This window comes from Streptomyces sp. NPDC029836 (genome assembly GCF_055574495.1).
The window spans coordinates 1-57671 of the sequence record NZ_JBVHZI010000011.1; the positions used below are offsets into that span (position 1 = coordinate 1).

The 57671-nt window shown below is 68.9% G+C and carries 50 protein-coding genes and 4 pseudogenes (1 of these 54 running past the window's edge); 23 read left to right on the forward strand and 31 right to left on the reverse strand.

Going from position 1 to position 57671, the window contains the following annotated elements; translation table 11 throughout:
• Positions 1-380 precede the first annotated feature (380 nt).
• Together ACZ4XJ_RS27260 and ACZ4XJ_RS27265 are read right to left on the reverse strand one after the other, a co-directional pair.
• Positions 381-839, reverse strand: coding sequence for a hypothetical protein (locus ACZ4XJ_RS27260; RefSeq protein WP_468497731.1), 459 nt, complete (start codon positions 837-839; stop codon positions 381-383).
• A gap of 149 nt (positions 840-988) precedes the next feature.
• Complete coding sequence (locus tag ACZ4XJ_RS27265; protein WP_468497732.1) at positions 989-1396, reverse strand: hypothetical protein; 408 nt, start codon at positions 1394-1396, stop codon at positions 989-991.
• A gap of 237 nt (positions 1397-1633) precedes the next feature.
• Here ACZ4XJ_RS27265 and ACZ4XJ_RS27270 point away from each other — a divergent pair, with 237 nt between their 5' ends.
• The 4 genes and pseudogenes from ACZ4XJ_RS27270 to ACZ4XJ_RS27285 all read left to right on the forward strand — a co-directional run bounded on the left by ACZ4XJ_RS27270 (position 1634) and on the right by ACZ4XJ_RS27285 (position 6229).
• The gene (locus tag ACZ4XJ_RS27270; RefSeq protein WP_468497733.1) at positions 1634-2521 is read left to right on the forward strand and encodes a hypothetical protein; all 888 of its coding nucleotides are present in this window, start codon (positions 1634-1636) and stop codon (positions 2519-2521) included.
• Positions 2522-3369: 848 nt separating this feature from the next.
• On the forward strand, positions 3370-3750 hold the full coding sequence (locus ACZ4XJ_RS27275) for a hypothetical protein (RefSeq protein WP_468497734.1): 381 nt from the start codon (positions 3370-3372) through the stop codon (positions 3748-3750).
• Positions 3751-3816: 66 nt separating this feature from the next.
• Positions 3817-4182: pseudogene (locus ACZ4XJ_RS27280) on the forward strand (DEAD/DEAH box helicase family protein); the annotation flags it as partial.
• A 112-nt stretch (positions 4183-4294) separates the two neighbouring features.
• Entirely contained in the window at positions 4295-6229 is a 1935-nt protein-coding gene (locus ACZ4XJ_RS27285; RefSeq protein ID WP_468497735.1) for a helicase associated domain-containing protein, read from the forward strand.
• Between the two features lie 46 nt (positions 6230-6275).
• Here the strand turns inward: ACZ4XJ_RS27285 and ACZ4XJ_RS27290 are convergent, their stop codons facing one another.
• Complete coding sequence (locus ACZ4XJ_RS27290; RefSeq protein WP_468497736.1) at positions 6276-7133, reverse strand: helix-turn-helix domain-containing protein; 858 nt, start codon at positions 7131-7133, stop codon at positions 6276-6278.
• Between ACZ4XJ_RS27290 and ACZ4XJ_RS27295 the strand changes: the two genes are divergently transcribed.
• The 3 genes from ACZ4XJ_RS27295 to ACZ4XJ_RS27305 all read left to right on the forward strand — a co-directional run bounded on the left by ACZ4XJ_RS27295 (position 7110) and on the right by ACZ4XJ_RS27305 (position 9081).
• Entirely contained in the window at positions 7110-7376 is a 267-nt protein-coding gene (locus ACZ4XJ_RS27295; protein WP_468497737.1) for a hypothetical protein, read from the forward strand. The genes ACZ4XJ_RS27290 and ACZ4XJ_RS27295 overlap by 24 nt on opposite strands.
• Positions 7373-8476 carry a site-specific integrase gene (locus ACZ4XJ_RS27300; protein WP_468497738.1) on the forward strand — a complete coding sequence of 368 codons (1104 nt, stop codon included), beginning with the start codon at positions 7373-7375 and terminating at the stop codon, positions 8474-8476. Before ACZ4XJ_RS27295 ends, ACZ4XJ_RS27300 begins: the two co-directional genes overlap by 4 nt.
• A gap of 353 nt (positions 8477-8829) precedes the next feature.
• Positions 8830-9081, forward strand: a complete 252-nt coding sequence (locus ACZ4XJ_RS27305) for a hypothetical protein (RefSeq protein ID WP_468497739.1) — start codon at positions 8830-8832, stop codon at positions 9079-9081.
• 1540 nt (positions 9082-10621) lie between these two features.
• Here the strand turns inward: ACZ4XJ_RS27305 and ACZ4XJ_RS27310 are convergent.
• From ACZ4XJ_RS27310 to ACZ4XJ_RS27335, 6 genes and pseudogenes are all read right to left on the reverse strand, one after another.
• The gene (locus ACZ4XJ_RS27310) at positions 10622-11491 is read right to left on the reverse strand and encodes a recombinase family protein (protein ID WP_468497740.1); all 870 of its coding nucleotides are present in this window, start codon (positions 11489-11491) and stop codon (positions 10622-10624) included.
• Between the two features lie 234 nt (positions 11492-11725).
• A complete protein-coding gene (locus ACZ4XJ_RS27315) occupies positions 11726-12682 on the reverse strand; it encodes a sigma-70 family RNA polymerase sigma factor (RefSeq protein ID WP_468497741.1) in 957 nt (318 codons plus the stop codon).
• Between the two features lie 71 nt (positions 12683-12753).
• A complete protein-coding gene (locus ACZ4XJ_RS27320; protein WP_468497742.1) occupies positions 12754-13788 on the reverse strand; it encodes an ABC transporter permease in 1035 nt (344 codons plus the stop codon).
• A 117-nt stretch (positions 13789-13905) separates the two neighbouring features.
• Positions 13906-15108: an NAD(P)/FAD-dependent oxidoreductase gene (locus ACZ4XJ_RS27325; protein ID WP_468497743.1), complete on the reverse strand. Its 1203-nt coding sequence runs from the start codon at positions 15106-15108 to the stop codon at positions 13906-13908.
• A 256-nt stretch (positions 15109-15364) separates the two neighbouring features.
• Complete coding sequence (locus tag ACZ4XJ_RS27330; protein WP_468497888.1) at positions 15365-17941, reverse strand: Tn3 family transposase; 2577 nt, start codon at positions 17939-17941, stop codon at positions 15365-15367.
• Positions 17880-18302, reverse strand: a pseudogene (locus ACZ4XJ_RS27335) (DUF4158 domain-containing protein); the annotation flags it as partial. The pseudogene ACZ4XJ_RS27335 and the gene ACZ4XJ_RS27330, both read right to left, overlap by 62 nt.
• A gap of 403 nt (positions 18303-18705) precedes the next feature.
• Here ACZ4XJ_RS27335 and ACZ4XJ_RS27340 point away from each other — a divergent pair.
• Positions 18706-18939 (forward strand): hypothetical protein, encoded by a 234-nt coding sequence (locus ACZ4XJ_RS27340; protein ID WP_468497744.1) that lies wholly within the window; start codon positions 18706-18708, stop codon positions 18937-18939.
• A 186-nt stretch (positions 18940-19125) separates the two neighbouring features.
• Here the strand turns inward: ACZ4XJ_RS27340 and ACZ4XJ_RS27345 are convergent, their stop codons facing one another.
• Positions 19126-19554, reverse strand: coding sequence for a hypothetical protein (locus tag ACZ4XJ_RS27345; protein ID WP_468497745.1), 429 nt, complete (start codon positions 19552-19554; stop codon positions 19126-19128).
• Positions 19555-20299: 745 nt separating this feature from the next.
• Between ACZ4XJ_RS27345 and ACZ4XJ_RS27350 the strand changes: the two genes are divergently transcribed.
• The 7 genes from ACZ4XJ_RS27350 (at position 20300) to ACZ4XJ_RS27380 (ending at position 28346) form a co-directional block, all read left to right on the forward strand.
• Entirely contained in the window at positions 20300-21388 is a 1089-nt protein-coding gene (locus ACZ4XJ_RS27350) for a tyrosine-type recombinase/integrase (RefSeq protein ID WP_468497746.1), read from the forward strand.
• Between the two features lie 137 nt (positions 21389-21525).
• Positions 21526-21903 (forward strand): GIY-YIG nuclease family protein, encoded by a 378-nt coding sequence (locus ACZ4XJ_RS27355; protein ID WP_468497747.1) that lies wholly within the window; start codon positions 21526-21528, stop codon positions 21901-21903.
• 252 nt (positions 21904-22155) lie between these two features.
• Positions 22156-22710 (forward strand): hypothetical protein, encoded by a 555-nt coding sequence (locus ACZ4XJ_RS27360; RefSeq protein ID WP_468497748.1) that lies wholly within the window; start codon positions 22156-22158, stop codon positions 22708-22710.
• A gap of 89 nt (positions 22711-22799) precedes the next feature.
• A complete protein-coding gene (locus tag ACZ4XJ_RS27365) occupies positions 22800-23129 on the forward strand; it encodes a hypothetical protein (RefSeq protein WP_468497749.1) in 330 nt (109 codons plus the stop codon).
• Between the two features lie 224 nt (positions 23130-23353).
• A complete protein-coding gene (locus tag ACZ4XJ_RS27370) occupies positions 23354-24298 on the forward strand; it encodes a CehA/McbA family metallohydrolase (RefSeq protein WP_468497750.1) in 945 nt (314 codons plus the stop codon).
• Complete coding sequence (locus ACZ4XJ_RS27375; protein ID WP_468497751.1) at positions 24295-24909, forward strand: hypothetical protein; 615 nt, start codon at positions 24295-24297, stop codon at positions 24907-24909. Before ACZ4XJ_RS27370 ends, ACZ4XJ_RS27375 begins: the two co-directional genes overlap by 4 nt.
• Positions 24910-24989: 80 nt before the next feature.
• Positions 24990-28346: an NUDIX domain-containing protein gene (locus ACZ4XJ_RS27380; RefSeq protein WP_468497752.1), complete on the forward strand. Its 3357-nt coding sequence runs from the start codon at positions 24990-24992 to the stop codon at positions 28344-28346.
• A gap of 853 nt (positions 28347-29199) precedes the next feature.
• Here the strand turns inward: ACZ4XJ_RS27380 and tgmC are convergent.
• From tgmC to ACZ4XJ_RS27425, 9 genes and pseudogenes are all read right to left on the reverse strand, one after another.
• A pseudogene (gene tgmC / locus ACZ4XJ_RS27385) lies at positions 29200-30398 on the reverse strand (ATP-grasp peptide maturase system methyltransferase).
• A 380-nt stretch (positions 30399-30778) separates the two neighbouring features.
• On the reverse strand, positions 30779-31363 hold the full coding sequence (locus tag ACZ4XJ_RS27390; RefSeq protein ID WP_468497753.1) for a DUF4913 domain-containing protein: 585 nt from the start codon (positions 31361-31363) through the stop codon (positions 30779-30781).
• Positions 31356-33092: a type IV secretory system conjugative DNA transfer family protein gene (locus ACZ4XJ_RS27395; protein WP_468497754.1), complete on the reverse strand. Its 1737-nt coding sequence runs from the start codon at positions 33090-33092 to the stop codon at positions 31356-31358. Before ACZ4XJ_RS27395 ends, ACZ4XJ_RS27390 begins: the two co-directional genes overlap by 8 nt.
• Complete coding sequence (locus tag ACZ4XJ_RS27400; protein ID WP_468497755.1) at positions 33089-34684, reverse strand: ATP-binding protein; 1596 nt, start codon at positions 34682-34684, stop codon at positions 33089-33091. Before ACZ4XJ_RS27400 ends, ACZ4XJ_RS27395 begins: the two co-directional genes overlap by 4 nt.
• Positions 34685-34691: 7 nt before the next feature.
• The gene (locus ACZ4XJ_RS27405) at positions 34692-36143 is read right to left on the reverse strand and encodes an SCO6880 family protein (protein WP_468497756.1); all 1452 of its coding nucleotides are present in this window, start codon (positions 36141-36143) and stop codon (positions 34692-34694) included.
• Positions 36143-37657 (reverse strand): hypothetical protein, encoded by a 1515-nt coding sequence (locus ACZ4XJ_RS27410; RefSeq protein WP_468497757.1) that lies wholly within the window; start codon positions 37655-37657, stop codon positions 36143-36145. Before ACZ4XJ_RS27410 ends, ACZ4XJ_RS27405 begins: the two co-directional genes overlap by 1 nt.
• The gene (locus ACZ4XJ_RS27415; protein ID WP_468497758.1) at positions 37630-38436 is read right to left on the reverse strand and encodes a hypothetical protein; all 807 of its coding nucleotides are present in this window, start codon (positions 38434-38436) and stop codon (positions 37630-37632) included. The genes ACZ4XJ_RS27410 and ACZ4XJ_RS27415 overlap by 28 nt, the downstream gene beginning before the upstream one ends.
• A 12-nt stretch (positions 38437-38448) precedes the next feature.
• The gene (locus ACZ4XJ_RS27420; RefSeq protein ID WP_468497759.1) at positions 38449-38754 is read right to left on the reverse strand and encodes a hypothetical protein; all 306 of its coding nucleotides are present in this window, start codon (positions 38752-38754) and stop codon (positions 38449-38451) included.
• A gap of 5 nt (positions 38755-38759) precedes the next feature.
• On the reverse strand, positions 38760-39194 hold the full coding sequence (locus ACZ4XJ_RS27425) for a hypothetical protein (RefSeq protein WP_468497760.1): 435 nt from the start codon (positions 39192-39194) through the stop codon (positions 38760-38762).
• A gap of 451 nt (positions 39195-39645) precedes the next feature.
• Between ACZ4XJ_RS27425 and ACZ4XJ_RS27430 the strand changes: the two genes are divergently transcribed.
• Positions 39646-40704 carry a C40 family peptidase gene (locus tag ACZ4XJ_RS27430; RefSeq protein ID WP_468497761.1) on the forward strand — a complete coding sequence of 353 codons (1059 nt, stop codon included), beginning with the start codon at positions 39646-39648 and terminating at the stop codon, positions 40702-40704.
• A gap of 93 nt (positions 40705-40797) precedes the next feature.
• On the opposite strand, the gene ACZ4XJ_RS27435 is transcribed toward ACZ4XJ_RS27430, so the two are convergent.
• Entirely contained in the window at positions 40798-41928 is a 1131-nt protein-coding gene (locus ACZ4XJ_RS27435; RefSeq protein ID WP_468497762.1) for a hypothetical protein, read from the reverse strand.
• A gap of 508 nt (positions 41929-42436) precedes the next feature.
• Entirely contained in the window at positions 42437-43057 is a 621-nt protein-coding gene (locus ACZ4XJ_RS27440; protein ID WP_468497763.1) for a hypothetical protein, read from the reverse strand.
• Between ACZ4XJ_RS27440 and ACZ4XJ_RS27445 the strand changes: the two are divergent.
• Positions 43047-43501 (forward strand): annotated as a pseudogene (locus ACZ4XJ_RS27445) (transposase); the annotation flags it as partial. The gene ACZ4XJ_RS27440 and the pseudogene ACZ4XJ_RS27445 sit on opposite strands and share 11 nt — an antisense overlap.
• Before the next feature lie 591 nt (positions 43502-44092).
• Here ACZ4XJ_RS27445 and ACZ4XJ_RS27450 read toward each other — a convergent pair.
• The 3 genes from ACZ4XJ_RS27450 to ACZ4XJ_RS27460 form a co-directional block, all read right to left on the reverse strand.
• Positions 44093-44422, reverse strand: a complete 330-nt coding sequence (locus ACZ4XJ_RS27450; protein WP_362883542.1) for an STAS domain-containing protein — start codon at positions 44420-44422, stop codon at positions 44093-44095.
• A 184-nt stretch (positions 44423-44606) separates the two neighbouring features.
• Entirely contained in the window at positions 44607-45938 is a 1332-nt protein-coding gene (locus ACZ4XJ_RS27455; RefSeq protein ID WP_468497764.1) for an MFS transporter, read from the reverse strand.
• A 35-nt stretch (positions 45939-45973) separates the two neighbouring features.
• Positions 45974-46618: a hypothetical protein gene (locus ACZ4XJ_RS27460; protein ID WP_468497765.1), complete on the reverse strand. Its 645-nt coding sequence runs from the start codon at positions 46616-46618 to the stop codon at positions 45974-45976.
• A 227-nt stretch (positions 46619-46845) separates the two neighbouring features.
• Between ACZ4XJ_RS27460 and ACZ4XJ_RS27465 the strand changes: the two genes are divergently transcribed.
• Positions 46846-47058 carry a hypothetical protein gene (locus tag ACZ4XJ_RS27465; protein WP_468497766.1) on the forward strand — a complete coding sequence of 71 codons (213 nt, stop codon included), beginning with the start codon at positions 46846-46848 and terminating at the stop codon, positions 47056-47058.
• A gap of 488 nt (positions 47059-47546) precedes the next feature.
• Here ACZ4XJ_RS27465 and ACZ4XJ_RS27470 read toward each other — a convergent pair whose 3' ends face one another.
• Complete coding sequence (locus ACZ4XJ_RS27470) at positions 47547-47741, reverse strand: hypothetical protein (protein ID WP_362883549.1); 195 nt, start codon at positions 47739-47741, stop codon at positions 47547-47549.
• Between the two features lie 144 nt (positions 47742-47885).
• On the opposite strand from ACZ4XJ_RS27470, the gene ACZ4XJ_RS27475 reads away from it, so the two are divergent.
• Entirely contained in the window at positions 47886-48161 is a 276-nt protein-coding gene (locus ACZ4XJ_RS27475; protein WP_468497767.1) for an isoamylase early set domain-containing protein, read from the forward strand.
• A gap of 591 nt (positions 48162-48752) precedes the next feature.
• Here ACZ4XJ_RS27475 and ACZ4XJ_RS27480 read toward each other — a convergent pair.
• Both ACZ4XJ_RS27480 and ACZ4XJ_RS27485 read right to left on the reverse strand, forming a co-directional pair.
• Positions 48753-49106, reverse strand: coding sequence for a PRC-barrel domain-containing protein (locus tag ACZ4XJ_RS27480; RefSeq protein WP_453593245.1), 354 nt, complete (start codon positions 49104-49106; stop codon positions 48753-48755).
• Positions 49107-49402: 296 nt separating this feature from the next.
• On the reverse strand, positions 49403-49819 hold the full coding sequence (locus ACZ4XJ_RS27485; protein WP_468497768.1) for a CBS domain-containing protein: 417 nt from the start codon (positions 49817-49819) through the stop codon (positions 49403-49405).
• Positions 49820-50051: 232 nt separating this feature from the next.
• On the opposite strand from ACZ4XJ_RS27485, the gene ACZ4XJ_RS27490 reads away from it, so the two are divergent.
• Positions 50052-50459, forward strand: a complete 408-nt coding sequence (locus ACZ4XJ_RS27490; RefSeq protein ID WP_468497769.1) for an STAS domain-containing protein — start codon at positions 50052-50054, stop codon at positions 50457-50459.
• A gap of 279 nt (positions 50460-50738) precedes the next feature.
• On the opposite strand, the gene ACZ4XJ_RS27495 is transcribed toward ACZ4XJ_RS27490, so the two are convergent.
• Together ACZ4XJ_RS27495 and ACZ4XJ_RS27500 are read right to left on the reverse strand one after the other, a co-directional pair.
• Complete coding sequence (locus tag ACZ4XJ_RS27495; protein WP_468497770.1) at positions 50739-50942, reverse strand: hypothetical protein; 204 nt, start codon at positions 50940-50942, stop codon at positions 50739-50741.
• A 443-nt stretch (positions 50943-51385) separates the two neighbouring features.
• The gene (locus ACZ4XJ_RS27500; protein ID WP_362883559.1) at positions 51386-51631 is read right to left on the reverse strand and encodes a hypothetical protein; all 246 of its coding nucleotides are present in this window, start codon (positions 51629-51631) and stop codon (positions 51386-51388) included.
• Between the two features lie 615 nt (positions 51632-52246).
• Here ACZ4XJ_RS27500 and ACZ4XJ_RS27505 point away from each other — a divergent pair.
• From ACZ4XJ_RS27505 to ACZ4XJ_RS27515, 3 genes are all read left to right on the forward strand, one after another.
• The gene (locus ACZ4XJ_RS27505) at positions 52247-52522 is read left to right on the forward strand and encodes an isoamylase early set domain-containing protein (protein ID WP_468497771.1); all 276 of its coding nucleotides are present in this window, start codon (positions 52247-52249) and stop codon (positions 52520-52522) included.
• 25 nt (positions 52523-52547) lie between these two features.
• A complete protein-coding gene (locus ACZ4XJ_RS27510; protein ID WP_362883563.1) occupies positions 52548-52892 on the forward strand; it encodes a PRC-barrel domain-containing protein in 345 nt (114 codons plus the stop codon).
• A gap of 882 nt (positions 52893-53774) precedes the next feature.
• Positions 53775-54725, forward strand: coding sequence for a helix-turn-helix domain-containing protein (locus ACZ4XJ_RS27515; protein ID WP_468497772.1), 951 nt, complete (start codon positions 53775-53777; stop codon positions 54723-54725).
• A 498-nt stretch (positions 54726-55223) separates the two neighbouring features.
• Here ACZ4XJ_RS27515 and ACZ4XJ_RS27520 read toward each other — a convergent pair whose 3' ends face one another.
• Together ACZ4XJ_RS27520 and ACZ4XJ_RS27525 are read right to left on the reverse strand one after the other, a co-directional pair.
• A complete protein-coding gene (locus ACZ4XJ_RS27520) occupies positions 55224-56861 on the reverse strand; it encodes a flavin monoamine oxidase family protein (protein WP_468497773.1) in 1638 nt (545 codons plus the stop codon).
• A gap of 20 nt (positions 56862-56881) precedes the next feature.
• Positions 56882-57671, reverse strand: the 3' portion of a protein-coding gene (locus ACZ4XJ_RS27525; protein WP_468497774.1) for an APC family permease. It continues 728 nt past the right edge of the window; only the last 790 of its 1518 coding nucleotides appear in the window; the start codon falls outside the window, past its right edge; it ends in the stop codon at positions 56882-56884.

Here is a 57671-nt window from a genome sequence, read left to right on the forward strand (position 1 = left end):
CCCGCGGAGCGGGTCCCTGAGCGCTGCGCGCTCAGGACCGAACGCCCTCGCTGCGCTCGGGCGGGCCCTTCGGGCCATGGCTGGGAGCTTCGCTCCCAGCCATGGCCGGCCGTCGGCCGGAGTCCTTCGCTTCGCTCCGGACTGGCTCTGGTTCCGCTGCGCTCCACCAGAGCAGGCCTGCTCCGCAGGCCCAAAGACTCCCGCGCTCCGCGCGGGAGGTGACCCCGTTTCACGGGGTCCGGGCCTTCGGCCCGTTGGGCGGGTCCGCTCCGCTCCCCCACGCCGGGGCCTTCCGGCTCCGCCTCCAGGACCCCAGGCCTGCTCCGCAGGCCAGGCACTCACTCTTCACCGCCATCATCCCCCTCCACGCTCCTTGCAACTTACGAGTGCGGGACCTCAAATGGAGCAAGGAAGTCAGGTGCGCCGCGCAGTTCTTCGAGTGCGTGCTCTAGACCTCCCATCGCCTCAGCGAGCGTGCTGTGCCTGCCCCTACTCATGAACAGTTCATTACTTCCTTCCTTGAAACTCCCTACCTGCTCTTCTAGTTCGGCGTAGACACGGAACGAGTGGGCAGAAGCGCCTTTCTCCACCAGTACTTCCGCGTCGATAGAAACATCGTAGGAGCGCTCAAAATCGGATCCGACAGAGATCACGAACCGATGCATCGAAGCGATCTTTACAGCATCGCTCTGCGGATCGATCTGCAGGTAGTGAACAAGCTCTGCTCCATCGACAAAATTGTGATCACAAAGTAGGGAACTAGTGTATTCACTTACTTTCTGATGAAGTGAACCCCAATTCGTGAACGCATCGATAAGAGCACTATTAGATTCAGACACGCAAACTCCGATCTCGTAAATACCTACGCAACCCGGCTTCGCAGGTCAGGCCTTCGGTCTGTTGGCTTGTCCGCAGAGCGAGGCGCGTCCACAGTAGAGGCCGACCCGAGGGAACTGCCTCAAACCCGGGGTAGCCGTCCCGGTCTGGCTCAGGGAGCGAAGTACCAGCAGTACAGAGGCTGGCCCAGGTCTGCCAGATCGGCTACCTCTGTGAGGACCTCAACCGCCATCCCTGCCGGCGCCCCGTCCTTCCCCTCAGTAAGCTCAACCCACTGGGCCGCAACCTCAACAAGCCGGCTCCTACTCGCCACCGCCAACGCCGAACACAGTCTCCCGAGAACCTCGAACACCATGAAACAGTCATTCTTCATCGGCACCACAACACGCGGGTCCGATGCCACACCCCCGACGAGGGGAACCTCCCAGTCCCCCACCGCATCATCAGGATAGAAAACCGCACACCCCAACGCCGGAAACCCATGACCACGACTCCTCGGGCCCACAGCAGCCACCGCCCCGTCATCCGGAGCCACAAAGAACTCAACAACACGCAGCATGGCCCGATCACGCCGGCCTCATAGGGCCTATCACCCGTTGGCCCGGTCCGACCCGGGTCCTTCCGGTTCCACCTCAAGGGCCAGCCCCACTCCGCGGGCGGCTGGCGCTGACGGCTCACATTGTCCGGGCGACTTCCTGTCGTGCGAAGCTCCCGGGGTCGGCTGCTACTGACTCGCCCGGGTAAGGTCGCTCGCTTCGGGTGCCGTCGGGGCCCGGAGTCCCTGAGGTGCATGCCCATGACCACTCGCCAGCTGCCCATCGTATGGAGCCTCTCCTCCAAGGACGCCCAAGCCGGATGGCGAGCACTGTGGTGGGACATCGGACCGGACGGCACACTCGGAGTGATCCTGGTCCAGGAACAGAACCTGCACCGTTCCCCCTACGTCAAAGGCTGGATCGGCTGGCGCGTAGCCACCACGTGCGACGGCCTGCTAATCGTGGTCAAAAACGGGATGGAACACCGCACAACCCTGCCCGGCATCACCACATCGACCGGCGGCCTGATCCTCCTCTCATGGTCCCGATTCCTACTCGGCGACCATCGGGAGGACGGCTTCGTCGTGTACTCGCCCGGCGGCTACCCGATGAACCACATATCCCTCGGCGAATGCATCGAATACGCCATCGGCGACCGCGACGGAGGCATCTGGACCTCCCACGGCGACCAAGGCATCTACGGCGACCACCCCGCGTCCCGCGCCGGCCTCGCACGCTGGAACACCGACGGCGACCACACATGGACACCGCAGCACCTACCCATGCTGCCTCTCGGTTCTCTAGCAGGCGCGACTGAGGGAACGTTGGCCTGGCACGCCTGGTACAGCCCCGAAGGCGCCTTCCTCACACGGGTCAATCCCGCCACCGAAGAGGAAACCAGCTGGAAAATCCCGATCAGGGACATCGACGGACTCACCGTCCAAGGCAACCGGATGATCCTCACCCACAGCTTCCACAACCGGCCCGGCATCGAACTGAACCACGCAGAACTCATCGACAACACCTGGGTCATCACCACACAGGAGAAACTGACCCTCCCCGAACCCACGGGCAGAGCCTGCACCCAAGGCCGCGACGGAGCCCTCTGGCTCCGCGGCGGCGACACATGGACACGCATCACACTCTGAACCACAACCCACTGACCAAAAAGCCCGCACACAGACCCCTCAAGCAGCAAGGAGACGGGGCTCAGCGGGGTACCGCCTAACAGCGCCGTGGCCGTTTCGAGATCGGACTGCTGGATCCCCTGCCCCGCTACGCGCTGCGCGCGTAGCGGGGAGCGCGTAGCGGGGAGCGCGTAGCGGGGAGCGCGTAGCGGGGAGCGCGTAGCGGGGAGCGCGTAGCGGGGAGCGCGTAGCGGGGAGAAACCGCCTCGCTGCGCTCGCCAGGCTCGGCCATGCCGAGCCTGGCCGGCTCTTTCGGGCCGGTGTCCTGCGCTTCACTCTGGACTGATTCCGGCTCTGCCCGAACAGCCTGCTGCGCACAGGCCTGGGTAACCCCGTTTCGCGGGGTCCGGGCCCACGACCCGTTGAGTGGTTCGCTTCCCCCCAGGGTCCTCACGGCCCCCTGGGGGGCTCAGCTCCCCCGAGCGTCAGCGCTTCTTCCGGTACAAGCCCCAGGAGAACATACAGACGAAGACGACGAACAGGACCACCGCCAGCACTTTCCCCAGCGATCCGTCAGGCCACGTCGTCCCAGCAAGCTCCATGCCCGAGCACCCCCTCATCCAACGCCACAGACGTCTGTCGAGTGCCGTCTACCCCAACACCCCCACCCAGCACATCACCGGCGCCCCCCTTTACCTCCCACGCCTACCTTCCAACCCCTACCGGATCCGGTACGGACCGGTCCACCGTGACGGCACCAGCCTGCATCACACGTAAAGTGATGCGTGTAATTGTGTAGGATCCCGAAAAAACCGCTACCACCTCCCCTGGCGGGGTTTTCCCGCCATTTCGTTTCAGTGGAGTTTCGAATGCAGGATGTCATTGACTGGATCAGCGACCGCACCTTTCGTGTATGGCGCTATGGAGTCGGGCACTCCCAGCTCCTCCTCGCCAGCCCGGAAACTGACACCGCGCCCGGTCTGGGAGTTCACTTCGAGGCAGTCGAGTACATGCGAATCATCCGATCCTTCAAGAGCCTCCGCATTACCACAGCCGACGAGGCCCAGATCCGCGAGGTCGAGTCCTCGGGCGCTCTCACGCTCACACGGAGGCCGCTCCTCGTACTGGCGCTCCATCACGACCACGGGGTGGGCCTGATCGCCTGCCGACGGATACGCATCGGTCAGTTCCATGGCGACCCCACCGACAACTTCGACCCCGTCCACCTTCACCTCATGGCCCCCAGCTGACCTTGGAGCATCAGGCTGCGGCCCCACCAGGAAGAAGCCGTCGAAGCCATCGTCCGTGCCCTGGACATTCCCCCGGGAAAGCGGATTCCGGAGACCGGGTTGCGCGCCACCGTGGTGGCCGCATGCGGAACCGGAAAGACGTTCATCGCGGCCGCGGCGGCACTTCGGCTGGCCCGGCACGGACGGGTGTTGGTGCTACTGCCGACCCTGGACCTACTGACACAGACGGCCCGGGAATGGCGGAGCGCCGGCCACACCGGGCCCGCGGTCGCGGTGTGCTCCCTGGAGGACGACCCCGTCCTGTGGGCCCTGGGGGTGCGCGCGACGACGTCGGCGCCGCAGCTCGGGCTCTGGCACGGCCGGGGTCCCGTCACGGTCTACGCCACCTACGCCTCCCTGCCGGTCCTCGCCGAAGCCCACGAAGGCGCGTACGGGTTGCCAATGGACGTCTTCGACCTGGTCGTCGTCGACGAGGCGCACCGGACGGTCGGGGTCGGCGGGGAAGGCGTGGGCGGACATCCACCACCAGGAGGTCATCCCGGCCATGCGCCGGCTCTACATGACCGCGACGCCCCGGATCTGGAAGGAGCGCCCCCCGCGGTCGCGGGCGGAGCAGGAGCTGTACGAGGCGCAGGTGTCCGTCGTGGACGAGGAGACGTCGGGTCGGACACGGCGGGCGTGGAACCGGCTGCCGCGTGAGCTGGCCTGTTCCATGGACGACGAGAAGGTGTTCGGGCCCGTCGTCTACGAGCTGTCGCTGGCATCGGCGATCTCCCGTGGGCTGCTGGCGAGGTATCAGATCGTCATCGCCGAGCTGACCGACCCCGTCGTCACTCCGAAACGGCTCTTCAGCGAGGAGCGGTATGAGGAGCAGCTTCGGGGTCAGCGGCTCGCGGCAACGCAGACCGCGCTGCTGGAGACCATGGCGGCCCACGACCTCCAGACCACGATCACCTTTCACCACCGCACGGTCGAGGCGGAGGCCTTCGCCGCCGGGCTGCCCCGGGTCGCGGCCCGGCTCCACGCCGTGGACCCGCAGCGGCACCCCGAGCGGGTGTGGGCGGGGTGGCTGTGCGGGGAGCATGAGGGCTCCCACCGGCAGTCCGTGCTGGCCGACTTCGGGCGCCGGGTCGGGCGCGCCGTGCTGTCGAATTGTCGGGTCCTGGGTGAGGGAGTCGATATTCGAAGTACCGATTCGGTGGCCCTGATCGACCCGAAGGGATCGGCTGTGGACATCGTCCAGGCGATCGGCCGGGCGCTCCGGCAGAACCCGCATCAGGGCAAGATGGCGACGTTGATCGTTCCGGTGTTCTTGGCCGAGGACGAGAAGCCCGAGGACATGCTTACCTCGAACTCGTACCGCCCTCTCATTCGGGTTTTGGAAGGTCTTCGGGCGCACGATGAAAAGGCTGTGGAAATGCTGGCAATTCCACAGGAGAACCAGAAACGCGTTGTCGACCCGTCGCTTCCGGTCGGTCCGGAGCCCGCCGAGGGCGAGCCGGATGATCGGATGCTGCTCCGGTTCGCGACCCCCCGCGACCCTGTCATCGCGAGGTGGATCAGCTACACGGTCATCAACACCGAACGCCAGGACTGGAAGCGGGGCGTCGAGGCCGCGTACCGCTACCGGCAGCGCGAGGAGCACCTGGACGTCCCGTACGAGCACACGGAGGGCGCCTACCCGCTGGGACGGTGGCTCTCCGATCAGCGGCGTGCGTACCGGGCCGGGCAGATGACCGGGGAGCGGGCGGCCGAACTGGAGGAGCTGGGCATCGTGTGGGATACCGCCGACCAGGGGTTCGCCGAGAACCTCGCCGCCGCGCGCGCCTACTACGAGATCCACGGGACCCTGGCCGCCCCGCGGCACGCGACCGCCCTGGACAAGGCCATTGGGCAGTGGCTGACGAACATCCGACGCCCCGGCGGGCTCGGGAAAGACCCCGACCGCGCCCGCCGGCGGGCCGAACAGCTGGCCGCGGTCGATCCGGACTGGAACCAGCGCGAGAACGGGTGGACGGTCGACTGGCAACGCCACCACGCCTACCTCACCCAACTCCTCGCCGACGGCGCCCGCCTCGACGACGTCGTACCCGGCGTCACCGTCCACGGCGAGAACGTCGGCCGCTGGCTCACCACCCAACGCCGCGACTTCGGGAAGCTGAACGCGGAGCAGCAGCGCAGGCTCGGCGAGCTGGGCGTGAAGAAGGCCGTACAGACCCGCACAGCCCCCGCGAAGGCTGCCGTGGCGTCCAGGCCGGGCACAGGCGGCGGGGCGTTCCAGAAGGGCGTGGAGGAGGCGCTCGCGCAGTACGTCGCGCGAGAGGGCCGGCTGCCGGGGCGCGGCGTGGTCGAGGTCCTGCCCGACGGGGTGGAGCACCGCACCGGGATCTGGATCGGGAACCAGAAGGCCCGCCGCGACCGACTCGACCCGGCGCAGCTCGCCGCGCTCGCCGAACTCGGCGTCGACTGGGCCCGGTGACCGGGCGGGCACCGTTCCAGGATTCTGGAACGGTGCGGCCCCCGGTTCAGGTACGCGGGTAGCCGTGGCCCGGCGGCGGGTACTGCCGGCCGGGGAGTTCGGCGACGCCGAAGAGGACGATCCGCTCGAACTCCGGCAGCTCCCCCGCCCGCCCGTCGTCGGCGGCCTGGTCGATCGCCTTCAGCAGCCGCATCGAGCGCTCCTGGTCCGACCTGGCCTGCGCCGAGCCCGGCGGCACCGGCACAGGGGCGTCCGGCGCGGGTTCGGCGGCCTGCGGGCGGTGCAGGCCATGCGCTGGAGACCGGACGCTGCGTGCGGCGGCGCGGTGTTCGCTCGGGCGGATGCCGCTGGCGCGCTTGAAGGCCACGCTCAGGGTGTAGGCGTTGGAGTAGCCCACCCGGCGGGCGATGGCGTCGAGCGTCGCGTCCGTATCGGCGAGAAGGTCCGCGGCGCGGCACAGGCGCCACTCGGTGAGGTAGGTCATGGGCGGCTGGCCGACGAGGTCGGCGAAGCGCAGGGCGAAGCGTGCGCGTGACATGCCTGTCTCGGCGGCGAGGGAGGCGACGGTCCAGGGGCGGGCGGGTTCGGTGTGGATGAGTTTCAGGGCGTGCCCGACGGCCGGGTCGCCGTGCGCCCGGTACCAGGCCGGCGCACCGGCTTCGGAGCGGTCGAACCAGTCCCTGAGAGTGGTGATGAGCAAGGTGTCGAGCAAGCGGTCGAGGAGGGCCTGGCGCCCCGGCTCGTCCTTGCGCAGCTCGGCTTCGATCATTGCCAGGGGCAGGGACCGTTCGGGACCCGCGGGTACGAGGGCTACGCGGGGCAGGGAGGTGAGGACGCGGTCGGAGACACGCCCGCGTACCGGGTAGGAGCCGCCCGCACCATGAAGGAAGCGGTCGGCCTGCACATCGACACCCTCAGCGAGTGCTTCGACGACGAGGAGCCCGAGACGCTCAAGGCCCGCAAGCAGGCGTGGAACCGGCTGGTGTGGCTGGTCTGGCCGTGGGAGGGCACTCCCGGGTACGACGCCCGTCAGTGGCGGCTGGTTCACCACCTCGATGCTGACGACGCGGTCGAGGGCGCCCGCCGGCTGCTTGCCGAGCGGGAGGCCGCGGCTCAGAAGCGGCGCGCCGAGCTGGAAGCTCTGTGACCACCGCCGTCATGCTGGTGCCCGCCGACGACGTCGGCGGGCACCAGCCCGTTCCCGACCCGGGCGACGAACGCCAGGCGCTGATCGAACGCTGGGCGCAGCGCCACGGCATCGACGCCGCCCGCCGGCTCGCCGAGGTCGAGAACCTGGCCGACGCCGTTGCCGCCGAGCTCACCCCGGACAACACTGTCGACACCTACGCCAAGAGCTGGCAGGTGTGGACCCGGTTCTGCGCGTACGCGAGCTTGCCGGAGGTCGAGGGTTCCCGCGGCGCCTTGGTGGCGTTCGTGGCCTGGATGCTGCGCGAGGGCCAGCAGAACGGCAAGGGCTACGCACCGACCTCCGCCGACACCCACCTCGCCGGCGCCGTCACCGGTCTGCGTCAGCGCGGCGTCGACGTCAGCGGCGACGACCAGGCCGCAGGCCGCAAAGCGCTGGCCGGACTGGAGGTCAAGCTCCTGCAGGCCGGCGAGCGGCGCGGCCGCGGCCAGGCCGTCGGCGCCGACATCGACGGCCTGCGCACCCTCGCCCGCGCCTGCCCCGACACCCTCACCGGCGACCGGGACAAGGCGCTCACGCTGACCGGCTTCCACTACGCCAGCCGCAGCCAGGACCCGGCCGGACTCCTCTCCGGCGACGTCACCCTGCACCCCCGCGGCTTGGTCGTCGCCGTGCTCACCGGCAAAACCAAGCACAGCGTCCGCAACGCCAAGATCGGCTACGCCGACGATCCCGGGATCTGCCCGGTGCGCGCGTGGACCACGTACCGCACCCGCCTGGTCGCCGAGCACGGAGAACAGTGGGCCGACTCCTCGACGCCGGCCTTCGTCGGTATCGACCGGTGGGGGCACATCACCGGCGGCATGGGACCGGACTCCGTCACCCGCGCCACCAAACGGATCTCCACCCGGGCCGGCGTCCCGATCGCCTGGACCGGGCACTCCCTGCGCATCGGCCTGGCCTCCGTCGCCCGCCGCAAGGGCCGCGACGGCATCGCCATCGCCGACCAGGGCGGCTGGGCCCGCCACTCCCGCTCCATGCTCGGCTACATGCAGCGCGACGACGGATGGGACGACAACGCCTCCACCGGCCTCGCCTGACCCGGCCGGAACGGTCTTGCCGCAGGAGCGTCTCGAAATGGATCGATTGATGGGCAACACGGCCTGTAGAATCGCCCCGTTGATCGTCGCAGGGGAATCCGGTGTGAATCCGGAACTGTCCCACAACGGTGTACCGCCCAACTTGGGCGGTAGTCCGAGGACCTGCCGACCAAGAATGCCGTGCGTCTACGCGCCCGGTTCTTCCTGGCTGGGCTGTGGGACAGACGAGGCGTGATCCGTGATGGATCGGGCTTTCTTGCTGTCAACCCCGCGTTTCTCCATGGAAGAGCTGAGGTCTGCGTACGCAGACGAGTTGCCGCCGTTCGACGGCGGCCACAGCCTGGAGGAACTTCGTGACCATTCAGATCGCGCCGCTGGCGGCCCTGCTCATGATCGTGGGTCTTGCGGTCGGCGTGTCGGTCTTCAAGTACACCGCGCGCACGACCCACGGGACCGCGGGTCGTGGGGACCTGGGCACTTCGATCCTGACAGCGACGGCCGTCGTCACCGTGCTCGCAGTACTGCTGGCCCCGGGCTTCGGTCAGGCGTCGACGAACCCCGTGCAGCACTCCCCGCATCCTGCTCAGTCCGGTACCACCCGGTAGGTGGACAACAGGCCCTCGGCGGAACGCTGCGGAGCGGGCGGCGAAGGAGGACTGCCTCCCGCACGCTCCGGCACAGGCCGCCCCCACCATGCTTGGGCGCCGGGTGCTGGGTGCAGGCCCGGGCAGCTGACGCACCAGCTAGGGCGTCTGGCGAATGGAGGGTGGTCGAACCCTTCACCGAGACGTGTTGTCGCCGGCGGGGCGCCAGTGCGTCTGGCGCCCCGCCGGGGTGTTACTGATGCGTGTTCCACCACAGGATTGCGGCGGAGACGAGCAGCGCCCCGAGAGACGTCGCGGCACCCTTGACCAGGCCCTCGACAGCTGTGCTGGTCAGCCGTCGAACCGATCCAGGCTGGTCAGAGCTTGGCTGAGGAGCGGGCTTGCGCATACGGTCGTCGTTGGTATGGATGACTTCTCCTTCGGTCGAGTACGTCCATGCATTCGTGAAGGCGGCTCCCTGTTGGCGCAGGGGGCCGTCGCCGTTTCCGGTGACGACCAAAAGCCACGGATGGCACGCTACTGAATCACTAGTTGTCGCAGGACATCGCAGGACATCATTGGGGGGGCCAATGCCCGCGCACTGGAAGCCAGTTGATTCCGGTTCAGGAGAGTTGTCGGAGTTTGCCGATCGGCTGCGTGACGCGGTCAGCAGCAACGGCTACTCGGTCCGGGAGATCACCGCACCGCAAGGAATCTCCCGGTCCACTGTGTACGCCGTACTGGCAGGGGAGCGGCTGCCGAGTCAACGGTTGCTGGAGCAGGTCCTCATGGTTGAGGAGCCGGGGCGGAGGGCTGCGGGCTCCTCCACCATCGCGTGGCTCTTCACGAGACGAACGAATCTGGAGAAGGCACGAAGGAGACGTTCGACGCCTCCGAGACCTCCTGTTGAACTTGACTCGGTTCCGGAGCAGGAGCGCTTTGTAGAGGCGTTGAATGACTGGGTGACGGCATACCGCCCTGGGTTCCCTTACTGGTGGCCGGATGGCCTGGAGGGAGGCGGCGTCTCGCGGGGATGGCTTCAGCGCTTCCTTGAGGGCTAAGCGATCCCGTCAGAGAGAGGACTGTGGTCTTTGTTGCCACGCGACCGACCCCGCGCCATGGATGCGCGGCTCTGGAATGAATGCGTCAACGAACTGGAACGCTTGCAGAGCCTCTCGCCCTGGACGCGCATCGAAGTAGGCGGACAGCTCGAGAGGTTCTGCGCATTCTGCAAGGCGGCCAATGATCAGAACGGAGACGACTCGCGTAGGTGTCCTCATCTACGGAGTACTCCATCTGGTCCCGTTGCGATGTGGTCGATCTTTGTCCGCCCCGCGAGCGGAGTCCGGCTCCCGGACGACTCGGCGCACACTCGGCGCCGGCTTCGCCTTGGTCCGAGAGGGTCCTGCACAGAAGTAGTCGGTGCACTGCGCCGGTCTTGTGCTGCCGAGGGCGGTGAGCGCGGTCAGCATCGCGCCGCCAGGGGCCGCTTCGCATACAGGGAGCTGCTTGAGGGCCCTGGAGTCCTAGCTCAGACACCAGCCGCAAACTAGCCGGATGATCATGCGCCTGCCGCCGTGGCGGCCTGTTCGTCGTGCTCCCGCAGCATCCGCATGACGGTGGCGGGTGAGGGGTGCTGGCCCCTCTTGGCGCCGGTGGTGATGACGAGGCGCTTGGCGATGTCGCGCAGACTCATCTCCTGGTCGCGCAGGTGGAGAGCCATGGACAGCATGTCGTCGTCGGTGACCCCGGCGCCGCCGATGGTCTTGCCGCGCTTCCGCGCGCTCTCGTGGCCTTCGAGAGTGCGGTCGCGGATGTACTCGCGCTCCATGCCAGACATAGCGGCGAGCACGGTGAACACGATGCCGGACGGGTCGTGCGAGCCCTTCAGTTCTCCGGTGAGGAACTCCAGGCCGACATCGCTCGCTTTCAGCTCCTCGGCGAGCATGGCGAGTTCGATGCCGCGGCCGAGCCGCTTGTGCTCGTGCACGACGAGGGTGACGGCGACGCCGGAGGAGCGGATCTCCCCGGCGAGCTTCACGGCGGCCTCCAGCTCGGGACGCTTGGTGGCGCGGGTGGAGATCTTCTCCGAGAAGACCCGGGTGACCCCGGCCTCGGCGAGGGAGTCGAGTTGTGCGTCAAGGGACTGCCGGGCGGTCGAGGCGCGGGCGTAGCCGAGGCGGACGTGTCCGACCGGTTCGGCGCCGGCGCGCACGGGCCGGGGTAGTTCGGTCCATGCCGAGCCCGGCTTGCGTACGGCGGGGGTCGGCACGCTGAGCGCCTTGGCGAGTTGGGGCACCAGGCGGAAGCGGGCGGTGTGGTACTGGATCGCCACCTTGCCCTTGCCGGTCCGGCATGGAGAGCCCGCGGGGGCGGCACAGGTGGGCATCGGGCAGTCGTGCGATTCCACGCGCTTGAAGTCGTCACTCACGACCCCGAACTGTTTCATGAGGCTGTTTCAGATGTCCAGGTGATTGCAACAACTCGTGAAACATGATCGGCGCAGGTGGACGGCCGCCCGGCCGGGTGTTGCATGAGCGACCACCTATGAAACACGGGCGCGTCCCGCATCGGCACATGTGGGAAGGCCGTTGCGTTCCTTGGCACCCGGCCGGCCGGCTCACCCGGCCGGGGCGGGTGCTGGGCCTGGCCGGGGGCAGCTGGGTCACCACTGGGCGATGAGCGGCGCGGCCGGTTCGTGCTGCCGCCAGGCTTCGGTGAGGCGGGAGAGGCGGTGGGGGGCGGCGATGCCGTGCATGGTTGCGATCTTGCCGTTGACGATGTCGAACATCGTGGAACCGACGACCTGGTCGCCGACCACGAAGAGGATGGCGGGGGCTCCGTTGACGAGCGCGTAGTGCACGGCGGGCGTGCCACCGACCATGCGCCGCTTCGCGTCTGTGGGCTTGAAGCCGGCCCGTACGACGGCGGCGATGCGGTGCGGGGTGTCGTACCGCAGCAGGGTCGTGGCCAGGCCGCCGGCGCCGTCGGAGATCGCGGTCGCGTCGTCGGTGAGCAGTGCCACCAGCCGTTCGGTGCGGCCTGAGGTGGCGGCGGCGAGGAATTCTTCGACGATCCTGCGGGCGGATGCGGGGTCGACTTCGGCGCCGCCGCTGCGGGCGGCGGTGATGCGGCGCCGGGCCCGGTGCAGGTGCTGTTGGCTCGCGGACTCGGTGATGTCGAGGATCTCGGCGATCTCGGCGTGGCGGTAGGAGAACGCTTCGCGCAGGACGTAGACGGCCCGTTCGACGGGGGACAGGCGCTCCAAGAGCGTCAGCAGGGCCAGGGAGACCGATTCGCGCTGCTCGAATGTGTCGGCCGGGCCGAGCATCGGGTCGCCGTCGAGGAGCGGTTCGGGCAGCCAGGCACCGGCGGTGCGTTCGCGGCGGGCTTGTGCCGAGCGGAGCCGGTCCAGGCACAGGTTGGTGACGACCTTGGTCAGCCACGCCTCCGGTACCTTGATCCGCTGCCGGTCCGCGGCCTGCCAGTGCAAGAACGCATCCTGCACCGCGTCTTCGGCGTCGGTGGCGGAGCCCAGCAGCCGGTACGCCAGCGAGGCCAGCCGGCTGCGGCTGGCCTCGAACCGGCTTGTGTCGAAGAGATCCGCGGCGGTGCTGTCCATGCGGGCCACCCTAAGACGCTCCGTTTCCCGTGGTGCGGGCACCTCCCGCAGTCGGCAAGTGCTGTGGGGGGTCAGACGGTCACGGGCAGGGCCGGCCGTGCTGCGGGGTCTGCGGCCGTGGCGGTGGAACGGCGGCGGAGGTTGCCGGCCAGGCACAGCACCGTGCCGAGCGTGCACCACGTCGCCAGGACGGTGGCGGCGGCGGTGGCGCCGTGGCCGTCGAAGAAGGCGGTGGAGCGCAGCAGCCGGCCGCCGGCCCCGGGCGGTAGCAGTTGGCCGAGGGTGCCGGACCAGCCGGGGAGCATCTCGGGTGCGGTCGCGGTGCCCGAGAGGGGGTTGCCTATGAGCATCATGGTGGCGGCGCCGAGGCCGAAGCCGGCGTACCCGAGCAGGGATTCGAAACCGAGGATGGTCAGCGAGGTGGCCGCGATGGTCAGGGCGACGGCGCCGGAGTTGGCCCAGTAGGAACCGTCGAGTGAGCCGAGCCAGAACTGCAGGATCGCTGCTGCGGCAAGTCCGCCGGTGAGGGCGAAGGAGAGTGCTCCGGTGACGCGGTGGACGCTGCCGTGGACGAGCCTGGTCAGCAGCAGGGCGGCGAGAAGGCCGCCCATGACCAGCGGCAGGGCTCCGGCAGCGAGTCCGGCGCCGCGCGGGTCGTCGGCCGGCAGCGGTACGAGGTCGCGGGCGGCGACAGCGGTGCCGTGTCCCGGGACCTGGCTGAGGCCGATGGCGAGGCCGTTCAGGGCCTGGGCGACGGCGGTGCTCCCGGCTGATGCGGTGATGACATGTGGGGCGCCGGAGCTCAGGTCGATCGCCCCGTACACCTTGCGGTCGCGGATCAGCTGTTCGGCGGTGGTGGTGTCGGCGACCTCGGTGACCTTGAAGCCGTCGGGAAGCCGTTGGTCGAGTACGGGAGTGATCCGCTTGACGGCGGCAGCGGGCCCGGCGACGGCGATCGGCACGTCATGCACCGATGAGCGTACCGACGGCCAGGCGAAGGCGGTGAGCAGCAGGCTGATGGTCACCGTGAGCAAGGCGACCGCTTTGACCACTGTCGGCCAGGGGGAGGGCGACGGGTCGGCTGCGGTCGCGGCCTGTGCGGACATGGCTTCTCCTTCGGAGGAGGGAGTTCATCGCCGGGGAGCGGGGTTTCGGATCCGACGCCGGAACACGGCCCGAGCCCGGGTGGATTGCCGTATTGACCAGTGAGGTGGAGGGCGCGGCTACGCGATCGCCTTCTCGGCGGGGGACGCGTCCGGCGCGGCGGCCAGGTGGTGCTTGCGCTTGGGCAGGCAGAAGGTTGGGTGCTTGGTGGCCCACAGGGACATCCTGACGATGCCCGCCTTGATCCGTGCGGCCTTCCGGCCACCCATGTACTTGGGCTTGGCCTGCCCTTGGTCGTCGACCATCTGCAGGATCCCGTCCCGCCGCCCGAGGCTGATGTGGTTGCCGACGTACTCCAGCTTGGTGTTGGCGATCTCGCGGCCGGTCAGGCGTCCCACGATCGCGTCCGTGGCCTGACGGCCGGTGTAGCCGGCCGAGGCGCAGGACATCGGCAGCGGCCGGCCGTTGTCGCCGATGGCGTAGGCGCTGTCGCCGGCGGCGTAGACGTTCGGGTGCGAGACCGACCGCATGGTGCGGTCGACGACGATCCGGCCGTCCTCGGTGACCTCCAGCCCGCTCGCGGCGGCGATGGGGCTGACCGCGAACCCGGCCGTCCACACGGTGGCGTCGGAGGCCAGGGCGCTGCCGTCGGCGCACAGCACACGCGCCGTTTCGACGGCTTCGACGCTGGTGTGTTCCAAGACGGTGATGCGCAGCCGGTCACAGGTCTGGCGCAGGTGGCTGCGGGCTCCGGCGGAGAGCGGGGCGCCCAGCTCTCCGCGTGCGACAAGCGTCACCGACAGGCCGGGCCGGGACTCGGCGATCTCGGTGGCGGTCTCGATGCCGGTCAGCCCGTCGCCGACGACCAGGACGCTCCCGCCTGCGTCCCGCTTGCTCAGGCTGTCCAGGCGCTCGCGCAGGCGCAGCGCGGAGGGCCGGGTAGCGACGTCGAAGGCGTGCTCGGCCACGCCGGGGACGCTGTGGTCCGCACCGTGGCTGCCGAGCGCGTAGAGGAGTGTGTCGTAGCCGAGCTCGCCGCCGCCGTTGGCATCGGCCACGGCGACGACCTGGCGCTCGGGGTCGACGGTGGTGACACGGGCCCGGCGCAGCCGTACCGCCGTGCCCGCGAAGACGTCGGCGAGCTGTGGGGCCTCGATCTCCTGGCCGGCCGCGAGCTGGTGCAGCCGCAGCCGCTGGACGAAGTCGGGCTCGGCGTTGACCACGGTGATCTCGGTGTCCGCCGGCGACAGCCGACGGGCCAGGGTCCCGGCCACGTAGGCCCCGGCGTAGCCGGCGCCGAGGACGACGATGCGGTGCTTCATGTCTCGCTCCTGTCGATTCGCTTGCCTTCGGTGACTTGAGCGGGACAGCGACCCGATTCCTGACAGGAACCGGCTGTGACGTGGGTCACGGAGCGGTAGTGGGCGCTGTGAGGCCGGTTCGCGGGGCCGGCCGCGTCGTCGACGAAGCCCGGAAATCCCTCAGCGTGTCTGGGTGCGTGATCGGTCGGCGGCGCCGGCAGATGTGCGGGGGCGCGGCACGACGACAACCGGCCCCAGGTCGATCCGGGCGTCCATGTCAAGGCGGAAGGTTCCGTACGGGTTGACGTTGGACCAGAACAGCGCGGTCAGGCCGCGTCGATCCTCGTTGCTGAGCCTTCTTCGACCAGGCTGGTTCGGCCAGGACCTGCTGCACCAGCAGAGTGTTGACGTGCACGAGCGCGGACTGGAGGAGGTGCAGGGCGAGCATCGAGGTCTCGGCGTGCTCCTTGTCGGGGCCGGTCAGGGCTCCGTCCTTGCCGTAGTGCAGCACGGTGTTGGCGCTGTTCCAGTTCTCCACGACCTGGAGCCCGCCGTGGATCTCCCGGCGCAGGCCGGGGCTGGCGAGGTAGTCGCAGGCGAAGACCGTGCGCACCGGGCGGCCGAGTTCTTCGAGGGCCTGGTAGGTGGAGTGCTTGGGGCCGCCGCGGGTGAAGCGCCGCAGCACCTGCTCGGCCTCCGCAGTCCCCAGGCGGAGCGCGGTGGCGTACTTGACCATCTGATCGTACTGCTGCTCGATCAGTTCCCAGCGGATCGGCCGGGTCGGCGATGCGCCGAGGGCGGGCCAGCCGGGCGGGGCGTCATCCGGGCGGTACAGGCGGATGCTGCCGAGGTTCTTCAGTCTGGGCAGTAGCCGGAAGTTGAGCAGCTCAGTGAAGGCGAACCCGACCACCGAGGCGCCGTGCGTGTCGACATAGTTGGACTCGATCTCGGCGTCGGTGCAGTGCCGCAGCAGGCCCTCGATCATCGCGGCGACCTCGGACGACGAACAGCTTTTGAGCTGGGAGTAGACGCAGAGGTTCTTCCGCTCGACGTGCCAGTAGATCATCACGCCGTTGCCGCCGTAGCGGGCGTGGTACTCGGTCATGAATTTCGAGGACCAGGACCCGAACTTCTTCGAGTCCGACGCGCATGCGGTGCCGCGGCCCCACCATGTGGTGTCGCGGGCGGCGAAGGTGGCGTTCACCAGCCTGGTGACGGCGGCCCGGAGGTTGTCGACGGTGATGAAGTGCCGGCGGACGTGCCGCAGGGCTGCCTCGCTCTCGGCGTGCTCGCCGGTCGCGACGATCGCGCGGATGCCCATGTTCGTGCCGAGCGCGAAAAGCGCCAGCAGGAGACGGCGCTGGAGGACGTGCCGGTCGATGCGCTCGTAGGCGGCCACCGAGGAGAACTCCTCGGTGAAGCCGGTCAGAAAGTCGGAGTCCTTCAGCACGTCCAGCAGATCGAGCACTCCCCAGCGTCGTACGATTTCGTCCTTCAGCGCCTGGAGGCCGGTGGGCTCGTCCAGCGGCTCCAGCTTCGGCACAGTGATCCACGGTTCGCCCTTGCGGGTGGTGACCTTCACCCCGCCCGCTGAGCCGTCCGCGAGTGAGGCGGAGAGCCGGTCCAGGCCCGCGGTCATGCGCTTCTTCAGGTCTGCGATGAACGCCCTCGGGTTCAGCGGCTGGCGGATCGCGGCGTAGTGCACGGCGCGGGTGGCCTCGAAGTCGCCTGGCAGGTCGTCCTCCGGGTTTCGCCAGCGGGCGGCGCCCTCGACGTAGATCTCGCGGCGGCGGACCGCGTCCCGCAGGGCGACCAGGACGCACAGCTCGTAGGGGATGCGCTCGACCTTGCCCTTGTCGTCGACGACCGCCTCGCGCCAGTCCTTACGCACCACGCCGTCCATCGGCACCACGTCCGTGGCGTCGTAGAAGCGGGTCTTGCCGTCGACGTCGGCGTACTTCTTCAGCAGCTTCATCGCGTCCATCACCGGCCGGTAGGCGGTGTTGTTGCACTTGAAGCCCAGGGTGTTCAGCAGCGGCGGCAGCATCTGCCGGTAGTACGAGCTGTACGACGACCGGAGCGTGGTGCGGACCTTGGCCTTGAAGATCTTCTCGTTCGCCTTCGCCTCGGCCACCAGCTCGCGCAGCGTCTTCTCCCCGACCACCGGGAACAAGGCCCGGCGTACGACCTCGTCGGGCTTGTCGACGGCGGCCGTCGCCAGCTTGAAGAGGATGCCCTCCTTGCCACGGACCTTCTTCAGCTCGGCGGTGAGCTGCTTCTCCACCCGCCGCTCGGCACGAGCATTGATCTTGTGGACCAGGGCGACCAGCAGATCGACCAAGGCGTCGGTGATCTCCGCTTGCCGGGACGAGCACAGCGTCGCGAGCAGGGTGATCCGTACGTCCTCCGCCGTGTCGCGGAAGTCCGAGGGGTACATCTTGACCGCCCGTGCCCGCGAGGCAGCCACCAGCTTCTCCGAGCATTCCGTGAACAGCCCGTCGGGCAACCCGAGCTTGCGCACGTCGTTGAGCTTTGTGATCTCCGTGAGCAGGGAGTCCAGGCCGACCGCGCCCGGGTCGCGCTTGAGCGCGGCCAGCAGCGCGGTACCCGCCTCGTCGTCCTCGGTCACGAGGGACAGCAGCCGAGCCGTTCCTGCCTCGCCGAGGCGGCCGATCGTGCGGGCGTAGAACGTCTTCTCCCACTTGCCCCGCGCCGCGACGAGTGCCCCGCGCCGCGACGAGGACCTTCTCGACCCGGGTACGGCCCGGCGGCTCGATCTTCCGAGCCCGATACTCGGCCAGCAGGCCCTCGCGCTGCCGGTCCTCCACCAGCTCGACCGGGCAGACCTCCACAGCCAGCCACTCGGCCAGCGCCTTCTCGTCCGCGACCATCGAGGGCCGGAAGCCCAGGGCCTCACGGATCTGCTTGCGGTGGTACTCGGCAGTCCGGCCGACCAGCAGGTACTTCGCGAAGTCGCCGGCCGGGACCTTCACCAGATCGGCGACGTACTCCACCGCGGCCGACGGGACCTCCTCCAGCACATCGGGGAACCGGCCCCCCAGCTCGAAGAACTTCAGGAAGAGGCTGAAGCCGAGCCGGGTCGTCCCGCTCTTGTTCGCCACCAGGTCCCAGTCACCGTCTACCAGCGTCCAGTTCGCCAACAGCTCCTCTGGCGACCACTCTTGCCGCACGCCCGGCCCTTTGGCCTCGATCACTCGATCACTCGATCACTCGATCACTCGATCACTCGATCAGACCAACGACGGCGCCCAGGACGGGGAAACGGGGCTCGTGCGGCTACCCGCGACCTAGTTTGCGGCTGGTGGCTGAGCTAGGACTCCAGGGCCAGAACAGCTCAACAGCGAGGTCGAAGCGACCCGCAGCCCGGCCACGACCGAGTGGTGCCGACGGGCAGTCGCCGAGTACGTCGCCCCCGCCCCCGAACCCGACGGCGGCCGGCGTCCAGGAGTTCCGTCCTTAGGCAGCTCCCAGGTGGCGCAGTAGAGCCCCGCCCCGAGCGGTGCGGGGCTCTAGGGGTCCGAGGAGGAACCGCCCAGGAAACCGGTGTTGCTGTTAGATGTTTTGACAGGCCATGATCCAAGTCGACAGGGTCGGCGGATGAGCGAGGGGGCCGTGAACTGGCGCGGCCACGCCGCCCGGGCCCTCACCGAGCAGCAGCGCCGACAGGTCCTCGCCGAGAAGCACCCCAACGTCCACAGGACTGAGGTCCTCGCGCAGAAGGTGGCCGCCCAGGCCAAGCAGCGACAGAAGGCAGTGGCACCCCGCCCCGCGGCCTCACGGGCCGCCGCGGTGACTCCGCCGCAGCAGCGGGGGCCACGGGCGAGGTACTGAGGCCGGTCCGGGGACGGCGGTGTCGGGCAGGTTTTGCCGCCGTCCCCGGTCAGTACGCCGTATGGAGCCGAGGTAGCCCGGTCAAGGAGGGTACTGGCTCTGTTTATGAAAACCACTCTGGCTAAACATCTGCCATGATGATTGGCCCGGCCGTGAACGCCTATTCCGCATTCCCTGCGGAAAGAGCTAAAGCTTGACCTGCACATAGGCGATTGACGACGTCGGCCACTGGTCCCCCGTGGAAGGGGCACTCGTTGAACCACCGCCCGAGTTCGAGGCCCGGTAGGTCCACGCCTTGGTGGCCTTAACTGTGACCGTGGGAGTCCGGCAAGTCTTGGCATAGGTGCAAGCCTTGCCGCTAGTCTTAAACGTCACACCATTGTTTCCGGACAGTGCAATGGTGGGACGGGCGATCACAATCGCGTTGTCGCAGTTCACCTGGCCGTATGCGTACATTTTGTCTCCGGCGTTCCACAGGAACACATAGTTCGTGCAGCCGCTGTACTTCGCACCGGAATCCGTGAACACGGTGCCCGCGTGGGCTGTACCGCCAGACATGAGAGCGACCGCAAGGGCGGTCGTAGCGAGACCGAGGCCACGTAAAATTGCTTTCATGATGCCTCCCTTGTGACGGGCAAATCACCCGCCCTCACCAGCCCGATCGGAGGTGATCGAGTTGTGGTATTGCGAAAACTTACCGAGTGTTAATGATGTCCGCAACGAAATTGAGGAAAACTTGAGCGCCATCCGCAAGGGAAAGCGGAGATACGCATTCCGATTTTGCAGAATCGTCGCCAGTGCCGCAAATTCCGGACCGACGCACTTCGCCGCGAACCTCAGCAATGCCACGGACCGGTGTGCTAGCCGAACATGATCGTTCTCACCGGGATTTCCTGCACGTCGACTACTCACACCCGGAAGTGCGGAAGGAGGCGGAGCGCGCCCGGCAACGGCCCCGGGAGGCCGTTCACGGCCGGTTACCCGTGACGTCGGATTGCGGCAGTCCGGGCCGGCGCGCCGGGTCGGCAGCTCCTCAGCCCTGGCGGGCTTGCGGTGCCCCGCCGGGATGATCGCTCGCCGTCGGCGACTGCGGGCCGGACGTGTGTGAGGGAGATGGAAGCGTGGCCGGGGTCGGAGGTGGCGCGGGTGGCCACCGGCCGTGCTTCGTCGGCGAGCCGAGCGTCGGGGCTCGCGTTCGGTGGCGAAGGTTCGAACGGGCCCGCAAGGTCGGTCGCGCGGTATCTGTCAGCCAGGGAATGACGTTCAGCGTGCCAGGATGAAACCACAGGATAATTACAGTTATCCTGTGGGTATTCTGACGCCCGATCAGGATGTAGTGGAATCAGGTGAATCGCCCGACATGCCGGGTTCGAAAGTTGCCCGCTCGCCTCGCTCGACGCTCACGACCCTCCGGCACGACCCCCGCGCTCTGTGGCCGGAGCACGCGCGGAAGCTGTACGACTACCTCCTCGCCATCTACGGCGAAGACGACGTGCTGCCGACGCTCGCCGCGGCTTGGATCGCCCACCAGCGATCGGCCAACACCCAGAAGTCCTACGCCCGCGGCTTCCGCGTCTTCGAAGAGTTCACGCGGGAGCACGGCACGCACCCGATGGCCGTGAAGTTCGTCCTCGCCGACACCTTCCGAATGCACCTGGAGACCTCGCCGACGTGGGTGCGCGTCAAGGGCGGCCAGCGGGGCGAGATGGTCCGGACCGGCAAGCCGTACTCCGATGCCTCGCGCAAGAACGCACTGTCGGCGGCCTCATCGTTCTACGTCTACCTGGACAAGGTCAGCGACGAGGGGGTGAAGAACCCATTCGACGCGGTCCAGCGGCCGTATGTCGACCCGACCTATTCACCCACGCCCGGCTACACCGAAGCCGAGTGGGCACGCTTCGTGGCCACCGCGCGCGACGAGCACCGCGTAGCCGCGTACCGCAAGCGCGCGTACGCCCTGCTGCTCATCCTCTACACCTGCTGCCTGCGCATCGACTCCCTGCTCCACGCCCGCGTGGAAGACCTCGGCTACGACAAGGGGCACCACGTGCTGCTCCTGGAGAAGGTCAAAGGAGGCGGCCGCAAGAAGAAGCCGATCCCTCCGGTGGCCTGGGACGCCCTCCAGGACTACCTCGACGGCCGGACGGCCGGCTGGCTGTTCTGTACAGCATCCGGCGCCCAGCTCGACGAACCGGCCGTGTGGCGGCTCCTCCAGTCCCTGGCCAAGCGCGCCGGGCTCCCGCTGCGCGGCCCGCACGGCGTGAAAGGTGACGCCGTCACCCACGCCCTGGCGAAGCCGGACGCCCGGCCGGACAAGGTCCAACAGTGGGCCGACCACAAGGACTCCCGCACCACCCAGCTCTACAACCGGCGCAGGGAACACCTTGACGACAGCCCCGGCTACGGCCTGGCCGCCGATGTCGCCGGTGCATTGGCTTATGGGGCCTGACGCCAGGTAAGGCGTACCGAGGACGGATCGCCAGCTCAGTCCTTACACCGGTCTTGATCTCCATTCAAACTGTCACAGGCAGCAACTAGTGTCGCCACCATGTTGAGCTCCGGCACCGTCCAGACCTACCTCAAGCGATGGACGGACACGACGCCGTCAAGATCGGTCGGACCAACCAACCTCCATTACAGCGGCTTGCAGCCCTGCAAACCGGAAACCCCAGCCGCCTGGAAGTCGTACTCACCGTGGACGGCGATTGGGAGGGGACGCTGCACCATGCGCTCCGCGAGTCCCGGCTGTCAGGCGAATGGTTCTGGCTTCCCGGCCCCGACAGGTTCCAGGTCATCGCTCTGATACTTGCCTGGGCTGAAGCCCCCGAGCCAAAGAGATGGCCTACGGAGTTCACCTACGGCGGTTGGAACTGGGAATCGGCGACCAAGTTCGTGGATGAGGGCTGGGGCCCTGACTGGCTCCAAGACCCCGCCGGACGGGGTTCTGACCGAATAACGGCTTAGCTGCGTCGAGTGCCGCCCGCGAGTTCGTCTACGCAGGGATCTGTGGCCAGGCAGCAGCACATCTCCAGCTCAGGGCGTCTATCGGCACGGAGACCGCACCTTATCCGAGGCGATAAGCGTGCCGCGCCCCATCGCCCGATCCGATGGAGAAATCTCGCTGGATTCTCCAAATTCCACACCGGAGCGAGGCGTGGCGGGCCATACTTGACATGAAGAACCCGGAGAACCGGGTAAGAATCCTCCGGAGCCGCCATGAAGATCACCATCGAGGGCGTGGACGAGGCCTTCGCCGAGAAACTCGTCGCCCTCGCCGCCGCGCACCGGGCCGAGCTCACTGTCACGACCGTCAACACCGGCTGGACCGCCGACCGGGCCGAGCGCTACCTCCGCGCCCTGACCGCCGGCGCCCGCCGGTTCGCCGAGATGGTCGTCATCGACGGAAACGGCCACATCGACGCCGACCGGCTGCGCAGCACGATCGGCAAGCTCAACGGCCCGACCGTCGCCCTGTCCCGCACGATCCCGCGCGGAGTCCGCGAGGGCTGGTGGCCCGAGGGGATCAGCGCGCCGATCAGCCCGGTATGGGACCCGGACAACCCCAGCTGGCACAAGAACATCGCCTACCAGATGGACCGGGAGCACGTCCCGGTCTTCCGAGACGCCTTCGCCCGTCTGGGCGTTGCCCCCACCCCGGTCTCATGGGGCGGCGACGACGTGCCGTCCGCGTTCGACCCGCCCCCGGGCTGGGGACCCGATGACGACGTACCCCGCGTCATGTTTGACGATCCCGGCCAAGAGCCCGGGTGAGAAGGGGGTTGCGCGGCTAACCCCGCCGTCCTCCACAGTCGGCGCGGCCCGCTAGACGAGCGGACCACACCGACCGCGAAAGGCCCCTCGTGTTACCCGAACTGTTCACCGAGATCCTGTCCGGCGCTCTCATCACCACCTCCTCCACCGCACTGCTGGCCGGAGCCGCCACCGTCCCCCGCCGACTACTGAACCGCTGGACCGCAGCCGGTCAAGGTCTCGCGTCAGCTGCCCCGTTGGAGTGCGCACGCACGCTCCGCCGGTACACCCTGCTGCGCACCTGCGGCCCGGGCCAGTACGACACCACCCGGCCCAGCGGCACCGTCATCACCCACCACATCGACGGACGCACGCAGCGCTTCGAGCTCACCGACGTCCCGCTCGGCGACGGCACCTACGCCGCCGAGCCCATCGACTGACCGAAGGAGGGCAAACCAGTTGAGCACCAGCCATCCGCCGGCCGGGCCGCCGGACGCCGCCAGGATCACGGGTACGGAGCCGCACCCGGCCCCCGCAGCTGGGCGGTGCACCTGCACACGGCGGCCCTGGCCGAAGTCGACCGGCTCAGGAACCTCGAAACGGTCCCTGCCCGCCAGCAGGCCCGATCTTCTCCCGGTCCCCAACCCCCGAGGTGCGACGACTCATGCTCATGACTGATCTGCCGTTCGATCAGCCCGGCCGGTTCTGGCGCGGGAACCTGCACACCCATTCCAACCAGTCCGACGGGGCGCTCTCACCCGCGGAAGTGACGCAGCGCTATCAGGAGGCCGGCTACGACTTCCTGGCCGTCACCGATCACTTCCGGGCCGAGTACGGATTCCCGCTGACGGACACCCGGCAGCTGCGTACACCGGGATTCACCACACTGCTCGGAGCTGAGCTACACGCCCCGCGTACCGAGGCCGGGCCGAAGTGGCACATCGTCGCGGTGGGGCTACCCCTCGGCTTCGCCCCTCCCGAGCCGGGCGAGAGCGGACCGGAGCTGGCGCGCCGGGCACGGGCGGCGGGTGCGTTCATCGGCATGGCCCACCCGGCGGCTTCGCTGCTCACCACCGCCGATGCCGAGAGTCTGGACGCCGCCCATGCAGTCGAGGTGTACAACGCACTCGCGGAGCGCGAGCACCGGGGCGACAGCTGGCACCTGACCGACGTCCTCCTCAACCGTGGACATCGGCTGAACGCATACGCTGCCGACGACGCCCACTTCCAGCCCCAGGATCCGCCTGGCTGCGTGGCCTGGGTCCAGGTGCGCGCCAAGTCCCTCGACCCGGAAGCACTCCTGTCGGCCCTGAAGACCGGTCACTACTACTCCAGCACCGGCCCCGAGCTGCACGACATCAGGCTCGACGACGGCCTGATCACGGTGCGCTCTTCGCCCGTGAGCAAAATACTGATCACCGGTGGCGCTCCGGGCCTCCAGGTCGTCGAGGGCGAGGCGCTGACGGAGTGCTCCCTGCCCGTGACCATGTTCGGGCAGGGGTTCTGCCGGGTCACCGTCGAAGACGCCGCCGGAGGGCAGGCCTGGAGCAATCCGATCCATCTCACAGCAAATTCGGCTGTGCCGGCCCGGGTGCAGAAGCGATCATGAAACCTCACGTTGCCGTCGACCCTCAGAAGGGACCCTTCTTCATGCTGTGGCCCGCGCTCCGCGCGCTCTCCCACGGGGAGCTGACATCCGACCAGCAGCGTTGGCTGCTCGGCACGTTCCTGCTCGACGCGACGCCCCGTAGCGAGGGGCCCGGAGCGGCGGAGAGCATCGCGCACCGCTCCTTCACCGATGACAACGGCACCCGCCTCGTCCTGGACGTCGCACGGATCGGCAAGTCCGGTTGGGTGTTCACCTTGTTCTACCCGGGAGAACGGCCCTCCGCCGGCACCGTCGAAGACCACCGGGTGCTGTTCCGCGCGGCCATCGACCGGCTCGGCCTCACCACCGTCGAGATCACCCCCGCCGCCACCGCCGACGAGGTCCTGGTCCCGTCTCTGGAACCGTCCGGCGACGCCGAGTCCGCCTTCGGCTCCCACTGGGACCTGCCGTACGACGACCTTGACCGGGTGTGGCCTCATGTCGGACTGCGTGAGGACGCTCCGCGGGAGGTCAAGGAGGTCAAGCTGCGCGAGCTGATGCGGACCCCGGCCTGGTCCGCCGCCCCCACGGCTCTGCGGCTCCAGGCCGAGGAGTTTCTGCGCGGTGAATGACCCCGCCGCCGCCGGGGCCCCGGCCCAGAGGGACGGCCGGCAACGGCACCACGTATCGAAACGAGCAGACCGGGGCTGCGATGAGTGAGCAGTTGGGCAATGAGACGTCCGGGACAGAAGCCGGAACCACCACGCTGCCCGCGATGGCGGGTGACGGCTGGGTGAACTGTGCTCAGGGCCATGGACACTGGGGCCAGTTCGGTGCCGCCGGGATGCTGCCCGTCCACCGCGGCACGGACGGCGAGGGGTACGTGCTCCTGCACCACAGGGACACGGACACCGACCACGGGGACACGTGGTCGCTGCTCGGAGGCGCCCGCGACAGCAACGAGTCCGCAGCCGAGGCCGCGATCCGTGAAGCAGTTGAGGAGAGCGATTTCGATCCCGCCCGGGCCCGCGTAGAGCGAGTCGTACGGGACGACCACGGCGGCTGGTCGTATGACACCGTGATCGTTTCGGTCGACCGGCGAATGGCTGTCCGGCCTGTCGAGGGCGAGTCCCTGGCCCTCGCCTGGGTCCCCCTTTCCCAGGTCCCGGACATCAACCTCCATCCCGGCTTCGCCGCGAGCTGGCCGAAGGTCCGTCCTGCGCTCGACTCAGTGCTGAACGGTGAGCCATTCACACCCCGAACCGCGTCGACCGACGTCACGTCGCTGCCCGCGCACCCCGTCACCGGCGCGCACGTGATCGCCTGCGAGGCGCTCGGCCACGGTGTTGGGATCACACAAAGAGAGCTGGTCACCTTCGACGACGGCACCCGCGCCGTCTACGAGGAGCACGCGCGGGCCGAGGACCTGGTGAACAGACTGCTCGACGCCTACGTCGGCCGCGCAGTGGGCTCTCGCGTTCCGCTGTCCCACCCGATCGGCCCGCGTACGGTCTACACCGATCACATGCCTGGTGAACCGGCCTCCGCCCGCCACCAGGACCTGGCCGAGCTGGCGGAGCGAGGGGCGGCAGGGACCCGCGACGGTGTGTTCCTCGGCCTGCACCACGCGCTGACCGCAACCCACGGCTTCACCATCTCCCAACTCGCACTCGGGGAGCAGCAGAGCCTGATCACGGTCGATGACGGTGCCACGTCCCGCGCCCTCCTCCCGGACCCGGCGAACCCGTTCGTCACCACCTTCTTCCAACAAGCCGAACCGCACGTGTTCTCCTGGGTGGACAATCCGGTTCCTCCCGGCGACATCGAGATCATGCGTCGCCACCTCGACGGTCTGCGACCCCTGTTCGAGCACGTTGCCCGGCCCGAGCTCCATGGCACGGTCATGGAACGGTTCGGCCAGATTGCTGAACACGCGACCGGAACCGGGGCACTGCTGCCCCGGCCGCCCGGTCACCACGTCGCACTGCCCGCGCCGGCACCAGAGCGACACCACCCGCTGCCCCCACCAGTGGGCTCGCAGGCACGGGCCGACCTGCTCCGGGTCGGCGAGGCGCTGCTGACCGGCAACGGCCGGATCAACAGCACACCCCAGGCCAAGACCATCGCGATCCGGGCCATCGCCGAACGGATGCGATCGCCCACGCCCGAGCTCGTCCTCGCGGCGATGGGCCTGAACATCGGCAACGACATGGCGGACCATCTGGGCGACGGCAGCTACGTGCTGGTCCCGCACAACGAGCAGTACCCCTCCATGGGGGCCGATGTCCTTCACATCGATGAACTCGACGCGGGCAATCCCCGGCACGCCCCGGACATGGCGGTGCCCATGGACGGCCCGCAGGCCGACACCCTGGTCCGTATGATCGCGGTCAGTGAGCTGATGGGGTCATGGTCGTACGGCTCCAACAACAACGTACGCGTGCTCGCGCTGCAGCAGGCCACCCGTGAGGAGTTCGGCCTCACCGAAATGCTGGAATGGCGGATGGACCCCAAGACCCGCTTCGCCGTCGACCTCGAACTCAGCTACAACCGCGACGCGCTGCGGGAGTTCCTGCGCACCCAGTACGAGATGACCCAGGAGGCCCTCGCCGCACACGGCATCACCGAAGTGATGTCCTACCGGGCGATGAGCTGGCCGGAGGGAGCCGGACAGCCGGACTGGGCGGGCCTGGACGTCGGGGAAACCTTCGAGGTCCGCCAGAGGCCGCTGGCGAGCTGGTCCGCAGACCGTCAGATCGTGGCCGACTGGCTGGAGCAGCGTGGCGGGGGCGGCGTGGTCCTGGCCGACCTCAAGCCCGCCGAGGACATCCTGTCCCTCCCCATGACCGGGATGGGCTATTTCGGGCAGAAGGAGTGGGTCACGCTGCCGGGCGACAGCCTGGTCACGCTCGACGGCGTCTTCGCCGCCGGACCCCCGGCCCCTGCCATGGAACAGACAGCGGCGAGCAGCGTCGCACTCGGTGCCCCCGTTCTGGCCGACGCCGAAGAACCGGAGAACGTCGTGCAGGAAAGTACGGCCCAGGTCCCCGATGAACCCGGCTCCCGGTGGCAGCCTCTTACGATCACGGCGGAGCTCGATCCCGCCGATCCGTTCGACCGCCGCATCGCCCGGATACTGGAGGGCGAGGAGGAGTTCCCGGACTGGTGGCCCCATGACGACTCCGGCTACGCCATCACCCAGCGCGACCTGGACTTCCTCGGCATCAACCCGGTCCAGGTCAAATGGCTGCTCAATGGTGAGGCTCCCATGGGGATGACACCGGAGCTCTACCAAGGGTTCCGCACGGAGATGCTGGAGGCACTGGGGCAGGACGGCATCGAGGCATCCCAGGTCGACATCCGTCTCAAGGGCACCGGCGCAGACTTCTTTTCCGGCCTCCACAAGACACTGCCTCGCGAGGAGGATCTGGCGGCCGGCAATCCGGAGGCGGCGCAACGCCTCCGGGAATGGCTCGGCAGCGACCAGGACCGCCCTGTGCGCCGCCCCTACGACTTGATGTGGCGCCTCGGCGCCGAACCTGAGCCCAGCGACTTCGACCTCGATATCAACAGCACCGCGATCGTCCGGGCCGCACGTGAACACTGGAACGCCCACCACTCCGACCGGTATCCGGGCGACTTCATGGGCGGGCACGGGTACGTCGAGAAGCAGACGGTGATGGAAGCCTTTCCTGCCCTGGCCGAATGGGCGGGCAGGTGGGAGATGACGCTGGGCAGGCCGATGTCCCTGGGGGTCTTCGAGTCCAGTGGCCCCTTCGACGCGACCCAGCTCGGCCGTACCCTCTCCTCTCACTTCCGCGCCACCGACTGGATCATCCACAGCAGTGACTCCGTCACGGCTGCTCGCCAACACGGGGACGACCAGAAGGGCACACGGCCTTTCGCAGGCCCGGCCGCGTCCCGGCGAGTCGACGCGAACGCGGCGCGGGCCCGATCTACCACGACACGCCGTCGCCCCGCGCCGAAGAGCGGTCCGGATGTCCCGCCGGGAGCGGGCGGCGGGCCGCACCACACGCCTCCCGAGCGTGGGCGCGGACGGGGCAAGTAACCCGAGTGACAACACCCCACCAGGCCACCCTGGTGGCCCGCGCCCCCGGCGCGCTGGCACCTGGCGTCGAAGCCGTCCTCACACGCGGCCCGGCTCTGTGTCACCAGTGAAGGTGACGCGGGGCAGGGCTGCTGGCGAGATGCTCACGAGCACCTCGCCGGCAGCTAGCTTTCGGACGCCAGCAATTGCCCCAAGGCCGCCTCGACAGCTACCGCACCGGAACGTTCAAGCTACCGCACCAGTACCTGCGCGATCCGGTCCTGAACAAGATCCGCCCTGTACCCGCCGGACCGACCTGATTCCGCGTTCTCGGTGGCCCGCACCAACGCCGAACGACTGCACTCCGAAGGCTTGCTGACCGGTCTCATCGAGATCGACCGCGGGGCCTGGGCGGGGACGCCCGAGCCGGGCCCTCACGCTCCGGCCATGCAGCACCGCAGCGTAGAGGGCGACATAAGTATCAGCAGTACGTCCGCTTCGGCGCCCCGGCCGTCGAGATCAGCCGCACGGCTCAGTCCACGACCGTCCGCAAGCCCCCCGCCGGCGGTTCGCCCCGCAAGCGGAAGGACAGCACCGAGCAGCCGTCGAATCTGCGCCACAAGGGCACTGACCCGGGGCGCCGTCGTGGACCCACCGCGTGACGCCCCTTCGGTGAAGGCAACCCGACCGTTCGGACAGGAGGGGCGCGCTGGCGCCTTCCCGCTGTACATCTGCTTCGGAACTGGCGACATCGACATCCGCGCGACGCCCTAATGGGCGTGCGCGAAGCCGGGGCATCCTGACCGGTTGAAATGCCGGGCGCCCGGCGGGAGTGGTGCTCTCTCCCACCGGACGCCCGAACCGTACGGGCCGGTCAGGGCCGAGGCAGTGGCAGGCCGGGCATCTGCGGGTGCCGCAGATGCTGACCGCCGGCGTAGACGTGCAGGCTGAAGGTCTCCGGCCCCGGCCGGCCGGCTGCGTCATAGGCATCCAGGACGCGCTCGATCCGCTCCCACAGCTTGAGCGGGCCGCCCTCGCGCACTTGCCAACCCCCGTCATACGGAGTGAGAGTGGCGGCGGAGCCGGTGACGATATCAACCAGGTGCACCACCTTGCCCACAGTCGTCAACTGCGCCTCCGGCACAGCGCTCTGGGCGAGGAACCGCAGATGGAACGCCTCCTCGGGGGCGGCGCTGATCCGCTCCGGACTGTGCGGTGTCGTACGAGACATCTCCGGCAGCCCTGCGACCCAGTGGGCGGGGTTGCCGAACACCGGCGCCGCGTGCGTACGCGCCGACATGAACGACACCGTGCCGCCCAGGAGTCGGCCCTCGGCGGTCCCGTCTGCGCCGACCGTGAGGAGGACGCGGGCGTATCCGTAGAGCCAGCCGGAGAGGGTGAGGAGGATCTTCCCGCCCGGCCGGGTCTGCGCGAGCAGGGCCGGGGGCACCGCGCGGAACGAGCAGGCGGCCACGATCCGGTCGAACTTCGCCTCGGGCCAGTACCCGTACAGGCCGTCCGCCACCGCAAGCGTCGGGGTGTAGCCCAGGCTGTACAGGGCGCCTGCGGCCTGGCTGAGCCGGTGAGGGTCGACCTCGATCGAGGTGACGGCGGCGGAGCCGAGACGTTCGCAGGCGAGCGCGGTGGAGTAGCCGGTGCCGGTGCCGATCTCCAGCACCGTGTGCCCCTCGCGGACGTCGGCGTCCGTCCACATCTGCACGACGAGCGAGGGCAGCGTGGAGGACGAGGTCGGGGCCCCTCCGTGGCGTACGGTGGGCTGCTCCCAGTCCGGTTCGTCGCCGTCAAACTGGGTGATCAGCGTGGTGTCGGAGTAGGCGGCGGCCAGCCACCGACCGTAGTCGAGGTCGGTGGTGACCGGCTCCACACCGTCAGGCCCTGCATGTCGCGTTCGTCGGCGGGCAGGTAGAAGCCGGGCACGAACCGGTGGCGCGGCACCGCCTCGACTGCCTGGCGCCAGGCCGGATCGGCAAGGGCGCCGTCCTCGGCGAGGGCCTTGGCCATCGTCTGACGCAGTTGCGTGGCGTCGGTCTCAGGGTCGGCGGGCATCATCATCGAGTACCGCCTCCTTCCTGGGTGAGGGTGTCGGCGAACGCTTCGGTGATGGCCGGCGCGTCCGGGAGCCAGCCCCACTGTCCGTTCGGATCAGGCCATCGGCACGGCACCCGACCTAGCGGCCGCCGCGTCCTGGGCGAACCGGATCACTCCAAAGGACATCCCGGGGCAGTAGGAGCGGTCAGCTCGCAGTCGGCCAGGGGCTACGGCACGTTCCTGTGACCTTCGACCGTGAGCTGTGACACGTGCCCGTGTTCCGGCCCTTCACGGCGGAACACGTGTCGTCACCGCCCCGGCTCCGCGCCCGGCGTTGCCCACCCTTGTGGTCAGCCCCGGCGGCGGGCAGCCGGGTCCGCCTGAGCCCGCCCGACCCGCGCTTGTCAGTCCTCTGCGAGGCGCCAGGCACTGGGCACGATGCCGGGCATGCGGTGGTCAATCTGATGCTCGCCCTTGGTGCAGCCGGCGAACGGGCCGCTGGAGGTGCGCAATTCCCTCAGGCAGGGGTCGAGGTGGTCGCGGTGCCAGGTGGAGGGTCCGAGGTAGCCGGACGTCGTCGGGTCGGTGAGTTCCTGCCATGCCAGCCATACGGCGTGCAGGCGTGCGACGGCGACGGTGTGTTCGAACCACATGGGGCACCAGCGGGCGTCGGCGGACGGCTCCCCCAGGTAGGCGGGTACGAGGACACCTTCCACCCACTCGATCAGAGCGCGCAGCTCGTCGTCGTACTCGGGCGGGTCAAGGAGCAGGATGAGCGGCGGGTACTGCGGCTCATCCTCGTCGGCCTCGTCGGAGCCGGCTTCGTGCGCGTCGTCGGCCGGGTCCCCGCCAGGGTCGTTCCCGGAGCTGTCGGTCAGGGCCTTCAGCTGAGCCGTGAGGGAGTTGACGGTGGCTTTGAGGTCCTCCAGGTCCTGGAAGAGACCGACGGGCACGTCGAAGTCGGGCAGCTCGGGTTCCGGGTCAGCCACGGCGTGCGGCCTTCCGCTCCTCGTAGGCGACGATGGCGCGCTCGGTAATGGCCTTCTCCTCGGCCTTCATCTGGGGGCCGATGTGTGCCAGGAGCTTCTCCGCGTACCAGGGCCGCAGGCCGATCTGGGCGACGGGCATGCCGGTGGCCATCAGCAGGGCGGTGCCCTTCCTCATCGCGCGGATGTCGGCCGGGTCCAGGATCTGCTCGCGCTGCTCGGAGACGCTCTGGCTGTAGCCCTCCTTGGACTTGGAGTAGGAGCCGCGGCCGACGTAGTGGGCTCCGGTGAGGGTGCTGACGTCGGAGGCGAACTTCGCGTCGTCGAGCCCGACACCGATCAGCTTGCGGGTCGCGGCTCCCCACATCGCGTCCATGCCGACCTCTCCCCATGCCCTCACCCCTTGGCGGTAGCTCTGGAGGATGACGTAGGGGGTGATGCCGCGGGAGCCGAGGTGGCTGTAGAGGTCCGGCAGGTCGCCGATCTTGCAGATGTTGGCTGCCTCGTCCAGCACGGCGCGCATCGGCTCGGGCAGGCGTCCGCCCGCCCGTTCGCCCGCCTCGGCGCCGGCGGTGAAGACCGCGTCGGCGAGAGCGGCCACGACGGCCGATGCCGGGCCGCCCTTCTTGCTCAGGAGGTAGAGGGTGTCTTTGCTGGTGGCGAAGGGTTCGGGGTCGAAGCGCGGACGGTGCTCGTCGGGGGTCACCCACGCGAGCACCTTCTCGTCACGGAGCGCGGACATGGCGGTGCGTGCGTTCTGGTAGATGCCCGACTGGGTTTCCTCGGCGATGTTGACCGAGGATTCGACCTGCTCGGCGAGGACGGGTTCGTGGGTGTAGAGCACCCGCATGGGTGCCTTCTCGTTGGGGTCCGAGAGCCACTTCATGACGTCGCGGACGGTGCCGCCGTCCCACCATGCGGCGCGGAAGAGGCCGACCAGGAGGTCGCTGGCGGCCTGGCTCCAAAACGGGTCGCCCTGTTCGCTGGTGATCTGCCCGACGAAGTGGCTGGCCAGCCGTTCAGCGCCTTCCAGGGTTTCCGCCTGGGCGATCATGTCCCACCACATGGCCCGCTCGGTCTGCGCGACGCCCTGGGTGTCGAGGACCCAGGCCTGCCCGACCCGCGAGCGCGAGCGCAGCGTGGCGGCGTACACGTCGGCCTTGTTGGAGGTCATCAGCAGGCTTGCGGGTGCCTCCTCGGCGACGGGGATGGACAGGGAGGTGCTCTTGCCCGCGCGCGGGGCCATGATCGCGAGGTAGGTGTCCTCGTCGGATCCGCGCAGTTCCACGCCGGAGGGAAGGTGGTCGCCCAGGAGCACACCGCGGTCCTTGGCTTCGATCTCCTTGGGTTTGGTGTCCCGCAGGGAGACCCGCAGGCGGGTGGCGGTACGGGCCGCGGGCTTCGGCGTCAGCTCACGGACCTGGTCCAAGGTGGCGAGGCCGGAGCCGTTTCGGTACCAGCGGAAGGCGAGCCGCAGCCCCCACACCACCAGGACGACGACGACGATGTCGAGGAAGCCGGCGCCGATCGCCGACGCGGTGTGGGACTGGGGCCACACCGATGCCCAGTCGGTGGCCATGCGGTAGACGGTCAGCGGGGTGAGCGGGGCAACCTCTTCGCCGGTCAGAACGGCGCCCGCCGCGGCCCCCGCCCAGGAGGCGGCGGACAGCATCACGACGCCGCCGAAGAGGGTGCCCCCGGCCGCCCACGCCTTGTCGTTCTCGGTCATCATCGGCTGCCCCCCGAAGTGCTGGCGCGTCGCTGGTTGGTGTCCGTGCGGTAGAGCCGCTTCTCGGTGCCGGTCAGCTCCAGCGCCGCCGCGATGCCCGGACGGGTACCGATCTTGATCAGGTACTTGCCGCGCCCGGGGTGGCGGGTGCCTTCCTCCTCGACGGGCCGCGCCCCCTCCTCGTCGTCGTAGACGGTGGGGTCGATGTCCAGGCCGGTGGACGTCGCCGACGACCACGAGCCGATCATCATGCGCTCCTGCTCGGTCAGCGACCGCTTGCCGGTGACGCGCCGCAACTCCTCCTCGGACGAAGCCCCGATCACCCACGTGTCACAACGGTCCATCAAACCTCTCGCCTTGGCACGGTCCTGCTCGGTCGGCAGGGCTTCGACGTCGAGCAGGGAGTGCGTCACGTAGATCGTCACGTCGTCCGTGGTCCGGTTCAACCGCGAGATCGCGTCCATCGCGTCGACCAGGCCGGGACCGGACCGCAGCGCCCGCCACATCTCGTCCATCGGGAGGACCAGCTTGCGGTCCATCAGGCCGATCGAGCGGGCCGAGTCGATCGAGGAGTACGTGTACGCCCAGGTGGCGATCATTCCCGCGCTGACGACGTCGTTGCCACGAGCCCGCAGGGCGCTGATGTCCACCGACACCGCGGGTGCGTTGATGTCGAGCGGGGTGGTGGTCGGGCCGTCGAACAGGCCTCGCAGGGGCCCGCCGATGAGGTTGTCGAGCCCGGCGATGACCGAGCGGGTCAGGTCCTGGTAGCGCTCGCCGTCGGCGGTCAGCTTCGTCCGCAGTTCCTCCGGCGCGGCCCGCAGGACGCGTACGACGTCGGAGATGATCGGGTCGCTGCCCGACTCCTGCGCGGCGGAGGCGACATGGACAGCGGTGTCCAGGGCGCTGCGCTCGATCTCGTCCGGCGAGCGCCCCAACCCGTGCTTGGTCGACAGCAGCGCGACCAGGGTTTCCAGTCGACGCCCGTTGAGGACGTCGAGGAGGGACTGGCGCCGGTCGGCCGGTAGGGACTGGACGCGGCCCTTGAGCGGACCGCTGTCGAGGGGGTTGAGACGGCCGATGCCGTCCCCGATGCGGACCACGGACCCGCCGAGCTCCGAGATCAGCGTGGAGTACTCGCCCTTGACGTCACCGGGTACGCACACCATGTGGCCGTACGCCGAGTACACCAGGCAGATCCGCTTGACCAGTGCGCTCTTGCCCGCACCCGGCTGGGACATCACCCACACCCCGGGGTTGGTCGTCAACCTCCCCGTCCAGCCGGACGGATCGACGCACACCAATTCACCGGTCAGCAGGTCACGGCCGATCGGCACGCCGCGCGGCGGTAGTCCGGAGCCGAGGATGAAGGGGTAGATGCCACCGGCCTGGACGGTGGGGCCGGTGTAGACGGTGCCGGTGTCCTCGACCGGGGCACGGCCGCTGAAGCGGCCGCCCCAGCCCAGACGCGGCGCGTACCGGGCCCTGAGCCTTTTGCGTTCCTCGCGCTCCTGACGGGTGGGAGCCTGATCGGCCGCCGCACGGACCATGCGCTTGGGCGTGGTCACCGGCGGCGGCTTGGGCTTGCGTGCCATCGCTCTGCTAGTCCTTCACGAGAGGGTTGTAGCCCAGGGGCAGGCCGGCCGCGAAGACAGCGGCCTGGGCACCGTAGGCAGGACGCATGCGCAGCCCACGGGTGGCCTTCTCCGCACGCTCCAGCTCCTGGCGGGCAGCCGGGAGATCAGCGGTGCGACGCGCGGTCACCGTCACCATGAGCGTCCAGTCGACGACCTGCGCACCGCCGGCCATCTGGGCGGCGGCCTGCTCCGCGCGCCGGGAGTCGGCCCGCTGCGACCACTTCGCCCGGCCCTTGATCTCGGCGGTCGCCTGCTCGCGCTGGTAGGCGTGGCTGATCTCCCGCTCCAGCACGGCCTCGCCCTCGTACGGGTCCAAAACCCTGTAGGCGAGGGTGATCCGCCTCTGAAAACGGCCGGGAGCCAGCAGCGGCAGGAGCACGCTGTAGGGAATGGGGCGGCGCGGCAGCTCGCGCAGCACCCACGACACCGACACCCCGCCGTCGTGCGCGTACTCCTCCCAACCGTCGTCGGCGGCCTGCGGCCCGCACTCCCCCCACGACAGATCCGCAAAATCGGCGTCGCGGGCGTTGAAGACGTCCGGATCGTACGCACTGCGCACCAGACGGCGCAGGTCGATGTCCGTGCAACGGCGTTCGATGTCGGTTCCGGTACCGGACAGGTCGAGCGAGTCGACGACCTTGATGGCCTCCGCGACCTGCTCGGCGAGATCCGTCGGGGGATTCACCGACGCGCTGGGGTCCACCGTCACCGACATCCACGGCGCCACCGAGGCGGTGGCATGCGGAGTGGTCCGCACGAGCTCGTCGATCAGTTGCTTCGCCAATTCCGGCGCGTGCGGGTCCTTGCGGGCCTTGACATCATCACCGAGGGCCTCGCCGGCGCCCGGGGTGATCTGCACCGTCACCGAAGCGCCCTTGATCTGCTCATCGGTGGACATCGAATCGAGCACGGACGCCCAGGTTCGCAAGCTGCTGTGGACGGCCCCGGTGGGCGCCATCAGACTTCCACCGGGAGCCAGCAACGTGCTGATCGTCATCCGTCCCGTCGCCCGGTCGTGCACCACACCGATGTCCCGGCCCGACGTCGGGTCGAAGGCCTTGATCAGGGTGGAGGACGCGCCCACGCCCGGCAGATCCAGCACGTAGGGGTACGGCAGCAACAGACGCCGGTAGGACGTGGCGTCGAACCGGGCCGCCCGCCTCCAGGACAGCTTCGCCCAGTAATAGGCCAGCGCGGACATGCCGTGCCTGCGCGCGGCGGCCAGCCCCAGGCCGGCCGCCGTGATCGGCAGCGTCACCAGCAGTGTGGCCGGTGCCTGCGTGGCGATCAGACCGTCCGCGAGCAGCACCAGCGCGGCGGTGATCGTCGCGCTCTTGGACAGCCCTCCGAGCCCGAATGAATGCCGGGCACGGAAGCCGTCGACCATCAAGGTCTTCGGTACCTCGTGTGCACTCATCAGCTTCCCCCGCCCGCCGTGTCACTTGCACTCTTGATCGTGTTGTTGACGCCGTCGATGACCTCAATGGTCGTGGCCAAGACGACGGCGGCCGGGCCACCCGCGGCAGCCGAGCCCGTGCTCGCGGCCTCGCCCTCGGCGGCTTGTCCGCTCGTCCCGCCGCCACCACCCGGCGGCTTCCGAGGTCCCGGCACAGGGCCCACACCGCCCTCGGGCTCATCGTCGTCACCGCGCTTGCGGTTCCGCTCGACGTACTGGGCGTGCGCCACCGCGCTGGGCGGCCCCGACGGGGGCCCGGACGGCGACGAAGACGAAGAGGAGGAGTCAGGCCCTGACGGCGGTGCCGACGAGCCGTCCTTCTTGCCGCCGCCCGAGAAGAAGCCCGCGGCACCCGCGAGCGCACCGCTCGCGCCACCCCCCGCGGACATACCGCTGCCCACCGCCATACCGAACGGCATGAAGACCTTCATCAGCGGAATGGGCGCGATCAGCGCCAGAAGCAAGGTGACACAGCCGCGCAACCACTCCAGCAGGCCCGGATTCCCGACCTGGGCATACCCGGTGCACATGATGATGGCCAGAAGCGGCTTGTGCGCCACGATGACCAGAACGCTTGTAATCAGTGCGGGCAGCCACTTTCGGAGCGTGTCCCCGCCCACTCGGCCGGCGCCGGCGATCGGCAGCATGAGCGCGAGGATGGGGATGGCCAGCTCCCGCAGAAACATCGAGAGGATCTGAAGGAAGGCGAACGGGATCAACACCGCCGTGACCCCTGCGGCCTGGATCGGATTGGCCAGGTCCTTGGGGACCATCAAGGCCTCCATGTCCTTCCAACCCTCCTTGCCGCTGTAGAAGGTCATGCTCACCAGCCCGCGGGACATCTCGTCTCCGAGCTGAAGCAGCAGCGCGATGAGGCCGACCCCGACGGCGGAGATCAGCATGTTCTCCGCCCACCCGGCCATGGCCCGACCGGCGTGCTTCATCTGCCCGGTCACCGCCATTCGACCCAACTGCCACACGAAGCCACCGGCCGCGACCACCAGCCCCAGCCACGCGAGGGCGCCCGCCAAACCGGTTCTACCGCTCTCCTTGTTCCACAGCCCCGTGGCGTTCAGGTCGATCGACGGGTTGATCAGCATGCTGGTGAAGGACAGCTTCAAGAGCCATTTCGTCACGTCCGTGCACGCTGTGATGAAGTCGCCGAAGATGCTGTCCTGAATCGCCCTCCACGACTCCTTCACCTCCTTGGCGATAACCTTCGCCGTGCCACGGCAGAAGACGTTGCCGCCCACTCCACCGAGGGCCTTCGAGGTCACGTCGAGCAACGACCCCACGGTCGCCCGGCACATCCCATCGACGACAGCTTCACCCACACCTCGGCTGTGGCTGGGTTGTGGTGTGGGGTCATCGGCGAGCGCAGGCGAGGCACTCGCGCCGAGGCCGAGCACGACAACAAGGGCCAGCAGCAGCGATATGAGCCGCCGACTCACGAAGCCTCCCGCAATGCCGTCCACCCAGCCTGATTGAACGCGGCGTCACCGGGAGCGACGATCGCCGGCGCGTCCTGGAGACCGGTTTCCTGCTTGACCCTCTGCGTGGCAGTGGGCGACAGCTTCCAGTCGCCATCCGCCCACTGCGCGGTGTAGAGGTCCCGGAGGTAGGCTCCCGACTCCTGCGCCATTTCTCCGCTGCGCTCAACCGCATTGATCAGCACCCAGATGCTGACTTCGTTCTCCGCTTGCTTGACCACCTTGAAACCCACCGGGGTCATGCGCATGTACGCGCCTGCCGGCAGCTTTCCCGGGCTGCCTCCCATCTGCTTGGCTAGGCGGTCGTCCTGGGACCTGCCGAGCTCCTCCGCCGCCGCGGTCACCTCGGGCTTCTGGTCGGCTTTTGCGAAGTACGAGCGGTAGACCCGAAGCTGCTCCGATACCCCCGACTTCCCGTCACCGACCGCGGTATTGCCGGCCGTCATCATCATGGCGACCGCCCCCTCCTTCGTGTGGGGGAAGCCGACCTTGCTGCCGTGGACGTCGACGGACTGTCCTCGCGGGAGCGCCGCCCACCGTTCCGGCTCGGTCCAGTCCTTCGGCTGCTCGTACGACGCGGCGGGGCTCGGCGGGCCCTGGCTCGCGCCCGGACCGGCTGCCGTAGGCGCCTTGCCCTGTGCAGCCCCCTCCGAGTCCCTGCCGTCCCCGCCGAGCAAGCCGTACCCGGTCAGCGCGAGCACCGCAACGGTCGCGAGACCCGCCAGCCACATGCCCTTGCTGGTCCACGCCTGTGTCCTAGACATGCCTCTGCTCCCTTATCCGGCGATGCCGTTGAGGACCGCGATCAGGGTGCTCGACATGAGGATGGCGATGATCCCGCCGCCCATCCACTTGAACGGTTCGCTACCACCACCGTTGCGGGACTTGTCCGATGTCGCCAGCTTGAAGACCCCGTACCCCACGCCTCCCGCCCCAGCCAGGGCCAACGCCCACAGCCCGTAGCCGAAGATCTTGGAGACGGTCCCGGAGAGTCCGGGGATCGCCTCCGGCTTGGCCGCCGGAATGATGTCCATCGGCGCCGCCATGATCAGGTCGGAGGCCATCGTGATTGCGTTGTGCATCGTCGTCAGTTCCCTTCAATCGTGCGCCGCAGCTTCTCGCCCGCGGCCATGACGTCCTTGTGGTCCAAGGCCTCCTCCGGCCCCTTCACCGCGCGCAGCACCGGCAGGTACGGCACCCTGGCCACCCCTGCCAACCGCCTCTCCAGGGCACGCACCAGATACCGGGCATCGGCCACCGGACGGGTTGGGGCGTCGGCGACCAGCACAAGCCACGGCTTCGGCAGCTGCCCCCAACGCAGAAGCAGTTCCTGCGCGCGCGTCGCCCCGTACACAGTGGTGTCGGCCAGCAGTACCGGCTGGGCGCCGTACGGAATGACTTCCGTCGGCGCCAGAACGCGCGCTCGCGCCCCACCGGAGTCCTCGTCCAGCATCTCCGTCACGGTCGCCTCTGCAATGCCGAATCCCTGGACGGGAATCAGTGCGTACCGGAGCGGGGCCATCGAAAGGCCCTCCTGATGTGATGTCACCGGATGTGAAATCACGCCACAACTCCCCCCTAAACAAACGCTTTCAGCCACGACTTTGGTTCGTGGGACAGCTGAGGCTAGCGTGCCTGCAAAACCCCGAATCACGGTGCTGAGGGCAGGTCACAGATGTCTCACTATGACGACGGGCAACTCGGGACGCACAGGATGGCAATAGCACCTGCGGTCACACCGACCTCGGTCCTCATCCCCCACACCCCCGAGCCGCATCATCCCCGAAGCGGCGGACCTGAAAGTACAGTGTCCGGTACACATCGGTCGACGTTTCGTTGTGCGAACCAGCGCCAAGGAAACGTGACCTGACCCTACGTGAGATGCCGCGCCGGCCACAGCCCGGCCCGGACTCCGATAGGACAGACACGCGAAACCCGGACGAGGGACGCGTGAAGGAATCGCTGGGGGGCGAGTGAAGATCTTTGCCGTGATCACCGGGGCTCTCACGGCCCTACTGATGGTGATCGTGTTCGGCATTCTGCTCGTAGCCTCCGACACCCAAGCCCAGGCCTACGCCACCGACGGCGGCCGCGGTCTGCAAGGTGTCCCGCAGGAGTTCCGGGAGTGGATCCTGAAGGCCGACGCCGCCTGTCCCGAACCCGAACTCACCCCGGCCCTGCTGGCCTCGCAGCTCTACCAGGAATCGAAGTTCAAGACGAGCCGCGCCGAAGCCACCTCGTACGCCGGCGCCCAGGGCCCCGCCCAGTTCATGCCCGGCACGTGGGCGACCTGGGGCCAGGACGCGGACGGCAACGGTCAGAACTCACCCTGGGACATCGGTGACGCGGTCACCGCGCAGGGCCGCATGATGTGCTCCCTGATCAAGACCGCGAAGAGCTCCGGCTACCCGGGAGACGTCCGCGGCCTCGCCCTCGCCGGTTACAACGCCGGCTGGGGACGGGTCGAGGAGTACGGCGGCGTACCCCCGAAGTCATTCGCCGGCGGCGAGACCTACGGCTACGTCGAGGCCATCCTCGCCGGCATCCCGCGGTACGAGGGGCCGGGCCAACTCCAGGTCTCCGGCAACGGCAACGGGCCGGACGCCGTCCGCCGGGCGGCCGCCCGCCTCGGCACCCCCTACTCATGGGGAGGTGGCTCCCCCTCCGGCCCCACCACCGGCTTCTGCGACGGCGTCAACGGGTACCTCGCTGGCTCCTGCTCCGCGTCCATCACAGCCGGCTTCGACTGCTCATCGCTCGTCCAGTACGCCTACTGGCCCAGCACCCAACTGCCGCGCACCGCCGCACCGCAATTCGGGGCGACCTCGAACCGCGCGGTCGCGCGCGCGGACCTGCAACCCGGCGACCTCCTGTTCTGGTCGCACGGCGGCGCGGGCGCCATCTACCACGTCGGGCTCTACGCCGGCGACGGCAAGGTCCTGCATGCCCCTCGCACCGGAAAGAACGTCGAGGTCGTCCCCCTGGCGAACGCCATGCCCGAAGGAGACTACTTCGGCGCCACCCGCCCCTGACCTATATCCAGCCCCGCGCGTATCCGGCCCGCAGGCCTCTGCGCGATGAACGAGCCGCAGCCCCTCAAGGGGCTGCGGGCCCATGCGATGCGGCTACTTGGCCTTGCTCGGCTTGGCAGTGGGCCCGGCCGTCCGGTGCGCGGCGACGGCCGGCTCCGCGGGCGTGGCCCCCTTGGACGCCCGAGCCTTAGTAGGGCCCCCGCCCGACTGCGCCGTGGCCGCCTTGGTGTTCACCCTCTTGGCTGAATCCGGCAGTGCGTCCGGCGGGTTCGAAAGAGCCTGATGGGCCGCTCCCAGCAAACGGGAGCTGAGGCCCGTCGGTGATCCCTTCTCCCACTTCGTGTTCTTCGTCAACTGCTCCAGGTGGGGTTCCAGGTCGATGCCCTCTCCCTCCATCACGGCCATCCGCGCGGCGATGAGCGGCCACTTCTTGGCCGTCAGGAGCAGGTTCGACTCGTTCTCTCGGCCCGGTAGTGCCTCGCGCATCATCCGCATGAAGCGCTCATTTTCCTGCGGGGAGATGGCCAGCTGCCGCAGCGCCCGCTGCCGGTCGGAAAGATCGAGATCGCGGGGCAGATCCAGGCCGGTCGTCAGCGGCCCGTACGCCATAAGCGCGTCCCGGCTCGTGCCGGGCTCCGCGGCACCGAGCACCTTGGCGACGGCCTGGTCGACGCCGAGGCCCTCCTCGTGAGCCGCCGTCAGAATCCCCCGTACATCGACGCCACTCTCCTTCAGACGTCCCATCGTCGCCGCGATGTCGGGCCATGTCGGCGAGGACAGAATCGCCTCGCGCACCGGCCCCGCCGGAAGCGTCTCCCGGAGCAGCTTCTCGAACTCGCCCGTCCCGTCCCCGGCGACCCGGGCCTGGTTCTGGGCCAGCTGGTCACGCACACTCACCGCGATCTCACCAACACGCGGCAGGAACCCATCCAGATCCACACCAGCAGCCTTCAAGGCCATCAGCTGCTGCGCCATCCGCGGCCAGTCCGCCTGCCCCATGAGCGCCGTCGCCATGTCCGGTGGCAGGAGCTTCTTCGACTCCTCACCCGCCTTTTCGAGTGACTCCTCAACGGACGGCAGCGCCCGCTGGACTCCCTGCTGCTGCTCCTGCTGACGTCGTACCGCATCCGCAATGGCCATCACCAACCGCACGGCCATGGATGCCGCCTGCATCGCCTGATTCGTGGCGTCGACAAACGGATCCCCCTCGATGGGTGTCGGCACTCCTGGTGTTCCCATCCAGCATCTCCCCTGTGCTAGCGGGCCCTCTTCGGGCCCTGACCACGCTCACTCCCGGGCGGGCGCAGTCCTGGTGTCTGCGACCCCCGAGCCGGCACGGGGCCGGTCCTGGCACCGCCGTCCGACGTCGACAACGGATTCCATCGGGTGGAGACTTCCGCAGCCGAACTGCGTCGTCGGCGCCGCCCCTCCAACCGCCATGTAAGCACCTCGGCGACCGAGTCCGCAGACCCGAGCTCACGTCGGCCGGCCACCGCGGCGAGCACTCCCGTGACGTCCACACCCCCGCGTGCGATCTCCAGCAGACTCCCGCGCAGAACAGGCCGGGCCTCGGCCGAGATGATCTCCTGGGCGTGCTGCGGAAGGACGTCCTGAATCACCTTGACCATCTGCCGCTGCTCCTCCGACGAAGCCTTCGTCCCGCGAGCACCGATCTTCGTCGCACTCCGCCGGGACGCCGGTCGACTCCTCTGCTCCGCACTCGCCCCCACGGTCACCTCGACGGCCTCACGCAACAGACGCCCCGCGTACCCGCCGCCTGCGCCTGGGCCCGGTGCTCACGGGCCTCGTGCCATCGCGCGCAGGCATCCACCGCTGTCACCAGGGCCAACAAAAAGCCGAGCGCGGCAACGGCGTCATTGCGGCCCAAGGCGGCTGCGGACTGGGACAGGGCCTGCCCCGATTCGCGATAGAGGCTGCGCGACCGTCCCTCAAGCGCGCGGTCGCCCGGAGCACGGGAAGCACGCTCGAACTGGTACGCCGCTTCCCTCATCTCCCGGCGCACAAGTCGCGGCGAGGTGGCAGCAGCGATAACGATCAGGTCGCCGAGAGCGGCCACATCCCCCGCGCCTTCCCGCCGACCACCGGCGCCCAGCTCTGCACCTGCGGCTCGCACCTTGGCCTCCGCCACCTGCCATGCCTGGGCCTGCGCCAACGATGGCGGCATCGCGCTCTGCCACCGCTCACGGACTCGGGGCAGCGACAGATCCGGAGCCAGCTTGGAGCCCGAGAAGAAGATCGGGGACTGTGCGGCGTCACGGTCGCCCGGGAGCGCCACCGAGTAGCTGGCAGATGAGGGTGACGAAGTGGACTGGACGGTCTCTGTGGACTCCACTGTCTGCCGGGCTCACCAACATTCGGCCGGAGCCAGGAAAAGGGGGCGCCCGGCCGGTCGGAGCCTGAGGATCACGCGCTCGGACGTTCCCGTGGCGGGCTGAGCACGAAGGTCCACTTGGCCAGTGACAGCCGGGCCCGTCCTCTGGGCATCCACGTCACCGCCGGCCAGGCTGGTGACGCGCCGGCCTTCCAGGCGGTCATGGCCAGGATTCGGATCCCGCGCAGCGGGCCCGGAAGGCCAAGAACGCGCCCGACAACCGTCCTGGCGGATCGCGCCTATTCGTCCCGCGCGATCCATGGACACCTTCGTCGACGAGGCATCCGGGCTGTCATCCCGCAGCCCGCAGACCAGATCCGATCTTCGCAGGGGTCTGGGGATGCTGAACATGCGTGGTGCGCCGGGTCTGCCGGGGACGGGCCCGACTCGCCGAGCTGGGTGTGAAGAAGGCGCCACGGGCCCGTCAGGCGCCGCCGAAGGCGGCCCGGGCCGTGCCCCCGTCCGGGCGCGGCGCAGTCGCCTTCCAGACGGGCATTCAGGCCCTTACCCAGTACCGGGAGCGCGAGGGCGGGGCATCCCCGGCCGCAGTCACGTCGAGGAGCTCCCCAACGGCACCGCGCACCGGACCGGGGTCTGGATCGTCAACCAGAAGCAGCGCCGGGAGCGGCTGGCCCGGAGCAGCTCGCCGCGCTCGCCGAGCTCGGCATCGCCTGGGCGGCGAACATCTCCTGACTGCCCCGGCCTTCGACGGCTCCACACAGCGGGGGTTCTTCCTCGGGAGTCCCGTACAGGGCGGTGCCAAAGCCGCCTGTCCACCTGAACAGTCCAACCGGCGTGACGCACCGCTTACCACTGACGTTGAGAGTGACGACACGTGCCCGCCGCCCCGTCCATCCGGGCCGGCAACGTGTGGCGGCCCCGCCACCTCGCCCGGCGGCGGGGCCGCCGTCCCCTCGACAACCCGATGGGCCGCATCACCGACACGCGTCGTGCGCCGATCCGTTACGCGTCCCCGGTCGCGGCCCGGGGGCGGCGTCACAGCGCGCGGGCCGCTTCGGTGCCGTCCGTCGTGGTGAACAGGGCGCGGACCTCGGTGACGTCCAACAACCTGCCCAGGCGGTCGGGTAGCGGACCGGCCAGGACCAGACGGCCGCTGCGCAGCAGGAGCAGCATCAGGTTGAGCATCGAGGAGTCCGCGAAGGTCACCGCGGTGACGTCCAGGACGATCCGTCGTACCCCCGGATCGTCCACGGCCGCCGTCCCCACCTCCCTCAGGAGACCGAGGGTGTCCTGGTCGAACTCGCCCCCGCACACGATCACGCGAACGCCGTCCTCGTCGGGCAATACGCGCACCAGCTGTTCCACCGCAACTCCCAGCCTCGCCCACCGACGCACAACCACGCCCGCCCCCTGCGGCCAAAGTACCCACGCCCCTCCCTCACCAGGCGGGACCCACCCATGATCCACAACACAGAGCAAGCCGGCAGCTCCACCCGGCGCAACCTCGGATGCCTGCCCAACGACCGCTGACCGTCTCTCCAGGCCGCCCTTACGGGGTGGGGGTGGGGCCGGGGTGCAGGGGGGTGGTGCCGAGGTTGTGCTGGTCCTGGGTGCCGAAGGTGGACCAGAGCGCTGCGGTGAGCAGGAGGAGCGCGCCGAAGGCGAGGTACACCGGCCTGCCTCCGAAGCGGTCGAAGAGGAAGCCGGTGGCGAGGATCGCCCCGGCGCTGACGATGCGGATGACGGCGTCGAGGAGCCCGTGCCAGGTGCCGAGCACGGCGGCGGGGGCGCGGAGCTGGACGAGGAGTCCGGCGGACCTGAGGTAGACGGTGAAGCCGAGGCCGAAGAGGACGAGGGCGGCCGCGAGGACCCACTGCGTCCCACCGAGGAGCGCCGCGGTCAGGGTGCCGGCGCCCGCGAGGGCGGTAGCCCAGCGGAGGCTGGAGTAGATGCCCTCCGGGCCGGCCTTGGCGACGACGAGGCCACCGATGATGGCTCCGACGGTGGAGAACGCCAGGAAGGAGCCGGCGCGGGCCGGTGACATGTCGAAGGTCTCCCTCATGAGGGACAGCAGGGAGAGGATGACCGTCGAGAGGGCGAGTACGGTCAGGGCGTGGAAGGTGAGGAAGCGGCGCCAGGCCGGGCTGGTGGCCAGGGTCCGCGCCACCACGCGGCGGGACGGGAGGGGGGCGGGGGCGGGTTCCTCTTCGGGCGCGGCGCCGGTGGTCTTCACGCCGATCGTGGTGTCAGACCCCTGCGCGTGGACGGACTTCGGATGCGCGGATCCCGGCTGCCGGATCACCACGGCGATGAAGCCGGCGAAGACGGCCAGGGCGAGGACTTGCAGGCCGGCGGCGACCAGGAGGGCACGGGAGCCGGGGAGCAGGGCGATGACCAGGCCCGCGACGACTGGGGAGAGGAGCTCGCTCACCGAACGGATGGTCGCGCCGATGCCCTGGACCCGGACGAGGGTCTTGGCGTCGAGGATCCGCGGCAGGAGCACGAACAGGGCCATCTCCCCGATGTGGTGGACGAGGTCCACCGTGGCCGCCGCGACGACGATCGCCCACAGGTGGGACGAGAGGAACGTGGAGCCGATGCCGATGAGGACGAAAACGCCGATCTTGACGAGGTAGGCCACGACCAGGACGGTCTTCGGGTTGCCCCGGTCCAGCAGGGGGCCGGCCGCGACGGAGGCGACGACCTCCACGCCGTAGCCCACGCAGTACACCAGGCCGACCGTGCTGACCAGGCCGGAGAGGTCGAGGGCCAGGTTGGCGAACGCGATGTCGTAGATGCCCTCGCTCATGGATCGGGACACGACGAGCACGGCGAAGACCACGACCAGCAGCGTCAGCCAGCGTGACGCGGTGGCAAGCACGGTGGGGCCGGTCCTTGACTCTTGCTCGGTCGCCGTCATTGGTAAGCCAGCTCTCGGACGACGTTGCCCGCGAGAGCGGCACCCGGCGCGTCGAAGGTCGGCAGTAATCCGTCGGCGGGGACAGGGACGAAGAGCTCGGGCAGGCGCGAACCTTGGGAGTCGTGGACTTCGTACTCCACCCGGTAGTGGAGCGTCCCGCTGCCCCTAGCCCGCATGAGCACACCCGGTTCGATCGTTAGGACCGCCCGCGAGTCCTGCGGAAAGGGAAGGACCTGGCCGGCCCCGAAGGTGGGAGAGTCCGCGCGGCGGTCGATGAGTTGGAGTTCCATCTCGGGATTGTCATCCAGCAACGGGGACAGCTTCAGGGTGAGATGGGGATGAGCGCTGAGATACTGCGGCCAGGACGCCGGAATGTCGTAAACCATGGTGTCGGCGAGCCCGTTCTCGACGTTGGAGCCGATGCCGTACGAGTCATCGCGGATCGACTGGTAGGAGCCGACCCCGGTGGTGACGTGGCGAGTTGAGACACGGGCAGAATGGGCTGCTGCCCGGCAAGGCCAAGCCAACTTCCCCGAGGACCAGGCTGTCGTCGACGCGTTCCGCGCGATGCTCGCAGCCGTCCGTGAACCCGAGGGATCCCCGGCCTTGCCCAGGACGTCGCCGTCCGGATCGGACCGCACGTGTGCCGCGGCCCTCATCCACCCCGACATCCCGCACCTGCCCTACGGCCGCCGCTACGACATCGGCTGGTTGCGCTGCGAGACCAGCACCATCCTCGGCACCTGGCACCCGGCTACCGGTTGCTCACCCACGCCGCAGCCGGCCTCGAGCTTCACGACAACATCGGCCTGAGGCCGGCGCGCTATGCCGTCCCTGTCGAAGCCGGCACCCCGACGGCACCCGGTACGTGCTGTTACGCCTGAGCCCGTACATCCAGTGCAGTCACACCGACAGTGATGCCGGGCGGCTCACCGCAATGCTGGGTGACACCCAGAACGGGCAGGGGGTATCGGTGTCGGCCCGGCCATTCGACTTCGGCAACCACGAGAGCTACATCGTCCCGTATGACAGTGATGTCTCCGCGCTGCTGGCAGCAGCCGCCGCACGAACCGGTGGTTGATCGAAGCAGCTCGTCCATGGTGCGCTGCCGGTGAGAACGTCAAAGGTCCGTACCCCCGACATAGGGGGTACGGACTTCTCCGTGCTGCCCCCGAACTGTGTCGTTCAGGAGGTGGCGTTCGGCGATGGTCGGGACTGATGTGCCGTTGGAGGCATGCACCAGCTGTGGGCCGCTTTCCTCGCGTGTTCGGCATGGGGTGCCGAGGGGTTCTTCTGCCGAGCCTCGCGAGCATCACCGCCGCACGTCTTGCGGACGTGGTCGCGTGCGGAGCCCCGCTGTTGGGCGAGTGGCCGCCTTGCGTAGGGAGTTGGTGCCAGCCTTTCACGTTATCGAATCCCGCAGCGTCCAGCAGGCGCCGGACCTCCCGTACCAGCTCAAGATCGTGGTCCACGCGCTCACTGTAGAGGGCGTGGACGGCGAGGGTCGCGGGGGTAGGGCAGGGCCCGCCCGGGGTGCGGCCCGGGCGGCCCACAACGTGCCGGCGAGGGCTACCGCTCGTCGTCACGCATGTCGTCGTCCAATTCCAGCTCGCGCTCACGCAAGGGGTTCTGGATCTTCCGCTCGTGGGACGGCAGGCCCTGCATGTCCTTGGGCTCGTCCTGGCCCGGGCGCTGGGGCTTGGGGCGCTCCTGCTCCTCGCGGCCCTTGCCCGGCTGCTGGTGCTTGTCCTGCATACCGCTCATCGCGCACTCCGTGATCGCTGGGACTGTTCCACCGCCACGCTGCCACCGACCATCACATACCGCATCATGTGATGACGGAAAGCGATTCACTGCAATCGTGCGACCGGCGATCATCGCGCCCGCCCTCTCCCGAAGGAGAACACCGTGCTTGAGCATCAGCGACGCAAGGGCCGTACCGAGGTCACCTTCGTCCTGCCCGCCGACATCCCGCCCGGGCCGGTCAGCGTCGTCGGAGACTTCAACGAGTGGAAGCCCGGCACCCACGAGCTGACCCCGCGCCCCGACGGCACCCGAGCCGTCACGGTCACCCTGCCCGCCAAGGCCAGCCACTCCTTCCGCTACCTCGCCGCCGGCGACTACTGGTTCAACGACGACAGCGCCCAGGGCCAGGACAACGGCAACAACCTGCTCACCACCTGACACCGAACACTCGGCCGGCCGTACTTCACAAGGATCCCCTCGACGCCGGAGACGTCCGTCCAGTCCTCCAGCCACTCCCTGGCCTTGTCCGGGTCCGTGGTCATGGGGCACAGGGGCCGGGGGGCGGTCAGTGCGCGGGCCGCGAAGAGGACCTCAGGGCGTCGGCGGCGCTCCCGGTAGGGCCGGGCCAGGAGTTCAATGCCATCGGCTGCGGGCGGCGGCCCTGCGTTGGAGGGCGTCGAAGGACAGTCGGCCAGCTTCAGTGTCCCGGACGACGAGCTCGCCATCGAGGGCCAGGCCCTCGGGTAGTTGCTCGGCAGCGGCGACCAGGTCGGGGAACCGGTCCTGGATGAGTGAGCCGCGGCTGCCATCACTGATAGAACCTCTTCCCCTGGCTATCGCAGGGGAAGAGGTGTCGTTTTGCGGAAGAGGCTTGCCCACCGGGTTTGACCTGCGAAGATAGAAGATCAACGGATTCGGGGGCTCTCACACTTGCGGTCACACCCCCGGTCCCCGTGTTGAAAGCAACCGTCCGGACAACCCTTCAGCCCCCTTCCGGTGCAACCCTCCGCGGCGGCGAGGGCGTGAAGGTCAGATGCCGATGTGACGGCCGTAGTACCGGCCGACCTCGTCACGGTAGGCGGCGTCGCCGCGGTGCTTGTCCTTGTCGTACTCGGGAGAGTCCTTGATCTGCTCCTTGGTCAGGTTGACCAGGACCTTCTCCTCCTTCATGTCGACGCGCACGACAGTTCCGGCGGGCAGCAGGACCTCCTTCCCGAAGATCCACGGGCCGGTGTCGACCACGATGTATGAGGAGTCCACATCCTCGGTGGCCTCGTCGACCTTGCCGATGTGCCCATCGCTCGCCTCGACCTTGAAGCCGACCAGATTGGTCCCGGGGTTGTAGTGGGACTCCGGGTTGTAGCGCCACATGTTCTCGATCACGAGGGACCTCTCCTTGGGAACGGGGGCAGCCGCAGGTCGCCGGTGTTCGCGGCCACGGCTCGCCATCCCTGCCCGTTGCACCCACGGCCATGGCGTGGGGCTACGCCAACCGCCACAGCTGCCACCCGGACGAGAGACCCTCCGCGCGCTCCGGTCGTGGGTCCGGGCTGCGCGACCAGGGATGCGGACAGCCCGGCGTATCCGCTCTCTGCCGGCGACGACCGCCGCGAAGGCCCGAAGGGCACCTTCGCGGTGCGGATGGCCCGTCGCCGCAGTGGGCCTGATCGTCAGGTCGATCAGTTCTGCGAGATCGCCTCGAGCAGGTCACCGACCTTCGCCTCGGGCAAGGCGCGGGCAACGTCGGCCAGGGCGACGATGCCGACCAGGGTGTGGCCGTCGATAACCGGCAGCCGGCGGACCTGGTGGGCGCCCATGGTGCGCAGGATCTCGTTGGCGTCGTCGTCGGCGCCGATGGTGACCGCTTCGCCCTGGGCGAGGTCGCCCGCCTTTACCGTGGCGGGGTCCTTGCCCGCCGCGAGGACGTTCACGACGATGTCGCGGTCGGTGAGCATGCCCTTGAGCTTCTCGTCGGTGCCACAGATCGGCAGTGCGCCAACCTTGAGCTCGGCCATCTTCTTCGCGGCGTCGAGGACGGTCTCGTTCGCGCCGATACACGTCGCGTCGGCCGTCATGATGTCGCGGGCCTTCGTCATGCCGTACTCCTTCGTCTCGCCTGCACGGGTACGGGCCACGTCCACCGGCACGCGGCCACGGAACCATGGGTGCCCCCTGCCCTCGCCCGGTAACGGGTTTCACCCTTTCAACCGCTCCCGAGGCCACGTGCCCGTCTCTTTCCTTCAGCGAGCCGCACATCAGCCCTGGAGAGTGCCGCGCCAGGATGGAGGACCGCAGGCGTCGACGTGCGGTCGGCGCGAGGAGAACCCATTGATCACTGTCAACACCCAGCACCGCGGCACCACGACCCTGCTCAGCGCCGTCGGCGAGCTCGACCGGGACGCGGGCCGGGCCCTTCAGGAAGCGCTGGACGGTGTCACCACCGCCGTACGGGACCTCCTGATCGACCTGCACGGCGTCCCGGTCATGGACGCCGACGGCCTGCTCCACCTCCTCGACGCCCACCGGCGCGCGGAAAGCCTGGGCCTTCGGGTCCTGGTCACCGGCTGGCAACCCCAACCACAGCAGTGCATGGCCGAGGCCGCCGGCATTCCCGGCCGCGGCTCGGCCACCGGCGAGCGGTACGCGGCGGCCGGCTTTCGCCGGCTCATCGGGGAGCGGGCACGAAACGCTCGGGACAGCGCGGACTTCGCCACCGGGTGGCTGCCCCGAGCCTGACGGTTTCGGGACGCAGCCGGTGTCCGGAGCAGGAGGTCCTACCGGGCCCGGGCCGCTCCGGCCTCGCGAGCGGCAGCAGCGCAACCCTGCGGGGAGCGACGCAGCCGCCGGGTGGGCCCGCCGGTTCCCTTGCGTCCGGCGGGCGGGTAGAAGCCGTCGACGAGGTCCATGAGGCGCAGCGGCTGGGATTGCCAGTTGTAGGCGAGGAACGCGATGCCGCGGGTGTCAAGGCGCGGACGAAGTCGGTGAGGCCGTGCAGGCCGGTGACGTCCATGAACGTCAGGTGCCGCATGTCGAGGCCACCACGGAGACGCCGTCGAGAGCGGACGGCACCTCGTCGAGGGCGGTTCTGGTGTCCAGGTCGAGCTCGCCGGTCGGGGTGAGGTGCACGGTAGGGGCGAGCGCGGTGTCCACGCGCGGCGTCACCCGGGCCCGGATCGCCGCCCCGGCCGCCTGGCACCGCTGAAGCAGCCCGTCGACCATCCGCTGCCCGAACTTCAGGAGCGCTGAGACCCGCGATCGAGGAGCTGACGCAGGCGATCACCACGCCCCCGGCCGTGTCAGATGTGCTCGAAGGCAGTCTTCAACAACGGGGACCTCGGCGGGTACGCCGCCCGCTCACTCGCCGCACTCGCCGTCCACGCTCCCCGTCCCGTCCTGCCCATGATCATGGATGCCCTCAGTGCGACCAGCACCAACGCCGCTGAGGCCGTCACCGCCGCACCCCAGAACACCCTCCCCAGTGAAGGACGGCCCGGAACACCCTTCACGGACCTCGACAAGAGCACCCAGCGCATCCAGCGGGCCGGCTGTTCCGCGCCGGCCACCCGGGCCTGCCGCTCATGGAGTGGACGGCCCGGGTGGCCCGGCCCAACGTCAGCCGGGCGCGTCGTGCGACTCGGTGGCGCGAGGGCCGCGGGCCCGCCTCAGTTGCCGATGCCGGAGCTGCCGAGGCCGGAGTTTCCGATGCCGTGGCTTCCGATGCCCGTGTTGGCGATGCCCGCGTTGCCCAGGCCCCAGTTGGCGATGCCTGCGTTGCCGATGCCGTCGTTGAGCGCGCCCGAGTTGCCGACGCCCGAGTTCCCGAAGCCTGAACTGCCCACGCTGTCGGCGCCGGCCGCGCCGGCGCCGCAGACAGCCAGAACCGCCACGGCACCCAGCGCGGTCGTCATGCGAAGAAGAGTCGTACGCATCGTCAGATACCTCCCATTTAGGACACTTTTGCTTGCCATCCCTAACACGAGGTCATGCCAATCAGGCGGAGGAATGATCCGAAGCCGCCGTGTCGCACACCGCACCAGCGTATGAATCGCCAACCAGGACCACGCCGCGACCGCCTCGACCACACGCAGCTCGCGGCGCTCGCCAAGCTCGGCGTGGAAGGGCGGCGTCCGAGCGCAGGCGCCGTACGCCGATCCGTAACGCCGACCACGGCCCCGGGGCGCCACGCTCACAACGCGCGCGCCGCCTCGATGCCCTCCGCCAGGGTGAACAGAGCCCGGGCCTGCGTGATGTCCAGCAGCCGGGCCGGCTGGGAATACGTACCGCGCGTCCTGGCGGCCGGGCCGGGTCAGCGGGTCGTCATGGTCCTCGCAGAGGGCTCTCACCAACGGGTCCTGATGTCGTCCGCGACGCGTGGTCCTGCGAGTACGGCCCGGCGTACGACTCCGAGGGGGGCCGTGCGGGTGATCGCCGTCACGCGCCCGGAGTACTGCCCGCGAGCGTGCCCGTGGCCCGGGGCAGGGATGGCACGTCATGGCCCCCGGTTGGTGAGGAGTTGTCTGTCGATGCTGGAACGGACGCGGGGCAAGAAGCGGACCGAGATCACGTTCGTCCTGCCCGCCGGCCATCCGGCCGGTGAGGTCAGCGTGGTCGGCGACTTCAACAACTGGCAACCCGGCCTCCATCCGCTGCACCCACGCCCCGACGGCAGCCGCGCCGTCACCATCACCCTCCCCAGCGGAGAGCGGCACGGGTTCCGCCACCTCGCCGACGGCGGCAACTGGCTCGACGAGGAGGAAGCCGACGGCCACGACGGCCGCAACAGCCTCCTGACCACCTGACCCCCACCACGACAAGGAGACACCCATGACCGACATGTGGAACTACAACCCCGAGTCCCACTACACGCCCGGCACCCGACTGATCGGCTTCAAGGTCGAAGCATCCGACGGGCACATCGGGAAGGTCGACGAGCACACCGAGGACGTCGGCTCCTCCTACATCGTCGTCGACACCGGCCCCTGGATCTTCGGCAAGCACGTCCTGATCCCCGCCGGAACCATCGTCCGCGTCGACGCCAAGGAGGAGAAGATCCTCGTCCACCTCACCAAGGACCAGATCAAGGACTCCCCCGAATACGACAAGGACAAGCACCGCGGCGACGCCGCCTACCGCGACCAGCTCGGCACCTACTACGGCGGCCACCTCTAGGCAGCACACGACGGCTGCGGCTCCCCCACCACGCAGGAACGGGGCCGCAGCCCCACACCCGCCCACGGCCCACCGCGCTGCCCGCCGGAGGCGGCATCGCCGTCGGGCCTTGATCCGGCAGGGCAGGGCCGGCCACGCCTCCGACGAGCGGAGCTCGATCCTCCGTCCGGTCACGCCAGGAATGGAGGCTGTCGATCGCGGCGGCTCACGGCGCGTGTGACGGCTGCCGGCCAACCGCGACCGGCAGCGTCACGGGGGCCGGCGGCGTCCGGGCCGCTCCCCTCACCACCCATTCCCGCCCCCACACCCCCGACCACCACCTGACGCACAGGAGACCGACCGAGGAACCACCCCGACGGACGACGCACCCACCAACCGGCGCCGCTCGGACACGGTTCGCCAGCCGTTTCCGTAGCCGAGGCCGCCGGGGGTCGAGGTCACGGCGTTGAGGTGTTCCAGGTAGCGGGTGGCGCCCTTGTCCTGCGCTTCGGACAGGACGATCGGCCCGCCGGGAAAATCGGTCGACGGCGAGGGTGCCCCGATCGCGCAGGGCGGCGGTCCTCCGCGCAATGGGCAGGGTGCGGGCAGAGTCTGCCAGGACCCGGGCCGAACCGTTTCGATGGATGGGGGCGGGACGCTCTTCGCAGACGGTGCCCTGATCGCGGACCGGCGGCGCCCGGATCGCGGACGTGGTGCCCTGGGTGACCCTGCACGGCGAGGACGCCGGTTCACCACTTGACGCCGCGACTTCAGCGAGCTGAGGAGGGTGACGCTTGGCTTCTGGGCTCGTTGATCGTTTCTGCACGGCGAACGCGTTCGCACGGGCCCGGCCGTGGCACTCGCGTGGCCGGCAGACGGTCCCGAGCCGGAGGTAGACCGCCCGTGGCGGCGAACGACAATCCCACCGTCCGAAGGCGCCGGCTCGGCGCCGAGCTACGTCGGCTCCGTCTGGACAGTGGCCTGACGAGTACCCAGGTGGCCGAGCGGCTGCTGATCTCGCAGCCCAAGATCAGCAACCTGGAGAACGGCCGCCGCATCATCAAGCCCCGTGACGTGCGGGACCTGTGCGGGCTCTACGGGGTAACGGACCCCCAGGTCGTCGACGCGTTGATGTGGCAGGCAAGGGAATCAGGGCGCCACGGCTGGTGGGTCGCCTTCGGCGAGGTGCCCTACGCCGTCTACGTCGGCCTGGAGACGGGCGCCTCCTCGATCCACTCCTACGAGTCCCTGGTGATCCCCGGCCTGCTGCAAACACCCGCCTACGCGGCCGCGGTCATCGCGGAAACGATCCCTCAGGCCACGCCCGGACAAAGAGCAGCCCGACTTCAGGTACGGCTGCGCCGACAGCACCGGGCCCACCACCCCGCCCGTCCCTTCCGCTTATGGGCCGTATTGGACGAATCGGTACTGCACCGCGCGGTCGGCGGCCCCGACATCATGCGCGAACAGCTCGAGCACCTGAACCGCCTCAGCACCCAGCCGCACATCACCGTGCAGGTCCTCCCGCACGAGGCGGGAGCCCACCCGGGCATCTCGGGACAGTTCTCCATTCTCACGTTCGCGGACGCCCCCGGGAAGGGCACGGTCTATCTGGAACGGTTCACCAGCGACCTCTACCTGGAGAAACGATCCGACGTACACCACTACAACGTCATGTACGAGCACCTCCAGGCCCAGGCACTGAACCCGGACAGCACCCGCCAGATCATCACTCACGCCGCCAAGGCCCACGCCCGAACAAGTGGCGCCAGTACCCACCAACATTCCGAACGGACCAATCAGGAACCGATGTCAAGATCCACCGACATCCGCTCTTCGTCTTCAGCCATGTAGCCAATCGGTCGACGCCACATGACAGAACCCGGCCGGCGTGACTACGGTCGCCGTCCGGGTCCTGTGTTCAGGACGTCCGTCGTCGACACGGTTCCCACCCGCACCGTCCCACGCCCCGACCACCGCCGGGCCTCCCCGCGTCGCCCGGTCAGGCCCCGGTGCCGTCCCGGATCTCGAACAGAAGCAGGACGCCCCTCATCCCCAGCAGCCACTGGAACTGACTCGGCACCGGACCCTGGTGAGCGCGGACCGTGGCGCAGTCCACGCTGACCAGCGACAAGCCCGTTCTGCCCGCTGGAGCGGAACCGACAGGTCACCCCCTCGAACTGCTTCCGCAACCGCTCCGGATACGGCCCGTACCTGCCGATCGGCAGGTACGGCTCGGTGAACTTCCACTGGGCATGCGCGAGTTGCCTCCGTTTCACAACCCGGTCCTATCGAATCCCACCCCACGAAGAGAGCAGAACCCAGCAGCTGATCAGGACATCGCAGAGACCCCTAGGTGAGCGCGGTGATGACCTCGCGGGCCGCGCGTTCGCCTTCGGTGGCACCGCCTTCCATGAAGCCCTGGAAGTCGTAGCTGCAGTGCTCGCCGCCGATGTGAACGTTGCCCTGGGCGGTGCCTTCGTAGCGGGCGTAGCGGTGGAGGTAGCCAGTGGGCCAGTAGGAGTATGCGCCGAGGGAGTAGGGGTTGCGGTGCCAGGCCGACAGTTGGGCGCGTCCGTTCCAGGCGTTCTTCGTGCCGGGGAAGAACGCGTCAATGCCGGTGAGCATCCGGTTGGCGAGGGTGCGTACGTAGGGGTCGGTCTCGGTGGCGAAGGGGGTCGCGGGGGTGAGGGCCCCGGCCAGGGTGCCTCCCCCGTACTGGAGCAGAATGCCGCCGTTGCCGGGCTGGAGTTTGGTGGTGTCCCAGGTCTGCTGGACGTCGGAGTCGGTGAAGCAGTCGCCTGCTGAGACGCCTGGCCAGGGGCCGCTGCCGCGCCACGGCCGGCTGGTGAACTGCATGTTGAGTTTGGTGCAGTGGCCCATGCGCGCATCGCGCAGGAGGTTTTTCATGAGGGGGTCGAATGCGGCTGCGGTGAGGTCGACGCGCTGGAGTACGGGCAGGGGCAGGCACAGGATGGTGTGGTCGGCGGTGACGGTGCGGGTCGTGCCGGAATCGTTGAAGGTGAGGGTCTGGGTCCCGTCGGCGTTGGCTCGAACGGCGGTGAGTTCGCGTCCCATCAGCAGGGAGCCTGGGGGCAGGGTCTGTGCGATGGCATTGGGGAGTCGGTCGTTGCCGCCGGTGATGTGGTAGCGCTCGTTGGACAGGCCCCAGACGTTGAAGTGGCCGGGGTTGGGCTGGTAGCCCATGAGGAGGACCAGAGCGAGGGCGGACTGGCCGGTGGTGTCGGCGCCGTACTCGACGTTGTAGGCGACGTCGATGAACTGGCCCAGGGGTGAGGTGTGGCCGCCGGGGACCCGGGTCTCGATCCACTGGTACAGGGACATGTTGTCCAGGGTGGTGCCGGCGGGGGTGGTGGAGTTCCAGGTGACCTCGCCGGCGTCCTGGAGGTCGCGGCGCAGGGCCTGGTAGACGGCCTTGAAGTCTTCGTCGGCCTGGGCGCGGGGGTAGTAGGCGCCGTCGAACCAGAGGACTTCCTCGGCTCCGTTGGGTCCGCCGCCGAGGAAGTCCTCGGTGGGAAGGTTGAAGCGGCGGCAGAGCTCGAGGATCTTCTTGTGGCTGGTGTCGATCAGCTCGCCGCCGATCTCGGAGGTCTGGCCGTAGGCCCAGTGGTCGCGCTGGCTCCACATGCGGCCGCCGACACGTGTGGGGTTGGCTTCGTAGACGGTGCAGGCGATGCCCGCGTCCTTGAGGGTGAGGGCGGCGGTCAAACCGGCGATGCCCGCGCCGACGACGGCGACGCGAGGGTTGCCGATCGGCGGCTTGTTGCCGTCCGGAGCGGTCTCGGCCCGGGCGGGAACGGTGGTGGTGGCGCCTGCCACGGCGGTGCCGAGGCCGAGGGCCGCGGCGCGCTCCAGGAGGGCGCGCCGGCTCAGGCCCCGTACGTCGGCGGTGGGCAGGGAAAGTCGGCGGGCGGCGGCGTGTTCGGCGGCGAGTTGCTTGAGCGTGTGCATGACGGAGGTTCGGGCCATGGCGGGTGGCTCCTCGGGTGTCAGACGTTCGCGGCGGAGGGGGAAGCGGTGTCGGTGCTGGGGTCGGTGCGTTCGGTGGCGTCTTCCAGGACGATCCGGCCGATGACCTCGTAGCGCTCGGGTGCTCTGAGCTTGAGGTAGAGGCCGAGAGCGAGGCCGCCGAGGAAGACGGCAGCGACGATCCAGGGGATGAGGGTGAAGACGAGGGAGTCGGCGGCGAGTCCGGCCGCGGTCTTCATGTTGACGACCAGCAGGACGACGACGGCGCTCATCGCGATCCCGCCGAGCAGGGGGGCGGTGAACGTCTTGAACCAGTGCCGGTCCTCGGGGTGGTTCTTGCGGAAGTAGCCGATCACGGCGAAGGAGCAGAGGGTCTGGACGATGAGGATCGCCATCGTGCCGAGGATCGCGAGGAGGGTGTAGAGGTGGATGTAGGGGTCCTGGCCGGTGAGCCAGAACGCGGCGACCAGGGCGATCGCGATGGCGCTCTGCACGAGGGAGGCGACGTGCGGGGATCCGTGGCGGGGGTGGGTGCGTCCGAGTGCTGGGTGGAGGAAGCCTTCGCGGCCGATGGCGTAGAGGTAGCGGGCGGCGCACTGGTGGAAGGCCATGCCGCAGGCGAAGGAGCCGGTCAGGAGCAGCCACTGGAAGGAGTCGACTGCCCAGGACCCGATGAACTGTTGCGTGGGGGCGAAGAACAGGTCCAGGGGGTTGGCGGAGGCGGACAGCTCCACGGACCTGGACAGGCCGTTGCCGGCGATGGTCATCCAGGAGACGAAGATGTAGAAGAGCCCGACGCCTACGACCGAG

Bases quoted from the DNA above. Each gene is read 5' to 3' on its own strand.
- ACZ4XJ_RS27495 (WP_468497770.1), bottom strand. From the start codon at position 50,942: ATGGTCGACGGGCTGCTTCAGCGGTGCCAGGCGGCCGGGGCGGCGATC.
- ACZ4XJ_RS27400 (WP_468497755.1), bottom strand. From the start codon at position 34,684: ATGGCACGCAAGCCCAAGCCGCCGCCGGTGACCACGCCCAAGCGCATG.
- ACZ4XJ_RS27510 (WP_362883563.1), top strand. From the start codon at position 52,548: ATGACCGACATGTGGAACTACAACCCCGAGTCCCACTACACGCCCGGC.
- ACZ4XJ_RS27285 (WP_468497735.1), top strand. From the start codon at position 4,295: ATGCGCCGGCTCTACATGACCGCGACGCCCCGGATCTGGAAGGAGCGC.
- ACZ4XJ_RS27485 (WP_468497768.1), bottom strand. From the start codon at position 49,819: ATGACGAAGGCCCGCGACATCATGACGGCCGACGCGACGTGTATCGGC.
- ACZ4XJ_RS27415 (WP_468497758.1), bottom strand. From the start codon at position 38,436: ATGTCTAGGACACAGGCGTGGACCAGCAAGGGCATGTGGCTGGCGGGT.
- ACZ4XJ_RS27355 (WP_468497747.1), top strand. From the start codon at position 21,526: ATGGACGGACACGACGCCGTCAAGATCGGTCGGACCAACCAACCTCCA.
- ACZ4XJ_RS27470 (WP_362883549.1), bottom strand. From the start codon at position 47,741: ATGAGCGGTATGCAGGACAAGCACCAGCAGCCGGGCAAGGGCCGCGAG.
- ACZ4XJ_RS27265 (WP_468497732.1), bottom strand. From the start codon at position 1,396: ATGCTGCGTGTTGTTGAGTTCTTTGTGGCTCCGGATGACGGGGCGGTG.
- ACZ4XJ_RS27295 (WP_468497737.1), top strand. From the start codon at position 7,110: ATGAAGGAAGCGGTCGGCCTGCACATCGACACCCTCAGCGAGTGCTTC.
- ACZ4XJ_RS27405 (WP_468497756.1), bottom strand. From the start codon at position 36,143: ATGAGTGCACACGAGGTACCGAAGACCTTGATGGTCGACGGCTTCCGT.
- ACZ4XJ_RS27315 (WP_468497741.1), bottom strand. From the start codon at position 12,682: ATGGACAGCACCGCCGCGGATCTCTTCGACACAAGCCGGTTCGAGGCC.
- ACZ4XJ_RS27380 (WP_468497752.1), top strand. From the start codon at position 24,990: ATGAGTGAGCAGTTGGGCAATGAGACGTCCGGGACAGAAGCCGGAACC.
- ACZ4XJ_RS27345 (WP_468497745.1), bottom strand. From the start codon at position 19,554: ATGAAAGCAATTTTACGTGGCCTCGGTCTCGCTACGACCGCCCTTGCG.
- ACZ4XJ_RS27520 (WP_468497773.1), bottom strand. From the start codon at position 56,861: ATGGCCCGAACCTCCGTCATGCACACGCTCAAGCAACTCGCCGCCGAA.
- ACZ4XJ_RS27500 (WP_362883559.1), bottom strand. From the start codon at position 51,631: ATGACGACCGCGCTGGGTGCCGTGGCGGTTCTGGCTGTCTGCGGCGCC.
- ACZ4XJ_RS27325 (WP_468497743.1), bottom strand. From the start codon at position 15,108: ATGAAGCACCGCATCGTCGTCCTCGGCGCCGGCTACGCCGGGGCCTAC.
- ACZ4XJ_RS27420 (WP_468497759.1), bottom strand. From the start codon at position 38,754: ATGCACAACGCAATCACGATGGCCTCCGACCTGATCATGGCGGCGCCG.
- ACZ4XJ_RS27320 (WP_468497742.1), bottom strand. From the start codon at position 13,788: ATGTCCGCACAGGCCGCGACCGCAGCCGACCCGTCGCCCTCCCCCTGG.
- ACZ4XJ_RS27360 (WP_468497748.1), top strand. From the start codon at position 22,156: ATGAAGATCACCATCGAGGGCGTGGACGAGGCCTTCGCCGAGAAACTC.
- ACZ4XJ_RS27505 (WP_468497771.1), top strand. From the start codon at position 52,247: ATGCTGGAACGGACGCGGGGCAAGAAGCGGACCGAGATCACGTTCGTC.
- ACZ4XJ_RS27275 (WP_468497734.1), top strand. From the start codon at position 3,370: ATGCAGGATGTCATTGACTGGATCAGCGACCGCACCTTTCGTGTATGG.
- ACZ4XJ_RS27370 (WP_468497750.1), top strand. From the start codon at position 23,354: ATGCTCATGACTGATCTGCCGTTCGATCAGCCCGGCCGGTTCTGGCGC.
- ACZ4XJ_RS27375 (WP_468497751.1), top strand. From the start codon at position 24,295: ATGAAACCTCACGTTGCCGTCGACCCTCAGAAGGGACCCTTCTTCATG.
- ACZ4XJ_RS27350 (WP_468497746.1), top strand. From the start codon at position 20,300: ATGCCGGGTTCGAAAGTTGCCCGCTCGCCTCGCTCGACGCTCACGACC.
- ACZ4XJ_RS27340 (WP_468497744.1), top strand. From the start codon at position 18,706: ATGAGCGAGGGGGCCGTGAACTGGCGCGGCCACGCCGCCCGGGCCCTC.
- ACZ4XJ_RS27395 (WP_468497754.1), bottom strand. From the start codon at position 33,092: ATGATGACCGAGAACGACAAGGCGTGGGCGGCCGGGGGCACCCTCTTC.
- ACZ4XJ_RS27270 (WP_468497733.1), top strand. From the start codon at position 1,634: ATGACCACTCGCCAGCTGCCCATCGTATGGAGCCTCTCCTCCAAGGAC.
- ACZ4XJ_RS27425 (WP_468497760.1), bottom strand. From the start codon at position 39,194: ATGGCCCCGCTCCGGTACGCACTGATTCCCGTCCAGGGATTCGGCATT.